Origin of the sequence: Rhizobium sp. NZLR8, from assembly GCF_019685025.1 — a bacterium.
In the GTDB taxonomy this organism is placed as follows: domain Bacteria; phylum Pseudomonadota; class Alphaproteobacteria; order Rhizobiales; family Rhizobiaceae; genus Rhizobium.
Map to the genome: position 1 here is coordinate 172,396 of NZ_JABDVY010000012.1, position 55,539 is coordinate 227,934.

45 protein-coding genes (1 of these 45 only partly in view) are annotated in these 55,539 nt (G+C 59.5%); 28 read left to right on the forward strand and 17 right to left on the reverse strand.

Features of this window, described 5'->3' with window-relative positions; translation table 11 throughout:
- The 5 genes from HJB89_RS24135 to HJB89_RS24155 form a co-directional block, all read left to right on the forward strand.
- On the forward strand, positions 1-701 hold the 3' portion of the coding sequence (locus HJB89_RS24135) for an ABC transporter permease (RefSeq protein ID WP_221150604.1). Its footprint begins 490 nt before the window's first position; only the last 701 of its 1,191 coding nucleotides appear in the window; its start codon lies off the left edge, out of view; the stop codon is at positions 699-701.
- 10 nt (positions 702-711) lie between these two features.
- On the forward strand, positions 712-2,436 hold the full coding sequence (locus HJB89_RS24140) for an ABC transporter ATP-binding protein (RefSeq protein WP_221150605.1): 1,725 nt from the start codon (positions 712-714) through the stop codon (positions 2,434-2,436).
- Between the two features lie 10 nt (positions 2,437-2,446).
- Positions 2,447-3,241, forward strand: coding sequence for a 2-oxo-tetronate isomerase (otnI, locus tag HJB89_RS24145; protein WP_221132302.1), 795 nt, complete (start codon positions 2,447-2,449; stop codon positions 3,239-3,241).
- Positions 3,238-4,113, forward strand: a complete 876-nt coding sequence (locus HJB89_RS24150; protein WP_207581580.1) for a 2-hydroxy-3-oxopropionate reductase — start codon at positions 3,238-3,240, stop codon at positions 4,111-4,113. The genes otnI and HJB89_RS24150 overlap by 4 nt, the downstream gene beginning before the upstream one ends.
- Positions 4,114-4,222: 109 nt before the next feature.
- Positions 4,223-6,325, forward strand: coding sequence for a beta-galactosidase (locus HJB89_RS24155; RefSeq protein WP_221150606.1), 2,103 nt, complete (start codon positions 4,223-4,225; stop codon positions 6,323-6,325).
- Between the two features lie 3 nt (positions 6,326-6,328).
- On the opposite strand, the gene HJB89_RS24160 is transcribed toward HJB89_RS24155, so the two are convergent.
- A complete protein-coding gene (locus HJB89_RS24160) occupies positions 6,329-6,871 on the reverse strand; it encodes a hypothetical protein (protein WP_221150607.1) in 543 nt (180 codons plus the stop codon).
- 174 nt (positions 6,872-7,045) lie between these two features.
- Between HJB89_RS24160 and HJB89_RS24165 the strand changes: the two genes are divergently transcribed.
- A complete protein-coding gene (locus HJB89_RS24165; protein WP_207581583.1) occupies positions 7,046-7,519 on the forward strand; it encodes a cupin domain-containing protein in 474 nt (157 codons plus the stop codon).
- Between the two features lie 48 nt (positions 7,520-7,567).
- On the opposite strand, the gene HJB89_RS24170 is transcribed toward HJB89_RS24165, so the two are convergent.
- The 5 genes from HJB89_RS24170 to HJB89_RS24190 form a co-directional block, all read right to left on the reverse strand.
- The gene (locus HJB89_RS24170; protein ID WP_207581584.1) at positions 7,568-8,677 is read right to left on the reverse strand and encodes a sn-glycerol-3-phosphate import ATP-binding protein UgpC; all 1,110 of its coding nucleotides are present in this window, start codon (positions 8,675-8,677) and stop codon (positions 7,568-7,570) included.
- A gap of 12 nt (positions 8,678-8,689) precedes the next feature.
- Positions 8,690-9,604: an ABC transporter permease subunit gene (locus HJB89_RS24175; protein ID WP_164016154.1), complete on the reverse strand. Its 915-nt coding sequence runs from the start codon at positions 9,602-9,604 to the stop codon at positions 8,690-8,692.
- A gap of 11 nt (positions 9,605-9,615) precedes the next feature.
- Entirely contained in the window at positions 9,616-10,500 is an 885-nt protein-coding gene (locus HJB89_RS24180; RefSeq protein WP_207581585.1) for a carbohydrate ABC transporter permease, read from the reverse strand.
- A gap of 227 nt (positions 10,501-10,727) precedes the next feature.
- Positions 10,728-12,083, reverse strand: a complete 1,356-nt coding sequence (locus HJB89_RS24185; RefSeq protein ID WP_221116534.1) for an extracellular solute-binding protein — start codon at positions 12,081-12,083, stop codon at positions 10,728-10,730.
- 362 nt (positions 12,084-12,445) lie between these two features.
- Entirely contained in the window at positions 12,446-13,651 is a 1,206-nt protein-coding gene (locus HJB89_RS24190; protein ID WP_221116533.1) for an ROK family transcriptional regulator, read from the reverse strand.
- A 193-nt stretch (positions 13,652-13,844) separates the two neighbouring features.
- Here HJB89_RS24190 and HJB89_RS24195 point away from each other — a divergent pair, with 193 nt between their 5' ends.
- The 6 genes from HJB89_RS24195 to HJB89_RS24220 all read left to right on the forward strand — a co-directional run bounded on the left by HJB89_RS24195 (position 13,845) and on the right by HJB89_RS24220 (position 19,913).
- On the forward strand, positions 13,845-15,083 hold the full coding sequence (locus HJB89_RS24195) for an extracellular solute-binding protein (RefSeq protein ID WP_207581588.1): 1,239 nt from the start codon (positions 13,845-13,847) through the stop codon (positions 15,081-15,083).
- A gap of 75 nt (positions 15,084-15,158) precedes the next feature.
- Positions 15,159-16,043, forward strand: a complete 885-nt coding sequence (locus tag HJB89_RS24200; RefSeq protein ID WP_207581589.1) for a carbohydrate ABC transporter permease — start codon at positions 15,159-15,161, stop codon at positions 16,041-16,043.
- The gene (locus HJB89_RS24205) at positions 16,043-16,888 is read left to right on the forward strand and encodes a carbohydrate ABC transporter permease (RefSeq protein WP_207581590.1); all 846 of its coding nucleotides are present in this window, start codon (positions 16,043-16,045) and stop codon (positions 16,886-16,888) included. Before HJB89_RS24200 ends, HJB89_RS24205 begins: the two co-directional genes overlap by 1 nt.
- The gene (locus HJB89_RS24210; protein ID WP_221150608.1) at positions 16,885-17,907 is read left to right on the forward strand and encodes an SIS domain-containing protein; all 1,023 of its coding nucleotides are present in this window, start codon (positions 16,885-16,887) and stop codon (positions 17,905-17,907) included. Before HJB89_RS24205 ends, HJB89_RS24210 begins: the two co-directional genes overlap by 4 nt.
- Positions 17,908-18,837 (forward strand): PfkB family carbohydrate kinase, encoded by a 930-nt coding sequence (locus HJB89_RS24215; RefSeq protein WP_221150609.1) that lies wholly within the window; start codon positions 17,908-17,910, stop codon positions 18,835-18,837.
- Positions 18,834-19,913: an ABC transporter ATP-binding protein gene (locus HJB89_RS24220; protein WP_221150610.1), complete on the forward strand. Its 1,080-nt coding sequence runs from the start codon at positions 18,834-18,836 to the stop codon at positions 19,911-19,913. The genes HJB89_RS24215 and HJB89_RS24220 overlap by 4 nt, the downstream gene beginning before the upstream one ends.
- Before the next feature lie 27 nt (positions 19,914-19,940).
- Here HJB89_RS24220 and HJB89_RS24225 read toward each other — a convergent pair whose 3' ends face one another.
- The 5 genes from HJB89_RS24225 to HJB89_RS24245 form a co-directional block, all read right to left on the reverse strand.
- Positions 19,941-20,768 carry a glycoside hydrolase family 16 protein gene (locus HJB89_RS24225; RefSeq protein WP_207581594.1) on the reverse strand — a complete coding sequence of 276 codons (828 nt, stop codon included), beginning with the start codon at positions 20,766-20,768 and terminating at the stop codon, positions 19,941-19,943.
- 51 nt (positions 20,769-20,819) lie between these two features.
- Positions 20,820-22,301, reverse strand: coding sequence for a lipopolysaccharide biosynthesis protein (locus tag HJB89_RS24230; RefSeq protein WP_221132294.1), 1,482 nt, complete (start codon positions 22,299-22,301; stop codon positions 20,820-20,822).
- A gap of 83 nt (positions 22,302-22,384) precedes the next feature.
- Positions 22,385-23,629 carry a glycosyltransferase family 4 protein gene (locus HJB89_RS24235; protein WP_207581596.1) on the reverse strand — a complete coding sequence of 415 codons (1,245 nt, stop codon included), beginning with the start codon at positions 23,627-23,629 and terminating at the stop codon, positions 22,385-22,387.
- Entirely contained in the window at positions 23,626-24,972 is a 1,347-nt protein-coding gene (locus HJB89_RS24240) for a glycosyltransferase family 4 protein (protein WP_207581597.1), read from the reverse strand. The genes HJB89_RS24235 and HJB89_RS24240 overlap by 4 nt, the downstream gene beginning before the upstream one ends.
- Positions 24,972-25,709 carry a Crp/Fnr family transcriptional regulator gene (locus HJB89_RS24245; protein WP_207581598.1) on the reverse strand — a complete coding sequence of 246 codons (738 nt, stop codon included), beginning with the start codon at positions 25,707-25,709 and terminating at the stop codon, positions 24,972-24,974. The genes HJB89_RS24240 and HJB89_RS24245 overlap by 1 nt, the downstream gene beginning before the upstream one ends.
- A gap of 471 nt (positions 25,710-26,180) precedes the next feature.
- On the opposite strand from HJB89_RS24245, the gene HJB89_RS24250 reads away from it, so the two are divergent.
- From HJB89_RS24250 to HJB89_RS24270, 5 genes are all read left to right on the forward strand, one after another.
- Entirely contained in the window at positions 26,181-26,882 is a 702-nt protein-coding gene (locus HJB89_RS24250; RefSeq protein ID WP_207581599.1) for a sugar transferase, read from the forward strand.
- Between the two features lie 133 nt (positions 26,883-27,015).
- A complete protein-coding gene (locus HJB89_RS24255; protein ID WP_221132292.1) occupies positions 27,016-28,770 on the forward strand; it encodes a GNVR domain-containing protein in 1,755 nt (584 codons plus the stop codon).
- Complete coding sequence (locus HJB89_RS24260; RefSeq protein WP_207581601.1) at positions 28,767-29,789, forward strand: glycosyltransferase family 2 protein; 1,023 nt, start codon at positions 28,767-28,769, stop codon at positions 29,787-29,789. Before HJB89_RS24255 ends, HJB89_RS24260 begins: the two co-directional genes overlap by 4 nt.
- Before the next feature lie 4 nt (positions 29,790-29,793).
- The gene (locus HJB89_RS24265; protein WP_221150611.1) at positions 29,794-31,173 is read left to right on the forward strand and encodes a polysaccharide biosynthesis/export family protein; all 1,380 of its coding nucleotides are present in this window, start codon (positions 29,794-29,796) and stop codon (positions 31,171-31,173) included.
- Between the two features lie 125 nt (positions 31,174-31,298).
- The gene (locus tag HJB89_RS24270; protein WP_221150612.1) at positions 31,299-32,768 is read left to right on the forward strand and encodes a hypothetical protein; all 1,470 of its coding nucleotides are present in this window, start codon (positions 31,299-31,301) and stop codon (positions 32,766-32,768) included.
- A gap of 104 nt (positions 32,769-32,872) precedes the next feature.
- Here HJB89_RS24270 and HJB89_RS24275 read toward each other — a convergent pair whose 3' ends face one another.
- Entirely contained in the window at positions 32,873-33,172 is a 300-nt protein-coding gene (locus tag HJB89_RS24275; RefSeq protein WP_246762687.1) for a hypothetical protein, read from the reverse strand.
- A gap of 305 nt (positions 33,173-33,477) precedes the next feature.
- On the opposite strand from HJB89_RS24275, the gene HJB89_RS24280 reads away from it, so the two are divergent.
- Both HJB89_RS24280 and HJB89_RS24285 read left to right on the forward strand, forming a co-directional pair.
- Positions 33,478-34,389: a glycosyltransferase gene (locus tag HJB89_RS24280; protein WP_207581605.1), complete on the forward strand. Its 912-nt coding sequence runs from the start codon at positions 33,478-33,480 to the stop codon at positions 34,387-34,389.
- A 135-nt stretch (positions 34,390-34,524) separates the two neighbouring features.
- Entirely contained in the window at positions 34,525-35,547 is a 1,023-nt protein-coding gene (locus HJB89_RS24285; RefSeq protein ID WP_221150613.1) for a glycosyltransferase family 2 protein, read from the forward strand.
- 47 nt (positions 35,548-35,594) lie between these two features.
- Here HJB89_RS24285 and HJB89_RS24290 read toward each other — a convergent pair whose 3' ends face one another.
- Positions 35,595-36,347 carry a Crp/Fnr family transcriptional regulator gene (locus tag HJB89_RS24290; RefSeq protein ID WP_207581607.1) on the reverse strand — a complete coding sequence of 251 codons (753 nt, stop codon included), beginning with the start codon at positions 36,345-36,347 and terminating at the stop codon, positions 35,595-35,597.
- 450 nt (positions 36,348-36,797) lie between these two features.
- On the opposite strand from HJB89_RS24290, the gene HJB89_RS24295 reads away from it, so the two are divergent.
- Positions 36,798-37,448, forward strand: coding sequence for a sugar transferase (locus tag HJB89_RS24295; RefSeq protein WP_221132290.1), 651 nt, complete (start codon positions 36,798-36,800; stop codon positions 37,446-37,448).
- 213 nt (positions 37,449-37,661) lie between these two features.
- On the opposite strand, the gene HJB89_RS24300 is transcribed toward HJB89_RS24295, so the two are convergent.
- The gene (locus HJB89_RS24300) at positions 37,662-37,961 is read right to left on the reverse strand and encodes a hypothetical protein (RefSeq protein WP_221116520.1); all 300 of its coding nucleotides are present in this window, start codon (positions 37,959-37,961) and stop codon (positions 37,662-37,664) included.
- A 592-nt stretch (positions 37,962-38,553) separates the two neighbouring features.
- Entirely contained in the window at positions 38,554-39,663 is a 1,110-nt protein-coding gene (locus HJB89_RS24305) for an acyltransferase (protein WP_207584364.1), read from the reverse strand.
- A gap of 254 nt (positions 39,664-39,917) precedes the next feature.
- Here HJB89_RS24305 and HJB89_RS24310 point away from each other — a divergent pair, with 254 nt between their 5' ends.
- From HJB89_RS24310 to HJB89_RS24320, 3 genes are all read left to right on the forward strand, one after another.
- The gene (locus HJB89_RS24310) at positions 39,918-42,236 is read left to right on the forward strand and encodes a membrane-bound PQQ-dependent dehydrogenase, glucose/quinate/shikimate family (protein ID WP_221150614.1); all 2,319 of its coding nucleotides are present in this window, start codon (positions 39,918-39,920) and stop codon (positions 42,234-42,236) included.
- Positions 42,237-42,379: 143 nt separating this feature from the next.
- Complete coding sequence (locus tag HJB89_RS24315; protein WP_221140897.1) at positions 42,380-44,173, forward strand: adenylate/guanylate cyclase domain-containing protein; 1,794 nt, start codon at positions 42,380-42,382, stop codon at positions 44,171-44,173.
- Between the two features lie 70 nt (positions 44,174-44,243).
- On the forward strand, positions 44,244-45,932 hold the full coding sequence (locus HJB89_RS24320) for an ABC transporter ATP-binding protein/permease (protein WP_207581612.1): 1,689 nt from the start codon (positions 44,244-44,246) through the stop codon (positions 45,930-45,932).
- A gap of 68 nt (positions 45,933-46,000) precedes the next feature.
- Here the strand turns inward: HJB89_RS24320 and HJB89_RS24325 are convergent, their stop codons facing one another.
- The gene (locus tag HJB89_RS24325) at positions 46,001-47,173 is read right to left on the reverse strand and encodes an acetate/propionate family kinase (protein ID WP_207581613.1); all 1,173 of its coding nucleotides are present in this window, start codon (positions 47,171-47,173) and stop codon (positions 46,001-46,003) included.
- 4 nt (positions 47,174-47,177) lie between these two features.
- Positions 47,178-48,143, reverse strand: a complete 966-nt coding sequence (locus HJB89_RS24330; RefSeq protein ID WP_207581614.1) for a phosphate acetyltransferase — start codon at positions 48,141-48,143, stop codon at positions 47,178-47,180.
- Between the two features lie 465 nt (positions 48,144-48,608).
- Here HJB89_RS24330 and HJB89_RS24335 point away from each other — a divergent pair, with 465 nt between their 5' ends.
- The 5 genes from HJB89_RS24335 (at position 48,609) to HJB89_RS24355 (ending at position 55,048) form a co-directional block, all read left to right on the forward strand.
- Entirely contained in the window at positions 48,609-49,277 is a 669-nt protein-coding gene (locus HJB89_RS24335) for a CBS domain-containing protein (protein WP_221140902.1), read from the forward strand.
- 78 nt (positions 49,278-49,355) lie between these two features.
- The gene (gene adhP / locus HJB89_RS24340; protein WP_207581616.1) at positions 49,356-50,384 is read left to right on the forward strand and encodes an alcohol dehydrogenase AdhP; all 1,029 of its coding nucleotides are present in this window, start codon (positions 49,356-49,358) and stop codon (positions 50,382-50,384) included.
- Positions 50,385-50,453: 69 nt separating this feature from the next.
- Positions 50,454-52,916, forward strand: a complete 2,463-nt coding sequence (locus tag HJB89_RS24345; protein WP_207581617.1) for a phosphoketolase — start codon at positions 50,454-50,456, stop codon at positions 52,914-52,916.
- A 63-nt stretch (positions 52,917-52,979) separates the two neighbouring features.
- On the forward strand, positions 52,980-53,732 hold the full coding sequence (locus tag HJB89_RS33840; protein WP_259672106.1) for a hypothetical protein: 753 nt from the start codon (positions 52,980-52,982) through the stop codon (positions 53,730-53,732).
- Entirely contained in the window at positions 53,729-55,048 is a 1,320-nt protein-coding gene (locus HJB89_RS24355; RefSeq protein WP_221116511.1) for a glucoamylase family protein, read from the forward strand. The genes HJB89_RS33840 and HJB89_RS24355 overlap by 4 nt, the downstream gene beginning before the upstream one ends.
- Positions 55,049-55,539 lie beyond the last annotated feature (491 nt).

Sequence of the window (55,539 nt, forward strand, 5' to 3'; positions counted from 1 at the left end):
ACGACCCGATGTATCTGCTCGGCGCCGACCGTCTCGGCCGCGACGTCTTCTCGCGCCTCGTCTACGGCACCCGAGTCTCTATGTCGATCGGCCTCGTCGGCGTCGCCATGTCGCTGATCCTGGGTGTCGTACTCGGTTCGATCTCGGGCTTCTACGGCGGCTGGGTGGATACCCTGATGCAGCGGCTCATCGAGGTCGTCAGCGCCATGCCGACCATCCCGCTCTGGCTGGGTCTGGCGGCGGCGATCCCGCTGACATGGTCGCCGGTCAACGTCTATTTCGTCATAACGATCATCGTCTCCTTGCTCGGCTGGACCAGCCTCGCCCGCGAGGTGCGCGGCCGGTTTCTTGCGCTACGCAGCGAGGATTTCGTCGTTGCCGCCAGACTCGACGGATCGAGCGAAGCGCGGCTGATCTTCCGCCACATCCTGCCGTCGCTGACGAGCCACATCCTCGCGGTCGTCACCCTTGCCGTGCCGACCATGATCGTCGCCGAGACGTCGCTCTCCTTCCTCGGCATCGGCTTGAAGCCGCCGGTCGTCAGCTGGGGCGTGCTGTTGCAGGACGCGCAGAACATTCGCACGGTCGCCACCGCGCCATGGCTGCTGATCTGGCCGTCGCTCGCGGTCGTCGTCGCCGTGCTGTCCTTCAATTTCTTCGGCGACGGCCTTCGCGATGCCGCCGACCCCTATGAGAGCTGAGGAGGAAATCGTGACCGATCTTTCCGAAGACGTCGTTCTCTCCGTCGAAAACCTCTCGATCGATTTCAGGCTGCGCACCCACATCCTGCACGCGGTCGAAAATGTCAGTTTCGAGCTGAAACGCGGCCAAACGCTCTGCCTCGTCGGCGAAAGCGGCTCCGGCAAGAGCGTCACCGCCCGCTCGCTGCTGCAGATCGTCGACAGCCCCGGCAGCATCGTTTCCGGCCGCATCCTGCTGCGCAACGGCGACGAGGTCACCGGGGGTAACGGGGTCACCGATATCGCCGCCCTGAAGCCGTCGGATCGGGCGATGCGCGCCATCCGCGGCCGCCGCATCGGCCTGATCTTCCAGGAGCCGATGAGCTCGCTGTCGCCGGTCCATACCATCGGTTCGCAGATCATCGAGGCCGTGCGCCTGCACAGCGATCTCGACAAGCGCGCCGCCCGCGAAAGAACCGTCGAACTGCTGCGCCAGGTCGAAATCCCCGATCCCGACAGGATGGCGGACCGCTACACCTTCGAATTTTCCGGCGGCATGCGCCAGCGCGCTATGATCGCCATGGCGCTTGCCGGCAATCCCGATATTCTCATCGCCGACGAACCGACCACGGCGCTCGATGTCACCACCCAGGCCGAAATCCTCGACCTGATCAAGCGCCTGCAGGTCGAACGCGGCATGGCCATGCTGCTCATCACCCACGATATGGGCATCGTCGCCGAAGTGGCCGACGACGTCGCCGTCATGCGCTTCGGCCGCATCGTCGAACGGGGTCCGGTCGACGCGATCTATCACGCCGCCGAGCATCCCTATACCCGCCAGCTGCTCGCCTCAACGGTGAAACTCACCCACCATGTCGAAGACAAGCTGCCATCCGTGGCGCCGTCGCCGCAGGCGCCGAAGCCGATCCTTTCCGTCCGCAACCTCGGCAAGATTTACGGCTGGCAGGGCCAGGCCAACACGCTACGCGCGGTCGACGACGCCAGTTTCGATCTTTATCCGGGCGAAAACCTCGGCATCGTCGGCGAAAGCGGCTCCGGCAAAACGACGTTGGGCCGGCTCATCCTGCGCACCATCGAGCCAACATCGGGCAGCATCAGCTATCGCAACCGGGAGGGCCGTGAGATCGACGTCACCAAGCTGACGAAACGCGAGCTGCGCACCTTCCACCGCGAAGTCCGCCTCGTCTTCCAGGATCCGTTCGCCTCGCTCAATCCGCGCATGACCGTCAAGGAGGTGATCGGCGATCCCCTCATCGTCAACGGCCTCGCCAAGGGCAAGGCGCTGGAGGACCGCGTCGCCGAGCTGATGCGGCTCGTCGGCCTCGATCCGATGGGCATGGAGCGTTACCCCCATGCCTTCTCCGGCGGCCAGCGCCAGCGTATCGGCATCGCCCGCGCGCTTGCGCTCGATCCGCGCATCATCATCGCCGACGAGGCGACCTCTGCGCTCGACGTCTCGATCCGCAGCCAGATTCTCGATCTGCTGCTCGATATCCGCCAGCGGCTGAACCTGAGCTTCATCTTCATCTCGCACGACATTTCAGTCGTGCGTTATTTCTGCGATCGGGTCGCCGTCATGCATCGCGGCAAAATCGTCGAACTCGGCGAGGCCGAGCAGATCTGCACCGCTCCCAAGGAGGCCTATACCAAGAGCCTCATATCAGCCGTTCCCAATCCTGACCCCCGCGACAAGCGCATGCTGCATCGGCATCGTTTCGTCGCGCCCGGCATCTAAGGACTGTCCAGTGCCGAAATTCTCCGCCAACCTTTCCTTCCTCTATCAGGACCTACCGTTCCTCGATCGTTTCGCCGCTGCCGCACGGGACGGTTTCGGCGCGTTCGAATATCTCGGCCCCTATGCCGAGCCGAAGGAGAAGGTCGCCGAGACGCTGAAGGCAAGTGGCCTGAAACAGGCGCTCTTCAACGTGCCATCAGGAGACTGGGCCGGCGGTGAGCGCGGCATTGCCTGCCTGCCGGATCGCGTGCAGGAATTCCGCGATGGTGTGACCCAGGCGCTCGATTATGCCAAGGTGCTCAATTGCCGGCAGGTCAACGTCATCTCCGGCCTGGTGCCAAAGGGTGCGGACCTCGAAACGCTGGAAACGGTGCTGGTCGACAATCTGAAATATGCAGCAAAGCGCGCCGCCGATGCCGGCGTCAGGCTGCTGATCGAGCCGATCAACCTGCGCGATATTCCGGGTTTCTTCCTGTCGAGCACCGCCCATGTCGAACGCATCCTCGACAGGGTCGGCTCCGACAATCTCTATATCCAGTATGATTTCTACCACATGCAGATCATGCAGGGCGATCTGATGCCGACCTTCACAAGGCTGCAGGAGAAGATCGCCCATGTGCAGATCGCCGACAATCCCGGCCGCAACGAACCCGGCACCGGCGAGATCAATTACCGCTTCATCCTCTCTGAACTCGACCGCCTTGGCTACGACGGCTGGGTCGGCTGTGAATACAAGCCGAAATCAGGCACCAGCGAGGGCCTCGGCTGGATGAAACCCTACCGGAAGCAAGCGAGAACAGCATGAATATAGGATTCATCGGACTGGGCGTCATGGGTCGCCCGATGGCGGAACACCTGATCGATTCCGGCCACACGCTGCATCTCCACCGTGTCAAGGAGGTCTCGCAGCATCTCGTCGACAAGGGCGGCAAGGCGGCGTTAGGCGCCAAGGCTGTGGCCGAAGCCTCGGACATCATCGTCCTGATGCTGCCGGATACGCCTGACGTCGAGACGGTTCTCTTCAGCGAGAACGGCGTCGCCTCGGGCTTGTCCGAGGGCAAGCTTGTCATCGACATGAGCTCGATCTCGCCGGTGGCGACGAAGAGCTTCGCCAAGCGCGTCGAGGCCCTCGGCTGCGATTATCTCGATGCTCCGGTTTCCGGCGGCGAAGTTGGCGCCAAGGCCGCCTCGCTGACGATCATGGTCGGTGGCAAGGAGCAGGCTTTCGAGCGCGCCAGACCGCTCTTCGAAAAGATGGGCAAGAACATCACCCATGTCGGCGGCAGTGGCGACGGCCAGACCGCCAAGGTCGCCAACCAGATCATCGTCGGGCTGACGATCGAAGCGGTTGCCGAAGCGCTGCTGTTTGCCAGGAAGGCCGGCGCCGACCCGGCCAAGGTGCGCGCCGCACTGATGGGCGGCTTTGCCGCCTCGCGCATCCTCGAGGTGCATGGAGAGCGCATGGTCAAGGAGACCTTCGAGCCCGGCTTCCGCATCCGCCTGCATCGCAAGGACATGACACTTGCCGTCGATGCAGCCCGCGCGCTCGATCTGTCGCTGCCGAACACCGCCGCGACGCAGCAACTGATGAATGCCGCCATCGCCATTGGCGACGGCGAACGCGACCATTCCGCCCTCATCCGCACGCTCGAACTCCTCGCCGGAGGGCCGCGCTAGAAGAAACGCTTTTTAAAATAGCCGGACGACATCCTCGATTGCCTATTGCCGGAGCCTCTTCTCCGGACGGCGAAGCCATGTCCGGACATCGATAGAAAAGGACAAGACAATGCTCAATAAAGATATCCAACTGCCCTACGGCGCCGTCTATTTTCGCAAATCAAATCCGCCCCGCGACGATTGGGAGCGCGACTACGCGACCGCTGGGCAAGACGGCCTCAACATCTTCCGCCACTGGTTCATGTGGGGCGCGATCGAGACAGCACCCGGCGTTTACGACTGGGAAGAATATGACCGCCAGTTGGACCTTGCCGCCGCAAACGGCATCAAGACAGTCATCGCCGAACTGATCCATGCCGTGCCCGACTGGGCCGTTCGCAAATACGCCCATGCGCTGCAGGTCAATGCCGACGGCAACAAGCTCGGTTCCTATATGGGCGTCTCGGCGGCGACCGGCGGCTTCTCCAATAATGGCGGCGGTGCCGGCGCCCTGACGCTGAACTGCCCGGAGGTCAAGGAAGCTGCGGGCAAGTTCCTGACCGCGCTCGCCACCCGCTACAAGGATCACCCGGCAATCTATGGCTACGACGTCTGGAACGAGTGCAACTATTCCGCCGATGTCGATTACAGCAGCTACGCCAAATCAGCCTTCCGGAAGTGGCTGGAGAAGAAATACGGGAGCCTGAAGGCCCTGGCGACAGCCTGGCACCGCTACAGCTACGCCGAATGGGAGGATATCGAGCCGCCGGTCCACATGGCGCCCTATCCCGAATGCATCGACTGGCTGCAGTTCAAGCGCGACAACTTCTACGACCAGATGCAGTGGCGCATCGACACACTCCGCGCCATCGATCTGAAGAACACCATCGTTGCCCATGGCATATCGGGCGCAATTCCCAACATGGCGGCCAACGGCTGCGACGACTGGCTCGCCGCTTCCAAGGTCGAAGTCTACGGCTTCACCTGGATCCAGGCGCGCAAGGGCTCGGAAGCCTGGAAGAACTGGTACGGCGTCGATATCAACCGCGCCGCCGCCCGCGGCAAGCCTTTCTGGCATGCCGAGCGCCAGGGCGGCCCGCTTTGGCTGCAGCCGCAGGTGATCGGCCGCGACAAGGAGGATGGCCGTGTCGCCGAGCCCGAGGATATCCGCCTCTGGAGCATGACCTCGCTTGCCGGCGGCGCCCGCGGCGTCCTAAACCTTCGCTGGCGCCCGCTGCTTGACGGCCCCCTTTTCGGCGCCTTCGGCTCCTACGGCATGGACGGCTCGCGCACGCCGCGCTCCGACATGGCGAGCGCCATGGCAAAGTGGGCAAACGACACGGCGCAAGGTCCCCTCTGGGAGGCAAAGCCGGTGCGCGGCGAGGTCGGCATCCTGTTTATCCGCGAAACGCAGGAGTTCGATTACCTCCTGAACCACGATCGTAAGGAAAAGCCCTACCCCGAAGCCATGTGGGGCGCCTATCGCGCCTTCCTCGAACAGGGCGCGCAACCGGACTGGGTGCATATCGACGATATCGACCCCTATGATTTCCTCTATTTCCCCTACCCGATCATGTTCACATCAGAACAGGCAAAACGCCTGAAAGCCTGGGTCGAAAACGGCGGCACACTGATTGCCGAAGCATGCCCCGGCTATTTCGGCGATCGTGGCCATGTCGGCACCGTGCAGCCGAACATGGGCCTCGACGAGGTCTTCGGTGCGCGCGAGGAAGAAGTCGAATTCATGCCCGATATCGGCGACCGCATCCATTTCGATCTCGACGGCGCAGCTGTCGACGGCGGCGGTTTCCTGCAGTCCTACCGGCTGGCGGGCGGCGCGGCACGTGGGCATTTCACCGACGGCCGTCTTGCCGTCGTCGAAAATACCTTTGGCAACGGCCGCACGCTGCTAATTGGCACCAATCCCTCCGTCGCCTATTACCGCACGCTGGGAAAGGCGAACGGGGCTTTCTTCGCCGAACTAATAACATGGAGCGGCAAGAAGCGGCATGCGACGCTTTCGAATGGCGCGCTCTTCCCGCGTATTCACGTCGGGGAGAAAGGCAGCTTTCTCTGGCTCGTCAACCCGACGAGAACTGCACAGAAAACAGAGGTGACGCTTGCCCGCGGAATGTTGGCGCGAGGCCAACCCGTCTGGCCGATCGACCATATGGACAATGGCGGCATCGAGGTGCCGGCGCGCGATGTGCTGATCCTGCCGCTCGATCGTTGAGTTTCAGGATGCCGGTGAATCGGCGCTTTCGGCAAAGGCTTCAAGCTCGGGGTCGAAATCGACCTCGACGACATTGTTGAAGACGGCGGTAGCCAGCATGATGCCGGCGAAAGCGACGAGATCGACCAGCGCCCGCGTCTCGTAGCGCTCTTTCAGCTTCGCCCAGAGTTCGGCGGGAACGGCATTGGAATCGGCGACGGTCGCCTTGCCGAAGGCCTCGAGCAGCGCTTCCTCCTCGGAAAGTTCGAGCGCGTCGGGATTGAAACCTTTGTTGATCAAAGCCCGGCGAAAGAAGGTGACGGCGATCTTCGATTTCGCCGCCTTCGAGATTGCATGCGAGAAGATCCAGATCGCCCGGTCGCCGATAGCAGGATCGAGTTCTGCCCGTAGCGTGAACCATTCGGCATAGATGCGATGGGCGGCCGGCGAATGCAGCAGCGTGCGCTTCATGTTGGTCATGCGTCCGCGCAGCCTGACTTCCTCGTCATGCGCCGCACGAACCTCTTGCGAAGCAGTGTCGTAGTCGATCTGTGGGAGGTGGCTCATCGGGTCCGCTCTTTCGTTTTGCGCAGACGTTATCGATGCACCGGCATAGTGTGCAACCCAACTTCGTTCAGCTTTTCGTTTCGATCAGATATTCCGGCCCGCGTGACCGGCAAATCCACTTGGCCCTCGCGCCGCCTCCGCCTAGATTGATCTCATCGAAGGTGGAGGCAAGGCATGAGCGACGATCACGAGCATCATCACGTCGACTGGCGGGAACATGGCGTCAAGGTCATTCCCGGCAATTCGCTCGATCCGAACACCGCGCAGACGCCGGGCATGAACCGCGCCGCCGCGATCAACAATGCGCGTGCCGGGGCCGAGAAAATCTGGGCCGGCACGGTGACGATCCATGCCAACGCCAAGACCGGCGCCCATCATCACGGTGACCTCGAAAGCATCATCTACGTGGTCAAGGGCAAAGCCCGCATGCGCTGGGGCGAGCATCTGGAATATACCGCCGAGGCCGGTCCCGGCGACTTCATCTATGTTCCCCCCTATGTGCCGCACCAGGAGATCAACGCCAGCCGCGACGAGACGCTGGAATGCGTGCTCGTCCGTTCAGGCCAGGAGCCGGTCGTCGTCAATCTCGACATCGAGCCGATCGAGAAACCGGAAGACGTGCCCTGGATCGACCCGATCCATCGCTGATGCATGCCGCCACGCCCGCTGGAAAGAAAGCAACCTCGGCGCGTCCCCTCACGCGTGAACGGCGCCAGCGCTGCTCATCACAGGGTTCTCGATGATCCGGCCGGTATCGGCGGCATAGAGATGGATCGCGTTATAGTCGATCGCGATGCCGATCGGATCGCCGGACTTCACCTTCACGGCTTCGGTCAGCGCCACGGCAAAGGGCAGCCCGTCGAAATCGGCGTGAACGACACGGCTCGCGCCGAGTTCTTCGATGAAATCGGCCGTTGCAGTGAGAGCACCGGGCGCATCCGGGGCCACCAGCCGGGCCGCTTCGGCGCGCATGCCGAGCACGACGCGTTTGCCTTTCAGCGGTGCTGCGCGCTCGCGCGGCAGCGCGATCTTGCGGCTCTGGTCGTAGACGAAGACACCCTCGTCATTGATTGTGCCTTCAAGCAGGTTCATCGCCGGCGTGCCGACGAAGCCGGCAACGAAACGCGACACCGGATGATGATAGACTTCTTCCGGGGTGCCGACCTGCTCGACCCTGCCGCCGTTCATCACCACCAGCCGGTCAGCCAGCGTCATGGCCTCGGTCTGGTCATGCGTGACGAAGATCGAAGTGGCGCCAAGGCGGCGATGCAGCCGGCGGATTTCGGCGCGCATGGCGATGCGCAGCTTGGCGTCGAGGTTCGAAAGCGGCTCGTCGAAGAGGAACACTTTCGGTTCGCGGATCATCGCACGGCCCATGGCGACGCGCTGGCGCTGCCCGCCGGAAAGGGCGGCGGGCCGGCGGTCGAGGAAGGGTTCCAGGCTGAGCGCCTTGGCGACTTCGGCGATGCGGCGCTCACGCTCCACCTTGGAGACGCCGGCCACTTTAAGGGCATAACCGATATTCTCGGCGACGCTCATATGCGGATAGAGCGCATAGTTCTGAAACACCATGGCGCAGCCGCGCTCGCGCGGCTCAAGCCGGTTGACGACGCGCCCATCGATTGCGATTTCGCCGCCGCTGATTTCCTCCAGGCCGGCGATCATGCGCAACAGTGTGGACTTGCCGCAGCCGGACGGGCCGAGGATGACGATGAACTCACCGGACTGGATTTCGAGATCGACGCCGTGAACGACGGGATTCTTGCCGTAGCTCTTCTTCACATCACGGATTGAGATAGGTGCCACAGGACTATTCCTTCATTTCTCGGTAGAGATAAGGCCGCGCACGAACCAACGCTGCATCAGGATGACGAGCACCAGCGGCGGCGACATGATGATAAGTGTACCTGCCATGGCGACGTTCCAGTCTGGCAGGCCGAATTCGGAGGGAATGAGGGTCTTGAGCTGCGTCACAGCAATGCCGAAATTCGGATCGGTAGTAATCAGCAGCGGCCAGAGATACTGGTTCCATGCCCAGACGAACATGATCGTGAACAGTGCGATCATGTTGGGCCGCGAAAGCGGCACCAGAATGTCCCAGAAAAACCGGACAGGACCCGATCCGTCCATCTTCGAGGCCTCGGCAAGTTCGTCCGGAACCGTCAGGTAAAACTGCCGGTAAAGGAAAGTGCCGGTCGCCGTTGCGACCAACGGCAGAACGAGACCGGGATAGGAATTCAGCAGGCCCCATTCGAGCTTGATCTGGATGCCGGTGATCTGCGCCACGAGCCAGCTTATGCCGAGGACATCAAGGATCGTCTGGAACGGCTGCAGCGCATTGGCCGCGATCGAATAGGTCGGCACGATGCGGACCTCCAGCGGCAGCATCAGCGTGATGAAGATGATCCAGAAAATCACATACCGGCCGCGGAAGCGGAAGTAGACGATCGAGAAGGCTGCCATGGCAGAAAGGATCACTTTGCCGGCGCCGACCGCCGCGGCGAAGATGATACTGTGAAACAGCTTGTTGCCGAGATCGGCACGGACCCAGGCGGTCTGGACGTTTTCCCAGAAATGCGAGCCCGGCGTGAGCGGCAGCGGCACACGATTGACCGTCTCCAGATCGAGGGTCGACGCGATGATGACAATGGCGAAAGGCAGGAGCGCGATGACCATGCCGAGCGCGAGAAGCGTATAGCAGATGAAATTGAATATTGGGGTGCGTTCGATCATGTGCAGGGGCCTTACTTGTAGTGCACGCGCCGCTCGATAAAGCGGAACTGAAAGATGGTAAGAAGAACCACGAGCACCATCAGAATGATCGACTGGGCTGCGGCGCCCGAATAATCGAGGCCCCTAAAGCCGTCGAAATAGATCTTGTAAACCATGAGGTCCGTCGCGCGCGCCGGCCCCCCCTGCGTCATGACGTCGACGATGCCGAAGGAATCCTGGAAGCTCTCGGTGATGTTGATGACGAGCAGGAAGAACAGCGTCGGCGTCAGCAAGGGCAGCTGAATATCCCAGATACGGCGCATCGGCCCCGAACCGTCCATTGCGGCGGCCTCGATCAGCGAACGCGGAATGCCTTGCAGCGCCGAGAGGAAGAAGATGAAATTGTAGCCGATATATTTCCAGGAGAATGCAACGATGACGGCGATCATCGCATCCTTGCCGTCGAGCGCCGGATTCCAGAGACCGGGCCAGACGTGATTGATGACCGACAGAAGGCCTGCCTCCGGCGCCAGGATGAAGCGGAAGGCGAGACCGAGAGCGGGCGCGGCAATCGCGTAGGGCCAGATGAAGACCGACCGGTAGATCTTATGGCCGCGCAGTTCACGATCTGTCAAAAGCGCTAGGATGAGCGCCAGACCCATGGCAATGGCCGTCGAACTGAAGCCGAAGATCATGCTGCGGGAAATCGAGTCCCAATAGACCGGGTCGGTAAGCAGCTGTTTGAAATTGTCGAAACCGACCCAGGCATTGCCGCCGCCCCATGGCTGCTCGAGCGTGAACGCCCAATAGAGCGCCTGGGCGCTAGGCCAATAGAAGAATACGAAGATCAGCAGCAGCATCGGAAATGCAAAGAGCAGTCCGATCGTCGTCGAGGAGAAAGTGACGCGCTTTTCCATGAGTGGTCGTTTTCGCCCTGGTTTGACCCACAGCGCCGCGCCTCTTTCAGACGCGCAAAGGACGCTGCAGCTTTTGAATTGCTGCATAATTTATCCCTAAATCGATTCCGATTTAAGGGATTATGCAGTAGGCGCGGGCGGCGAGTTCGCATCCGCGTCCGATTGAAGAACCTGCAAAACGCACCCAGCGCGCCAAACGCGGGCTGGGTGCGGCTCATATCGGATGATCAGGGAAGCTGAACGTTCTTGTAGGTCTGCTGGAAGCGACGCAGGAGCTGGTTGCCGCGTTCGGCCGCGCCGTCGAGCGAAGCCTGGACGTCAGCGTTGTTGACAAAGATTGCCTGCAGGCTGTTTGCGATTTCGGTGCGAACCTGCAGCAGGCCGCCGAGGCGGATGCCGTGCGCAGCCGTGTCGTCAGCAGGCGATGCGGTCAGGCTCTGAATGGCGAGTTCGCGGCCGGCATAGGGAGCCTTGTCGTAGAAGCCCTGCTTCTTCAGGTATTCGAAACCGGAGTTGCGAACCGGGATATAGCCGGTAACAGTCGACCAGGTGAGAGCTTCTTCCGGCTTTGCGATGAAGTTGAAGAAGGCAGCAGCAGCCTTGTATTCGGCGTCGGAGTGACCCTTCAGAACCCAGAGCGAAGCGCCGCCGACGTAGGAGCTGTGGCGGGTTGCGTTGCCGTAGGTGGGGAGCATGGCAACGCCCCAGTTCATGCCCTGCTTGGCGGTGCGGCCAACATTGCCATGGTCGCCGACCGAGGTCAGGATGACCTGGCAATCGCCGGCGGCGAAAGCCTCGACGAAAGTCTGGCCGACGGCCTTGTTCTTGATGAAGGCAAGCTTGTTGTCGTACCAGGACTTGAGGTCCTTGACATAGCTGACGAGCAGCGGGTTCTTGTTGAACGCCAGCTCGGCGTCGAGGCCTTCAAAGCCGTTCTTCTTCGTCGCGATCGCTTCGCCGTTGACGGCTTCGAACTGCTCGATGTACTGCCAGACTTCGTTGTTGGAGATGTCGAAGGCGAGCGGGCAAGCATAGCCGGCGTTCTTCAGAGCCTTGAAGTCTTCGCCGGCTTCCTGCCAGGTGGCGGGAGCATGGTCTTTGCCGATCTTGGCGAAGGCATCCTTGTTCCAATAGAGCAGAGCGGTCGAGGAATTGAAGGGGAACGAATACATCTCGCCCTTCGACGTCGCATAATAGTTTGCGATGCCGGAGAAGTAATCTTTCCAGTCGACATTGTAGCCCATGTCGGTCATCAGCTTGTTGGCCGGGTAGTAGGCGCCGGAAAGCATGATGTCGAGCGTGCCGGCGTCGGAGACCTGGGCGATGGTCGGCTGCTTGCCGGCGCGGAAGGCGGCGATGGTGTTCTGCAGGGAAGCGTCGTAGCTGCCCTGGCTGGTGCAGACGACTTCATAATCGGCCTGCGACTGGTTGAACCGATCGCACTGTTCCTGGACCCGCTTTGCGATGTCACCGGAATTGCCGAACCAGAAGTCAATCTTGGTCTTATCGGCGGCGGCAGCGGGACCAGCAAGAAACGCTGTAGCGAGAAGGGCGCCTACGGCGCCGAGAAGCTTGGCTTGCATGAGAACCTCGAACGTAAAAGAGACGCGCACTTTCAGCGCACGCCCTATTAGCTGGTTCAAATTGCTGCGGCTAATGAATATTACATGACATGAAACGATCGAAATCGTGCCGTCACAAAACCTTCATTCGGATGTTATTTGCCGCAGCCGAGGCTATATTTAGAGAAGCCTCGCCAGCCTCCCCAGCGCACTGCCGAACAGTTATATTCATATTCGAATAATTATAATTATCAAGGGTTTTCAATATTTGCCTATATTGCGACAGAGCATCCTTATTCGGGGATACCGTCACATGAAACTGGCAGAAACGGCTATCTTTCTGCCACTGCACTCGTGTGCAACGTCTGGTTTTAGCCTTGAAATCAAAGGGAATCCTTCAAAATTGCAGCAAAACGCGGATCGAACGCGTGGCTGATCGGCCCGGCGGCAGCACCGAGTGCGACCGACCAGGGATCGGCCATACCGGGCTGCAGGCGCGGCAGTATGCGACCGCGACGTTCGGCGATCGAGGGCAGCAACCGGCCGATTGCCGCAATCAACTTGTTCACCAGCGCTTCCGGCGCGCTGCCGCAAAGGATAACGGTTTGCGGATCGAACAGGGTCTCGATGAGATGGATGCTCCAGCGCAGGTCGACCGCCGCCGCCTCGACCCAGGCGTCGATGCTTTGATCGCCGCTCAAGGTAAGGTCGTTGATGCGTGCGTGGAGGTCGGGATCGGCGGGATCGGCCGAGAGATGCTGATAGAGCGAGGCGAGGGAGGCACGATGTTCGAGCGGCGTCGATTTGCCGTCGGCAAACAGCAGCGCCATGCCGATCTCGCCGGCATTGCCGTTCGCGCCGCGGTAGAGCTCGCCATTCAGGATGAGCCCGGCACCGATGCCATAGCCGACGAAGAGGCAGATGGCATGGTCGAGCCCATGGGCCGCCCCCACCATGCGCTCGGCGGTCGCCGCCGCCGCCGCATCGTTCTGCAGGTCGACATCGAGCCCGGTGCCGGCAGTCAGCGTTTCCAACAGCGGAAACTTCTGCCAAGCCTCCATCATCCACGGATCGTCGCCGCTACCGGCGACGCCGAAGGGCCCAGGCATGGCCGCGCCGAGGCCGACAAGCCGCTTTTCCGACTGCCGGACGACGCCGGCAAGCTTCGAACGCACGCTGGCGACAAGATTGAGGATCACCTTCGCCCCCTGCGACGGACCTCCAGGTGGGAGCCCGGCCTCGTCGCGCACGAGAACGCTACCGACAAGATCGACCGCAACCGCACGCGTCACATGCCGGTCGATCTGCAGGCCGATCGCAAAGGCGCCTTCCGGCACGAGCCGATAGGGCGTCGAGGGCTGGCCCCTGCCCTTCCTCACCGCCTCCTGCGAACTGACGAGACCGTCGCGTTCGAGTTCCTCAATGATATTGGACACCGTCTGCTTGGTCAGCCGCGTCGCCCGCGCCAGATCGGCGCGGGAAAGCGCACCGTTGATTCTCAGGGCATCGATCATCACGCGCCGGTTATGGGCACTGGTGCCCCCGTGGTTGGTGCCGCTCTTGGCCCGGATCGGACGGCTGTCATTCATGTGCAATTGCCTCTTGACTCCAATAGAATGTTGAAGAAGTAATAAGTCAAGACACTTGACTTAATAAGGGACCGGAGAGTTCCAGGGAACGCAGGACGCCGACAAGGGCTCCGACGACGCTCCGAGACGACTTCTCGAACACCGATGGCGGAAGCCCTCGGCAATGCGTAAATGTCAAAAACTGGAGGCTGCAATGCTGAAATCCTTTAACAAGACGCTTCTCGGTGCGGCCTTGATCGGCGCATCTCTTGCACCGCACGCTTTCGCCGAGACGACGCTGAACGCGCTTTTCATGGCGCAGGCCGCCTATAGCGAGGCCGACGTGCGGGCCATGACCGATGCCTTCGCCAAGGCGAACCCCGATATCAAGGTCAATCTCGAATTCGTTCCCTATGAAGGCCTGCACGACAAGACGGTGCTGGCGCAGGGTTCCGGCGGCGGCTATGACGTCGTCCTCTTCGATGTTATCTGGCCGGCGGAATACGCCACCAACAAGGTGCTGGTCGACGTCTCCTCGCACATCACCGACGAGATGAAGAAAGGCGTGCTGCCGGGCGCCTGGACCACCGTGCAGTATGACGGCAAATATTTCGGCATGCCGTGGATCCTCGATACCAAATACCTGTTCTACAACAAGGAGATCCTTGAAAAGGCCGGCATCAAGGCTCCACCGAAAACCTGGGACGAGCTGACCGAGCAGGCAAAGACGATCAAGGACAAGGGCCTGCTCGCTACGCCGATCGCCTGGAGCTGGTCGCAGGCCGAAGCGGCAATCTGCGACTATACAACGCTCGTCAGCGCCTATGGCGGCGATTTCCTCAAGGAGGGCAAGCCCGCCTTCCAGACCGGCGGCGGTCTTGATGCGCTGAAATATATGGTCTCCAGCTATTCCTCCGGCCTGACCAATCCGAACTCCAAGGAATTCCTGGAAGAGGACGTCCGCAAGGTCTTCGAAAACGGCGATGCCGCCTTCGCGCTGAACTGGACCTATATGTACAATATGGCCAACGATCCGAAGGACAGCAAGGTCGCGGGCAAGGTCGGCGTTGTCCCGGCACCGGGTGTGGCCGGCAAGAGCGCGGCTTCGGCCGTCAACGGTTCGATGGGCCTCGGCATCACCTCGGCCAGCCAGCATCCGGATGAGGCCTGGAAATACATCACCTTCATGACCTCGCAGGCGACGCAGAATGCCTATGCCAAGCTCAGCCTGCCGATCTGGGCCTCCTCCTATGAGGACCCGGCCGTCACCAAGGGTCAGGAAGAGCTGATCTCCGCCGCCAAGGTCGGCCTCGCCGCCATGTATCCGCGTCCGACGACACCGAAATATCAGGAGCTTTCGACCGCCCTGCAGCAGGCGATACAGGAATCGTTGCTTGGCCAGTCCTCTCCCGAGAACGCGCTGAAATCGGCGGCCGATAATAGCGGTCTCTGATCCAGCTCAGAACCCCGGGCGGCGCCTGCCGTCGCCCGGTTTCCAAAAACTTAAGAATGAAGAAGGGTCGCCTTGATGTCGGGCACTTGGCTGACAACCCGCGCGTGGCTTTTGATGCTGCCGCTTCTCGTGGTCATGATATCGGTCATCGGCTGGCCCCTGATCGATACTGTCGGCCTCTCCTTCACCGATGCCAAGCTCGTCGGCACCGAAGGAAGTTTCGTCGGTATCGGCAATTACGCGAAGATGATCTCCGGCTCGAATTTTCAACGCACCCTCATCACCACCGCATGGTTCGCGATCGTCTCGGTTGCCGCCGAAATGGTGATCGGCGTTCTCGCCGCCCTATTACTGAACCAGCAATTCCGCGGCCGCGCCGCGCTTCGCGCCCTGATGATCCTGCCCTGGGCGCTGCCGACCGTCGTCAATGCCACGCTCTGGCGGCTGATCTACAACCCGGAATATGGCGCGCTGAACGCGGCGCTGACCCAGCTCGGCCTGCTTGATGCCTACCGCTCCTGGCTCGGCGAACCGGGCACGGCGTTGGCAGCCCTCATCGTCGCCGATTGCTGGAAGAATTTCCCGCTGGTGGCGCTGATCGCGCTGGCCGCACTCCAGGCCGTGCCGCGCGACATCACCGCCGCCTCGCTCGTCGACGGCGCCGGCGCTTTCGCCCGCTTCCGCTTCGTCATCCTGCCCTATCTCGCCGGCCCGCTGATGGTGGCCCTGGTGCTGCGCACGATCGAAGCCTTCAAGGTGTTCGACATCATCTGGGTCATGACCCGCGGTGGCCCGGCCAATAGCACGCGCACGCTGTCGATCCTCGTCTATCAGGAAGCCTTCTCCTTCCAGCGAGCCGGCTCCGGCGCATCGCTGGCGTTGATCGTGACGCTGCTGGTGACGCTGCTTGCCGCCGGCTACGCCGCCCTGGTGCGCAAGACCGCCGGGAGTGCGGCCTGATGGAACGCCAAAGCCCAATCTTTACCGCCTTCATCTATGTCTGCGCGCTGCTTCTTGCCGCCGTCATCCTGGCGCCGATCCTGTGGCTGTTCATCATGAGCATCTCGCCCGCCGCCGACCTTGCGGCGAAGCCATTGCGCTGGTGGCCGCAAACGGCGGATTTCTCTCGCTACGCCGTGCTGCTCTCGACGATCGAAAACAGCGCCGGCGCCGCCTTCACCTCGTCGCTGCGCAACAGCATCGAGGTGGCTGGCATGGCGACGATCGCGTCGATCGCGCTCGCCATTCCGGCCGGCTGGGCGGTGTCGCGCACGCCTTCTGTGGGATGGTCGCTGTCGATGGTGATCGGCACCTATATGCTGCCGCCGGTGGCGCTTGCGGTGCCGCTCTATATGGGTCTCTCCCATCTCGGCATGCTGAACAACGTCTTCGGCCTGGCCCTCGTCTATCTCAGCATCCTGGCGCCCTTCACCACCTGGCTGATGAAATCGGGCTTCGATTCCATCCCACGCGAAATCGAATCCGCCGCAATGATCGACGGCGCCGGCCTGTTCCAGACGCTGAGGATCATTACGCTGCCGCTCGCCGGCCCCGTGGTCGCGACGTCAAGCCTGTTTGCATTCCTGCTTGCCTGGGACGAATTCTTCTATGCGCTGCTTTTCACCTCCGACCAGCGCGCCAAAACGCTGACCGTCGCCATCGCGGATCTCGCCGGTGGCCGCGTTTCCGATTACGGACTGATCGCCACGGCAGGCGTGCTCGCCGCCCTGCCTCCGGTGCTGATTGGTCTCATCATGCAACGTGCCCTGGTTTCAGGGCTCACCAGCGGCGGCGTCAAGGGATGAACATGACAACAGAAACAATCCGGCCGGCCGGACTTGCCGCGATCGATCGCGAGATGGCGCGCCAGCATGCCGATGCGATCGCCTCCTATGAAGTTGCCGGGCCGAGCGCGACAAGAGCCGCCGTCTCGCTGAAGAAAACCGGCCGGCTGCTCCTGCTCGGCATGGGCGGCTCGCATGCCGTCAACCGCGCCGTCGAGCCGCTCTATCGGGCCCTCGGCATCGATTCCGTCGCCTTGCCACTGTCTGAGCAGCTTGGCCAGCCGCTACCGGTTGCTGGCAGGACGATCTTCGTCACCTCGCAATCAGGTGAGAGCGCCGAGGTGGTGCGTTGGTTCGATGAGACCGGTGGCACAGAGGAGACCTTCGGCCTGACGCTGGACGCAAGTTCCTTCCTCGCAAGAACCGCCCCGTCGCTGGTCGGCGTTGGCGGCACCGAGCTGGCTTTTGCCGCGACCCGCAGCCTGACGGTAACCTTCGCCCTGCATCTGGCAATCCTCGCCGCCCTCGGCGAAGATCCCGAGGCCGCACTTGCCATCCTCAACGCGCCTGAAGTCCATGACGTCGCCGCCGCCCTCACCGCGCTCGAAGACGTCGCAACGGTCGTCACCTCAGGCCGCCGGCTGCAGGGCATCGCCGAGGCATTGGCGCTCGGATTGACCGAATTGTCGCGCCGCCCCTGCTTCTCGCTTGAAGGCGGCCAGTTGCGCCATGGGCCGATGGAGATGCTGGGGCCGGAAATCGGCGTCGTGCTGTTCCGCGGCTTGGACGAGACATCCGGCTTGGTGACCGCAATGGCGATCTCCGCCGTCGAGACCGGCGCCCCCGTCATCCTGTTCGACGCATCCGGGCAAGCGCCGGTCGCCGGCGCGGTGACAATCCGCTTTACCCCGGTAACGGGCCTTGCCGCGATCTTCGCCATGCTGCCGGTTGCCCAGCGGCTGATGATCGCCTTTGCCGACGCCCGTGTGGAGAATGCCGGAACGCCGGTTCGATCCACCAAGATCACCCGGAGTGAATGAATGCGGCCGCTTGCAGTCATCGGCAACGTCAACGTCGACCTGATCCTTGGGCCGGCAGCCGCCTGGCCGAAGGCTGGGACGGAAATCATCGTCGATCACGACGAACTACGGGTCGGCGGAGCCGCCGGCAACAGCGCACTCACCTGGCAGGCGCTTGGCGTCGAATTCGAGATCGCCGCCAATATCGGCAGTGACCAATTCGGCCGCTGGCTGAGCGAAGCCTTCGGCCACCGTTCCGAGAAGTGGCCCATACGTCCTGAGAAAACGACGCTCTCCGTCGGCATCATCCATCCGGACGGCGAGCGCACCTTCTTCACGACCAAAGGCCATCTGCCGCGTTTCAGTCTGGCCGATGTCTTCGCGGTCCTCGACGCAGCGCGCCTTAGCAGCGGTTACGCCCTCCTTTGCGGCTCGTTCCTGACCGACGATCTGACCGAGCAATACGACCCCTTTTTCGACTGGGCCGACAGCCATGACGTTACCGTCGCACTCGACACCGGCTGGCCGCTCGACGGTTGGACGCAGCGGAATTGCGCGGCGACACGCGCCTGGCTGTCTCGCAGCGGCATCGCGCTGTTGAACGAAATCGAGGCGACGACGCTTGCCGGCATCGTCGATCCGATCGCGGCCGCACGTCACATCAGGCTGCATATGCCGCAGGATGCGATCGTCGTTGTTAAGCGTGGCCCGGACGGCGCGATCGCGATCGGGCCGGAGGGCGTGTTGGTTTCGGTGGGCGCACCCGTTGTCGAAGTTGTCGATACGATCGGTGCCGGTGATGTCTTCAACGCCGCTTTCCTCGCGGCTCTCGCTGGCGATGCGCCGCTGCTTTCCTGCCTGATAGCCGGAACGGAGGTTGCCTCGCGCGCCATCTCAACCCTTCCCCGCAATTATGGCGGCCCGACAACTCTTCAGGAGCCGGTGCGATGAGTGCGCTCGAAATCCAGACCATCCGCAAGTCCTATGGTGATGTCGAGACCCTGAAAGGCATCGACATCTCGCTGGAAAGCGGTGAATTTCTCGTTTTGCTCGGCTCGTCCGGCTGCGGCAAGTCTACGCTCTTGAACATCATCGCCGGACTTGCCGAGGCAACGAGCGGCGATGTCAGGATCGGTGGGCGCTCGGTGCTCGGCGTGCATCCGAAGGACCGTGACATCGCCATGGTCTTTCAATCCTACGCGCTCTATCCTAATCTGACGGTGCACAGGAACATCGGCTTCGGGCTGGAAATGCGCAAAGTGCCGGCGGACGACCGCGACAAGGCCGTTCGCGATGCGGCAAAGCTCCTGCAGATCGAAAACCTCCTCGACCGCAAGCCGAGTCAGCTTTCCGGCGGCCAGCGTCAGCGCGTCGCGATCGGCCGTGCGCTGGTGCGCAAACCTGAGGTGTTTCTGTTCGACGAGCCGCTCTCCAACCTTGACGCCAAGCTGCGAATGGAGATGCGCACCGAGATCAAGCGGCTGCACCAGATGCTGAAGACGACGGTCGTCTATGTCACCCATGACCAGATCGAGGCGATGACGCTGGCAAGCCGCATCGCCGTTATGCGCGACGGCCGTATCGAGCAGCTCGGCACGCCGGAGGAGATCTACAACCACCCGGCAACGCTTTACGTCGCCACTTTTGTCGGCGCGCCGCCGATGAACCTTTTGAAGGCCACCGTTCGGGACAACCGGCTGGTGCTTTCAGGCTCCGATACTGGCCTGCCCCTGCCCGCCCGTTTCCGCGATACGGCCGACAATGGCCGCGACCTCGTCCTCGGCATCCGCCCCGAGGCGCTTCGCACAGACGGCCCCGGCCCGTCGATCGAGGCCAGCGCTGAGGTCGCAGAGCTGACCGGCCCGGAACTCGTCGTCACAGCCCTTGCCGGAAATCAGCGTCTGATGGCCTGCCTGCCGCCGCGCACGCCGATCCGCGACAACGAAAAGCTGACCCTCTTCTTCGACGAGGAGGCAATGCATCTCTTCGACGCTGAAACCGGTCTCAGCTGCCTCCGCGAGCAATAGGCCGGTCACGCACCACGAGCCACTCGTTCAATTCGCTGCGTCGGCAGGCTTCCGCTTGTAAACATGGATATAGTCGACGAGCAGAATGGAAGGGTTCGGCGTTTCATCGATCGGCCAACCCGAGCCAAGCGCCAAGTTTACCAACGGATAAAATGGCATGTGGAACTCTTTCGGCGTGTCGAAGCTCCAGATGAACTGACGATCGAAGTAAAAACTCGTCTTGTCAGCTTGGATATCGACGCCGTAGGTGTGATATTCGCTGTTCAAAATTCCGTGCTGGACGCTTTGCCAATGGCCACCGGTGCTGTTCTGGCCGCCCTGGCTCTGACGCCAGACATGAAAGCCCATGCTGAATTCGTAGGGCGCGCGTCCATAATATTCCAGCACGTCGATTTCGGAGGTGTATTTCGACCGATCGAGCCCGATGAGCCAGAATGCCGGCCAGACTCCCTTACCCGGCGGCAGCTTCATTCGTGCTTCGAAATAGCCGAACTGCTGCGAGAAACCTTCACCCTTCGGGTTCACCGACGAAAGCAAGCCCGAGCGCCAGGTGCCGTCGGCCTCCTTGCGCGCCTCGATCTTCAGAATTCCCTGATCGGTGGTAAATGGAAAGCCGGGGGCCGGATCGGTGAAACGGGCATCACCGAAATCACCGTTCCAGGGCGTATGGGCGATCCAGCGGGAGCTTTTCTCTCCCCAGGCCGAAACGTCAAGGCTGTCAAAACTCTCCTCGAACGTCAGCTGGTATGCATCGATATTGAGTGGTTCCTGGGCCACGCTGGGCTGGCCCGGCAACGCGCCCAGACCGAGGACGAGGAGCAAACCGAGCCCCTTAGCAGATATCCCGTAACGCATTACTACTCCTCTGGAAACGCCGAACCAATCATTGGGATGCACTCTTCTCGATCATGAGGTGAAGACCTCGTTTCGTCGTGGCATGAGCCTTTGGACGATGATGGTCTCGATACCGTCGGGCCTTCCGATCATCTGCCACAACAGCAAGGCGACAGCCCAGAAAATCCCCGCTGCCGCCCCGCCGAAAAGCGCGACGCCGACGATAAGATTGAGACCGACAGGCATGGCGACAAGCATCGGCTCCGCCCAGAGCAGGAAAGCGATCATCGGCAAGCTCGCGAGCAGAGGCCGGAAAAAGGACATCAATTGCGCGGCAAAACTCGCGCCGATCAGACGCCTTGTGATGACGAGCGATGCGCCATAGGCGACGAGGACTGCCACGAACCGCGCCCCCAGCGCGCCCGCCACCTGAAAATAGGCGATAGCCAGAATGGTAACCGGAGCCCTGACGGCGAACTCGACAAACATCCTGAGAGCGACATAGCGGGTATTGTTCATGACCATGGCCAATGGCGGCATCATGTTCGTGGGAAGACCGAGTAGGCTGACAAGGCACAGCCATTGCAGGATCGGTGCGGACGATGCCCATTTTTCGCCGACGAGGACGCGCACGGTCGGCTCTGCGAGGAGGGCAAGCGCGATGAGAATGGGTGCCGCGACGAAGGTGATCGCATTCGTCGCCTTTAGATAGGCGGCGACCAGGTTGCGGCGGTCTTCGACGGTGGAGAATGCCGCCATCAGCGGGCGTAGCAACGGTCCGACGAAGGTCTGGTACGGAATGCCCGCGATATTGTCGGCGACGCTGAAGGCGCCGAACGTCGACAAGCCCGTAAAACGCGGCAGAAGCAGCCGGTCCAGCTGCCAATTGATCGAATTCAGCACCTGCGACACGGTATTCCAGCTGATCATGTCCTGAAAATGCTTCCATTCGGAAAGGCTGAACGTCGGTCGCATCGGCGCAAAGACATAGGACGTGATCATCGCCGCCGTCGGGCCGGCGACCGCTCCGATCGCCAGCCCCCAGTAGCTGCCTGTTGCCACAGCTACACCCACCCCGAACAACAATGTCGATCCCTTGGCAATAAGATCGAGCGCGAACTCACGCTTGAAATCGAACCGCTGCATGAAAAGAACCATACGCGGGCTGATCATGCTGCGCATGGCAGGCGCGATCGATAGAACGGCGACAAGGGCGAAAAGCCGCGGATCGGCGTAGACCAGCGCCATTGGCCAGGAGATGATCATCATCAGCAGGCTGATAGCCAGCCCTCTCAGCAGGCTGAGGGTGAAGGCCGTGGCGAACATCTCGTCCGAAGGCGACGATTGGCGCATCAGGGCCTGGGTCAACGGCAGGTCCAGGATCGCCTCGACGATGACCAAGACCGACGTTGCGATGGCGACCAGGCCGAAATCCTCAGGGCTCAGCAGCCTTGCCAGGACAAGGAGGCTGACGAAATCGAGCATCCGCGCGAGGAATTTTCCGCTGATGGTCCAGATGCTCGCCGTCGCCGTCCTCTGAGATACGCTTGACATGATCTGTTTATCTATTCCTCGTCGGGGGCTTGAGACGGATTCGGGCGGGGCGCGGCAAGGCAGGCAGCTCCGTTCCTTCCCCCTCAACCGTGCCGTCTTCTGAAGACGTCGGCAGATCCGTCTCCATGGCTGGACAACTGTCGCTCGATCAGGCTGGACAGACGATCGCGGAATACGGCGGCGGAGAATTTCAGCGAGTGCGCGCGGATTGCATGCGGATCGATATCGTCCTCGACCGCTTCGAACGCTGCCATCGTTTCCAAAAGGGCTTCCGTCGTCTGTTGCGCGAAGCGAAAGCCGACCTGTGGCGCGGATACGGTTTCCCGGGCGCCGCCCGCGTCGAAAGCCAGAACCGGCCGCCCCGATGCCATGGCTTCCACCGGCAGGATGCCGAAATCCTCCGTGCCCGGAAACAACAGCGCGCGGCATCGCGACAGATGGTCGCGCAGCACGTTGAATGGCTGATGGCCGAGAAACTCAACGGTCGGGCCGGCGATCGACTTCAGATAAGATAATTGTTCTCCCTCGCCGATGACGACCAGCTTCCGGCCAGCCTCGGTGCAGGCGCGCACCGCGATATCCGGCCGCTTGTAGGTGGTCAGCTGTCCCGCATAAAGGTAAAATTCGCCTTTCCCCTTCCCCACCGCAAAATCGTCGGTCGCAACGGGCGGATGAATGACGACGGAGTCCCGGTCGTAGAAGCGGCGGATGCGGCTTGCGACATAATCGGAGTTGGCGACGAACACATCGACGCGCGAGGACGTCGTCACGTCCCAGGCGCGCAGCATCGGCGCGGTAATCGACATTAAGGCGCGTCCCAGCCAGGGAAGGCCATGGCGATAGACATGGAACTGATCCCAGATATAGCGCATCGGCGAATGGCAGTAACAGACATGGAGAGCGTCGGCGCGCGTGATGATGCCTTTGGCGGGCCCGGATTCGCTCGACAGGACCAGGTCGTAATCCTGCAGATCGAACTGCTCGAGCGCGAAGGGCATCAGCGGCAGCATCTTGGTATAATGCCGCTGCGCGCCAGGGATCTTCTGCAGGAAAGAGGTGCGGATGTTCCGCGTCTTCAGAAAATCGCTGATGCGATCCCGGTTACAGACGAGGGTGAAGATATCGGCCTGCGGAAACATGCGGCACAGCTCTTCAAGGACCTTTTCGCCGCCGCGCATCGAAACGAGCCAGTAATGCACGATGGCGACCCGAAGTTGCCCGGTTTCGCTTGTGCTTCCGCCCTCGGTGACGCGCCTTTTCGCCATGACAGGCGCATCGGTAAGAAAAGCCCTCGCGTCGGGAAGAGAGGTTGTTGCTTTAAGGGTCAACTCAATACTCCTTGTATCGCCACACCGTCTGTCAGCTCGGAAACCGTATTCGTCGAAATCAGGCTATGGTATTCGGCAAGAAGCGCATCGCGCCATTCCTCGTGTGTCGAGGCGAGATCCGGCGACAGCCGGAAAGCCCGCTCGCTCATGGCGCGGACCTCTTGCTTGGGCATTTGGCTAAATCTCGCCAGAGTGTCGGCAAAGGCGCTTTGATCGGCCGTATCGCAGGCAAGTGCCATGCCGGCTCTTTCCATTTCCTCGGCGAGAAAGGCGCTGCGCGACATGATCACGGGCAGACCGCTCCTGGCCGCTTCGATAGCGACGAGACCGAACGGCTCGGGATAACGCGAGGGCATCAACAGCGCACGCGCCTTGCGGATGGTCGGGCCGATCTCCGCATGCGACTGCCAGCCGACGGCCCTGACGTGATTTCCTGACGCGGCGACCAGCGGCATCAGTGGCCCGTCCCCGATCACGCAAAGCCGGACGCCGGCTCTGCGCGTGGCGGCTAGGGCGTCCTCCACGCCTTTCTCCTCGTCCAACCGTCCGATGAACACGAACTCGTCGTTGGCCTCTGCCACAATCCGTTTGATGGAAAGTGGAGCGACGGGATTGCGGATCGTCGTCAGCCTTTCGGGCCGATAGCCGGCGCCGACGAGAAAGCTCGCCATCTTCTCGTGCAGCAGAATTATCCGGCCGAAATTGGCCTGATCCTTCAAGAGCCGGAGGATATTCGAGCCGCGGGCGACACGCCACAATTTGTGCGAATAGCTTCTCTTGTCGCAAGCCGTCGCAATGCAGCCTCCGCCGAGCGGGCGTCGCAGGCAGATCTCCTGCGCCTGATAGTCGAAGAAGGCGCCGTTCGGGCAAGCCGTGAAGAAATCATGCGCGTGAACCACGCATCGTCTGGCGACCGGCACCAACGCCCTGAAAATCGCGGGGGACAGAATCTGGTGCCAGCCATGCACATGGTAGATGGTGTTGGCCGTATCGTTTGCAGCAATCCAGTTCGCGACCATGCGGACGGCGGCGCCATTGTGAATGCCGGTCACGAACGCCTTCGCACGCTCGGCACTGAGCAGGTCGCGGCTTTTCAGTCCGACCATCGAGACTCCGAGCGCGGCAAGCTCCGCATTGGCGGCGTTATCTCCGCAAATATAGGTCACCGGAATGCCGAGCCCGCGAAAAAGCTTGGCAGACAGCACCGCCAGGCCTGTCGCCCCGCCTCTGGCCACCGAGTAGTCGTCGATAATGACCAGGCGATCGATCTTTGTCGTGCCAGGGCCGAGAAACCGGCCGACGCGTGCGGTGGATCGGCTGGCCTCGGAAGGCGACAGGCGCATCATTTCACCGAAACCGCACCGTTGGCACAGGCTTCCAGCGCCTTTCGGTTAAGAATACGGATCTTGCCCTGCCCCCCGTCGATGATCTTGCCTTCACGCAGGCGCCGCAGGCATTGATTGACCTTCTCGCGGGACGCCGGCAGCGTCGCGGCCAGATCATTTTGCGAAATGATCAGTTCGTCCCCGCTGTTTGCCGCATCTTTTCCATAAACGGCGGAGAGCCGCAGCAGTGTGCTGGCCAGCCTCGACTGCAGGCTCGACGCCGCATTCGCAATGATCCGGAGTTCGAGCTCCGAAATACGCGCCAGCGCCCTGGAGAAGACCTTTTCGCGAAAGCTAGGATCGCTGGCATACATGTCGCGCAGCAGGCGGCCTTCGAAGAAGTGCAACTCGCAGTTGGAACCGGCTCGGTATTCTAGGCTCAACGTCTGTCTGCGCAAAACCTCGAGTTCGCCGATCAGGCCCGATTTTGGGATGATCTCAACGATAAATTCTCTGCCGTCGGGCAACATCGTGCTTGCGCTGACCACTCCCGAATGTACGCGAGCGAACATATCGATCAGGACGCCGGCCCCGGCGATGACCTCGCCGCGCCGGAAACGCCGAACGCTCGACCGGCACGAAAGGAATTCGTCGTCGAGCACTATGCGGCTGCCGAGATGAATGCCGCCACTAGCCGATATCGCCGCCTTGCCGACCCCGGCCCTGCGATCTGATGCGTGAGTCACCCCGTCCATGCGCATACTCCAGTACTCGAATAACGATAGGCAATGCTGCACCGCATCATTTATATTACCTTAATACCCAAGTCAAATAACATCCCCGATAGACAGCGTAAAGATTAAGACTACATTTGGGTGAAAAACAAAAATACACCATCATCGACAATCGAAAACTCGGCGTAACCGAAGAACGATTGTATGATTGGAAAGAGGTGCTCATTAAAAAGTCTTTCTAGTTAAAAAAAAGTCATAATCGAAAAGGTGATATCAAAAATATAATTGAATTTCAGTGAATTAATCACCTTTAAGTATGTTAGATTGCTCTTTAGAATGAAAATAATTCGCCCAAAGGTACAATCGGAGTTCTCTTCTGCCGTCTAGTAGCATAAAGAATTTATTAAGGATTATGACCTTGGTAACAGACAACAAGAGTGCGGCGCAGCAAACTTTGAACGGTTCTTAATCGGAAAGTTTTGGAGACCCCCTATGGCATGGGATGCACATAGTTTCGAAGCATGGTCGCGTGTCGGAAGGTCTGCGAAAGGCGGCGATCTGAATGCGTCCCGGCCTCGTGCAGCAGGCAGATCGTCCAAGCGCGCACTCGACCTTCTGATGGCGATCACCGCCCTGTTCCTGCTTTCCCCGCTTCTTTTGGTCGTCGCCTTGATCGTAAAGGTCTCCGACCGCGGCCCGGTCTTCTACTCCCATACGCGCATCGGCTTCAGCGGCGCGCCGTTCGGATGCCTCAAATTTCGCACGATGAAGACCGATGCGAGTGCTCAGCTTGCCGAATTGCTCGAAAACAACCCAGTTGCACGAACCGAGTGGGAGGCGACCCACAAGCTGAAGGACGATCCGAGGATTACGGCCGTCGGCGACATCCTGAGGCGGTCGAGCATCGACGAGCTTCCCCAGCTGTTCAATGTCCTGCGTGGCGAAATGAGCCTCGTCGGCCCTCGGCCAATCACCGTCGAGGAATTGCCGCGCTACGGCGAGCATATCTGGGCGTACATGGCAGTCCGCCCCGGCCTGACAGGCCACTGGCAAACCAGCGGGCGCAACGATGTCAGCTATGAGCACCGGGTTTCCCTCGACGTTCACTATCTCGATAACTGGTCGCTAGGCCGGGACTTAATCATCATTGCCAAGACCATTCCCGCACTGTTTTCGCAGCGGGGCTCGTACTGAGCAATTAGGAGAGAGCTGCCGATCATGCCTGAAATCGGAAGACATACACCTCCTCCGTCCCCTCCAAGCTGCAGGCACCTGGTCACCCGATACCTGGTTACTCCTTGATATCGCCATTTTGGATTAGGACGACATGACCTCGAGCACGATCTTCAGCGGCGTTTCTTCGATACCTCTGCCTGCCGCAACGACTGGGGCGAATTCACCGCTGACTTTGCGGGATATGCTTTTCTTTCTTAGAATGCGCTGGCTGTGGATTGCGGCGACGACGATAGCCTTCCTCGTAATGGCGGGGAGCTATGTACTGACCGCCGAGCCGACATTCGTTGCCAGCACGCAACTTTTGATCTTTCCCCAGGTGAGCGGCTCCGAAACACAGAGGGCCTTTGCGGAAGACGCATTCATAGAGGGACAGCTGGAAATCGCCAGATCCAGCGACGTCGTCGGCGGAACGGTAACGGCGCTGGATCTCGACACCGATCCGGAATTCGTCGATCAGGCGCCTTCGCTGCAGGACAGGGCAAAGAATTGGCTGACGGGCTTTTCTTCGCAACTGGATACGCCATCGCAGGAAGCGACGGGCAAGGGAACGAGAGAAGCGCAGCCGGAGGGGGAGCGGCTCCATGACTGGGCGACCGCCACCCTGCTGAACATGATGGAAATACGCCGGATCGGAAGTTCGACGGTCATCGAGATATCGGCCGCGGCAACGACCCCTCAGAAAGCCGTCGATATCGCCGACACGCTCGCCAGGCAGTATATCCAGAAGAATATCTCCATGAAGGCCAGCGCCGCCCGCCAATACAGCGACTGGCTGGCGAAGTTCATAACCGAGCAACAGCGAGGACTTGCCGAAGCTGCTAGCGCTTTGGCTGGCTTTACGAGCAATCCGCGCGATCAGTTCAAGCTTGCGGAGCTGCAAAGCGCGACGGACGCCCGCCGCACCCTTTATGAAAGCACCTTGAACCAGCTTACCGAAGCCAAGCAGCGCATCACCTACCCGGTGTCCGATGCCACGATCGTTTCGCGGGCCACGCTGCCTCTTTCGAAGGCCAGGCCACGCAGCACGCTTATCCTCGCCTTTGCGGCGGCGGTCGGTCTTGGTCTCGGCCTGGCACTTGCCATGATAAGGCACGCCGGTGATCGCCGGATCATCCGTCCCCATCAGATCGCGGAGGCCGCTGGACTGCCCTTCGTCACTCTGCTGGCGACATCGAAGAGGGCCAGCAATCGACACCCTGCGCGTTTCCTTGCGGCCGGCACTGATAGCAGCACTGCAGCCGCCTATCCTGATATCCCAGGCATGGCGGAACTGAGCGCGACGGTCGTCGGTCTTCGGCGCAAACGCCGGGTTGTGATTGGAATCGTCGCAATCGATCCCGGCAGCGGGGCATCGACCATTGCGTGTGAACTTGCCGTGCTGTCGTCGATATCAGGAGCTCGGACGCTGTTGATCGATGCGGCTGCACAGAAATCGTCGCTCAGCAAATCGATCGCGCCCTATAGTTCCACCGGCCTCGTCGATGTCCTCGACAATGGAGAACTGATTCAGACGGCGGCATTGCCCCTCACCCCGACGCTGAAGTTCCTTCCCCTCGGCGATGTCGAAGCGGTGACGCCGGCCATTCGCCTGAGCTCCCGTCGCACGCAGTTGAGCTTCGCCGATCTGAAAAAGGAATTCGACGCCATATTCGTCGACATTTCCGCATTCTCCGCTTCTCCGGATGCCAATGCGATCGCGCCGGAACTGGACGGCGTCCTCGTCGTCACCTCGCACGGCCGCACCTCGATCGACGATACCATGCGCATCATCGACACGATGCGGAACGTCGGCGCGGAGATCCTCGGCGCGATCATCAACCATGCACCGAAGAGAATGCAGTCATGACCTCATCTTCGGCAGGAGCAACCAGGCAGGACGGGCCAATCGCGCCGGCGCCTGGTCCTTGCGGCACTGAAGCCGCGTCAGGGGCCGCGAGCCGCCCATTGCGGATTGCCATCGGGATTGCTTCGGCAGGCCGCCCCTCGATCCTGCGGGAGACGATCGATTATCTCACCACCATGCCCGGTCAGGCTGAGCGGTTGATCGTCTGCGTGCCTTCGATCGACGATGCCACCGGGCTTGCCGACCGCATCGACGTGGACGTCATCATCGGCAGCCGTGGCCTGACCTCTCAGCGCAACAGGATCATCGAGGCCGCCGCGGCCGATACGGATATTCTGATATTCCTGGACGACGACTTCATTCCCGCAGCAACCTTCCTGTCGCGGATTGCGGCGGTCTTTACGCTAAGGCCCGACGTCGCGATCGCCACTGGCGAAGTCCTGGCTGACGGCATCCTCGATGGCGGCCTTAGCATGTCAAAGGCCCTGCAGGTTCTTGAAACGGCCGGCGAAGCGGCCGAACAGGTGACGGAGGTCTATAACGCCTACGGATGCAACATGGCGGTTCGCCTTTCATCCGTTGTCGAGCATGCGCTGACTTTTGACGAGCAGCTGCCACTCTACGGCTGGCTCGAGGATGTCGATTTCAGCAGGTCCATCGCCCGCTACGGCAGGTCCGTGCATGTCGAAGGCGCCCGCGGCGTGCATCTCGGCGTCAGATCCGGGCGCCAGCCCGGCCGAAGACTCGGCTATTCGCAGGTTGCCAATCCTGTTTATCTGATCCGCAAGGGCACGATGTCGAGGGCCCGCGCAATCGCACAAATCGGCCGCAACATCCTGGCGAACGCCTCGGGCCTATTGTTCAAAGACCGCTTGATTGACCGTTGGGGACGTTTGAATGGCAATTTGCTGGCGCTTTCCGATCTTCTTGTCGGCCGCGCCTCTCCGTCCCGCATTCTCGAACTCGGCAATCCGTCGCCGCGCGAGATGCCTTCGCCGTCGATCGCAACGAAACGGAGATAGATCAATGCAGCCTACATCCTTGTCCGATCGCCTCATCTCCGCGGCACTCTCCTTGCTGGCCTTCTGCTGCCTGACCGGCTGGAGCGTCGCCCATGCGCAGACATTCACCCTCGTACCGGAAGACAAGGTAAGACTGCGCGTCGTCGAATGGCGCTCGTCGGATTCGCGCTATGCCAGCTGGGAGGCTCTCGACGGCGTCTATACCGTCGATGATACCGGCGACCTGTCGATCCCGATCGCCGGTCACGTGCAGGCGACCGGAAAGACGACTGAAGAGCTCGCCGATGCTATCGTCGGCGCGCTGGCCGAAAAGGCGGAACTCCCGGGCAAGCCGTACATCGCCTTGGAGATTGCCGAGCATGCGCCGATCTTCGTCACCGGAACCGTGCAAACTCCCGGGCGCTATCCTTTTGAACCCAACATGACCGTCATGAAGGTGGTCAGCATCGCTGGTGGTTTCCTGCGGGAACGCGAGGATAATACCTACTTCGAACGCGACCGGATCCAGGCTGCCGGCGCCTACCGAACGGCCGTTCTCAACCGGCGCGATCTCTTGATGCGGCAGGCGCGGCTGCGCGCGGAGATCGCTGGCGAGCAGAGTTTTGAAATTCCTGACGAACTTGTGGGAACGCCCGATATAGACAAGCTGAAGGCACAGGAATTGAACCTGATGCGGCTGCGGCGCGTCGATATCGACAGCCAGATCGAAGCGGCGAATGATCTCACCCGCCTCTATGGCCAGCAGGTCGAGTCGCTTGCGGCCAAGATCAATTCGCAAAAACGGCAGATCGATCTTGCCCAAAAAGAATTGGACAATGTCAACAGCCTGGTCAGCAAAGGCCTGGTCAGCAATTCCCGTCAGGTCTCGGTCGATCGCGGGGTCGCGGATGCACAGGGCACCCTGATCGATCTCGAAGTTGCCCTGACCACGGCTCGTCAGGGCCTCAGCGAAGCTGACCGTTCCAAGATCAACATCGTCAACAGGCAGAACAGCGAAAACCAGGACCTGCTCAATCAGGTCAATCTTGCGATCGGCAGGGCGGCGATCGATATCCAGGTGGCCCAGCTTCTTGGCGAACAGGCCGGCTACGACGCTCAACTCGCCCAGATCAGCACGGACGCACCGGGTCTCGGCAGAGCGCAGAAGAACTACAGGATCGTGCGCCGCAATGACGACGGAACCTATCACAACATCGTGGCGGATGAGCAAACCGCATTGCTGCCGCACGATCTGGTCGAGGTCGGTTTAGACACGGCTCTTCAGGGCTCATCCCAGTCGCCGCAGACCGCGCCGCAGAAACAGAGCTCGACGGTCTCGTCGTCCGATGTGGCCGGGGACAGTCGGCCGGCCCCCGGCTGGGTATCTCAGGCGGGATCGAATTAGGTGGCGGTTGTGATCCTCGACGACAGCGGGCAGCTTTCGCCTCGAGCATCATGCCGAGAGACGGATGCCGGTTGTCGGCAAAAGCGGGGTCTTGGCCGCTTACCCTCCGGATCAGGATCTGAAGCATGTCGATAGAACCGATCGGTTTCATCGTTCTGCTGCTTGGTGTGCTCGGCATGATCAACGGCGCGCGCTTTGCTCTTACGACCCTCTGCCTGTCGACGCTGCTAGGAGCCGCAGCGGCTCTCCAATTGCCCGCGCTCGGCGGCAGCAGCATCCAGCCAAGCCATCTTTTGGTGCTCTTTCTCGTTCTGGCCGCCCTGCTGCGCCCGGCTCAAACGCAGACGGTACTGGCCAGCATCGCCTATCCAGGCCCTGGCTTCTGGTTTGCCAGCTACATCCTGTTTTCCGTGGCATCGTCGTTCTTCTTGCCCCGCATCTTTGCCGGCGCGACCCTCGTCTACTCCTCTGCACGAGACGTTTCGGGGATGATGTCGACAGTGGCTGCTCCGCTGGCTCCAGGCTCGTCCAATCTCAGCCAGTCCGTCTATCTGCTTGGCGACCTCGCCTGCTTTGCCGTCGTCTCGGGGCTTACCAGGCTCGGATATGCCCGTTTCATTGCACAACAACTGATCGTGGCGTCGCTAGTATGTTTTGCATTGGCGCTTATCGATATCGGAACCTTCCTGACCGGCCAGTCCTACCTGCTCGATGTCATCAGGAATGCGAATTATACGATGCATACGGCCGAGACGATCAGCGGGTTCAAGCGCATCGTCGGTTCCTTTCCCGAAGCGAGCACCTATGGCGCGGTCGCGCTGGCCTATTTTTCCTTCACGCTGATGCTCTGGCTGGAGCGTGTTCAAAGCCGCATGGCGGGACTTGCAACGCTTTTCATCGGCCCGACGATCGTGCTTTGCACGTCAACAACCGCCTACATCGCCGGCATCTTCGTTGTCAGCTTGTTCGTGCTGTTCTGCCTGAAACGACTGATCGGCGGCCCGGCACCGACCCCGCACGTGACACTCCTGGTGATCACGCTGTTCTTGATTCCCTGTGCCATCGTTGCACTCAGCCTCGTCCCCGATGCGTGGGATTCCATTGCCGGCCTGGTGAACACCACCTTGTCGGACAAGCTCCAATCGCAATCCGGCGAAGAACGGACCGCCTGGAACACGCTGGCATTGATCGCATTCGTTGATACCGCCACCTTCGGCGCCGGGCTCGGCACGGTTCGAGCCTCGAGTTTTATCGCTGCATTGCTTTCCAATGTCGGATTAACCGGCACCCTTCTCTTCGCCACTTTCCTGTGCAGCCTTTTAAGGGCTTCCGGCCGGCGCATATCAGGCGATCGGGAAACCCACGCGATCGGAAATGCCGCGATTATGGCATGCATCGCCCAGGTCGCCTCGGCGGCGATATCAGGAAGCGGCACCGATCTCGGCCTGCTGTTCAGCACCACGGTGGGTCTGGCTGCCGGGTGCCTGGCACCAACCAATATCTCACCGCGACGCGCAGCCCTGTCGCTTGCCAACCGAACCCCACGGGAGACATCGACATCTCTGATGAGAGCGCCGATGTTTTCAGCACGATGATGCCCGCGCTCGAACTCCGCCGCAGCACGAGAAGGAGCCCGTCGGCCAAAGGCGCTCCTACAAAGCGCGCCGCAGACGGATATGCTGAGAGGTCTGTATCAACATCAGCCTTGCGGGCGCTCGCGGCTGGTCGCGACGTTGTCTGCGACCGAATTATTTTCCCGCAACCTGGCACTACGCCGCAAAAGCCCCGACACGAATACGCCTGCCACATAGCCAATTTCCATCAGTATGAGGATAGCAATACCGGAGAGGACCGCCGCAATCACGGAAGACCCATCGGCGAAAGCCACGCTGCCGAATCCGATTGCCACGAGGAATGCAAAAATTGCGAAGCCCCAGGCACGGATGGAAGCCCCGGCAACGATCGAAATCACAGCTGCCACGAGTGTGGTGATCAGCATCGCAATCCCCATTCCTTCTGCATGCCGACACGGCTCCCAGCACCAATCGTTGGTCCGCGAAACAAGATGTCGAAACACAGCCTTGTGACAGGCAAGGCACTCTTCATGGTGAATATCTCAACAATGATCACACAAAAGCCGCCGGCGGACAGATCCGATTCGGTCACCACCGGACTGGACGCGGGCTATATATACCGAACGGGGCCTTCATATGACAGACCCGTCGGCTCAATTCACAACTGTTCTCTCGACTGGAAAGACAATGCCGGTTCATTTGTATCGCGCACAATCGGAAGGGTGATGGCATGAACAATCAGTGCGTCGTCTACGTCACGGATGTCGAGTATTCATTTCCGACTATTCTCTCGGCGCTTCAGGCTCGCAAATTCGCAAGCCCCGCGACTGATGTCTGCGTTCTCATGTCGGAACATCTCGATAATTTCGTAGAATTGAAAGCCCTGCTCGCCACGAGCGGGGTCGACTTGATGGATGTGACCGGAGCGCTGCACGATTCGCTCGGCAAGCTCGACGGGGCGCATTTCCGGGGACGCATCAGCGTCAGCACGATGGCCAAGTTGGTGCTTTGCGAGATTCTGCCTGCCAACTATACCCAGATCATCTACCTTGATGGGGATACGCAGATCGTCAGCGATCTCGGCAGGCTCGAAAACGCCGCTGTGCCCGAAGGCAGGTTTTTCGCGGCGCGCGATTACACGGCGATCCATGATTTCCTCGACACTGGAAAGAGCAGCCACTATTTCAACGCGGGAGTCCTGAAATTCCATCGCAATGGCTGGATCGGGCAGGAGGCGCTTGAGCTTTTTGCTAAAAATCCTGAGGCCTGCGAGGGCAAACACGATCAGGGCGCATTGAATTATGTCTGTGGCGCATCGCTGATCCTCGTATCGAACCGCTGGAACTTTCCCAAGCAGTTCCTTCATCTCGTCAATATGTCCTCCTTGGCGATCGTGCATTACATGGCGCATCCGAAGCCGTGGCACGGAACCTTCTTTCCATGGACCGACAAGGAAAGCCAAGTTTACGTCGACCTTCGCAAAGCCCATCCGATTTACAACTCGTTGTATCGCGGAATAAGCTTCGATCGTAAGATCCTGTATAAGTACCGGTCGATACGAGCGCGCATCGAACATGCAATTGAGAAAGACGGATCTGATCCGCGGGTCCAAAAGCTGCTGGTTGGCGACTACGCTGTATGAGGACCCATCGTTGGTTCGTCCTGAGGTGAATGTCGGCGTGACCGATCTCAGCATCGCCGGTCGAGCTTTGGATTGCAGGCGCGCGCGCAAGTATTCATCTATTCATACCAGGATAGATAATGTTCAGGACAGAATATGAGTTATAGGGCTTCCGTCGCCAGTATCTCGCATTACGCAAAAGCCCGCCTGCGCCGGTCGCTCAAGGCCCGGCAGGTTCGCTATGACCTGCTGCGCGATGGGCTCACGCAGGCACGTCACGTCGTCATCTGCGTCATCCGCGACGAGGTGTACCGGCTGGCATTCTTCCTGCAATATTATCGTGATCTCGGCTTCGAGCATTTTATCTGCATCGACAACGGCTCGACCGATGGCACGGTCGAGCTGCTGTCCAGCTTCGACGATGTCTCACTTCTTTCTGCCCACGGGTCCTACAAGGCTGCGAGATTCGGAAACGACTGGATCAACGAAGTCATCAATCGTCACTGTCGGGAGAAATGGGTTCTCTATGTCGATGCAGACGAGTTCCTGGTCTATCCCCATTGCGACACACGGCCGATCGATCAATTGACCGCCTATATCGATTCCATGGGCGGCCATTCCCTCCGCTCGGTGATGATCGACATGTACAGCCCCCATCCCGTTCTCGAAAACATATGTGAACCCGGTCGAAATCCGCTCGAAGTCTGCAATCTCTTCGACCGGTCCGGTTATGTCGCGCATTTCGACAAACGCAACTGGACGATTTGGATCAAGGGCGGCGTTCGCGGGCGGGTCTATTTCAACAACCGGCTCTGGGATGGCCCTGCGCTCAACAAGATACCCCTTGTCTATGTCGGGGGTGAACGTCTTTTTCTGAAATCATCCCACCAGGTCTGGCCGCTCTCCCTGAATTTGGGCGACATGAGCGGCGCACTCGGCGTATCTGGCGCGCTTCTGCATTTTAAGTTCCTGTCGACCTTCGTGCACAAGGTTGCCGATGCGGCGCACCGGTCCCAACATACGGAGGAATATGCCGTATATTCCTCGAGCAATAATGTGGATGCCTTCGTCTGTGCCGATACCGGGACCTACAGAAGCTGGAAGGACCTCTCCGATCACGGGCTCATCCAGGGTGAAGGCTGGAAATACTGGAGAAATGCCTCCGAGAGCGAAGTCTGATGCAGGTCACCTAGATGCATATCCCCGGAAGTGCTCGCGGCGCCGTCTCAAGCGAGGTGCGCCGCACCCTCGGCATAAGCCTCCAACGCCTTCCGATTGAGAATGCGGATTTTGCCATGCGTGCCGTCGACCACTTTGCTCTCGCGCAAACGCCGCAGACACTGGTTGACCTTTTCGCGCGACGCCGGCAGCGTCGCCGCCAGCTCATGTTGGGAGATAATCAGCTCATCTCCGCTATTTTGCGCATCCACTTTGTACACGGCAGAAAGGCGCAGCAGCGTCCCGGCCAGTCTCTGCCTTAGGCTCGATCCCGCATTGGAAATGATCCGCAGTTCGAGTTCGGAAACACGCGCCAGCGCCTTCGACAGAAGCTTCACCTGGAATTGCGGATCGTTTGCACATAAGTCCCGCAGCAACCGACCGTCGAAATAATGCAGTTCGCAGTCGGACGAGGCCCGATATTCCAGGCTGAGGGACTGCTTGCGCAGTACCGCCAGTTCGCCGATCAGGCCGCCTTTTGGAACGATTTCCACGATGAACTCTCGTCCATCTGCAAGCGGGGTGCTTGCACTCACCATTCCGTGCTGAACGCGGGCGAATATGTCGACGACGACACCGGCGCTGGCAATCACCTCACCGCGGCGAAACTTTCGGACACTCGAACGGCAAAACGGGAATTCATGATCCAGATCCCCCCGCCCACCGTATATAATACCTACAGGCCCTGAAGTAACCGCCTCCTCTATTCGCGACGCGCCTCCTTTAGTCTTGTTATCTCTGATGCTAATCGCCCCGTCCATACACACAACTCCACGCAGATTAATTCGTTATTATCGTCGGCGACATTGGAAATACGTTAACTTAGAAAGTCGAATAACGATAGTATAAAGATATCCTGTCGAAATTATACATAAAATATGACGAATGCTCACATTTATATACATAAAGATCTATACTGAATTCCATAAACTGCCATGATCGTAAGCTATGGTTGGATTTTGTACGATCAATGACAATTTCTCAATTACACGACAAATCGGCGCGACAGACGATTAATCCCATTACCACCAATTAATACTAATAACATTTTGTTTACTTAACCGGATGTGCAAACAGTATTTTAAATATGCACAAATACACCTTCGGAGATAAAGAATTTGTTCACCATTATGACCTCGGTCACAGACATCAAGCCTATATTAGAACAAGCTTTCGCTGTAATTTCTGGGCTTCGCCCAACGGAGACGCGGATGGCGGGAAAAAATCAGGGTATCAACCGAAACGATCCTTGGCGGGACTACACCAGGGGACGACAGGAAGGGTATCCATTCAACTCGTCCAAATCCGATACGATCAGCAGGATTCTGAAGCGCGCATTGGACATCACCATTGCGGCGTCTCTCTTATTTCTTCTGTCGCCGCTCCTTCTGTCGGTAGCACTCATCATGACGCTAAGCGATAGGGGGCCCATTCTCAATTCCCATCGGCGGATTGGCTATAGGGGAAAAGAGTTCGGTTGCCTCAAGTTTCGGACGACGAGAGCCGACGCAACGGCCAGCCCGCATGTGACTGTTCTCGGCGACATCCTGACGCGATCGAGCCTCGACAAGCTTCCTAAAGTGATCAACGTGCTGCTTGGGCAAATGAGCCTTGTCGGACCCCGCGCCGTTAGCAAAGAAGAGCTGCCGCGATACGGCGAACATGCCTATGCCTACATCGCGGTCCGTCCTGGTCTGATCGGTCAGTGGCAGACTGGCGAGCGCGCCAACTATCAGAATAGCGTTTGCCTCGACGTCGAGTATCTGAGCAAATGGACGCTCGCATTGGATTTCATGATCATGGCAAAAACTCTGTCGGCCCTGCTTTCCCGGCACGCCTTGCTGCCGAAAGTGGACTGGTAGAGTATTTCCGTTTTCCCCGCCGAAAAGCGTAAGCGGTTTTTGGACGAAATAATGATGCAAAATATCTTATTAAAAACAGGATTTTAGGCAGACCGGCAGCCTTAAACCATCCTGTTCTGGTGGGCGCAAATCGTCATTTTTTGTGGATGTTGCCTTCGTTCCGGACGGCTGAGATACCACACAGAGGCGCAACCTGCCTGTTCAGCCATTGCATTATCCGTGGGGAGGCTTGCCGGTCACTTGTGAGCGCTCGGTGATAGAGTCCTTTTTCCGCCGCTTTTGGATATGCACCCACAATGAGTAGGCGAATAGACCCGCCAGATAGCATATTTCCATCAATACAAGCGCTTCGAGCGAGTAGGCGATCGCTTCGGAAAAGGAGGAGCCTTTCAGCAGGATCACAGCACCCAGGGCAGCGACCAGCAGAAATGCAAAGATTGCAAAGGCCCAGGCGCGAATGGTCGCTCCGGCGGCGATGGAGATGGAAACCACGATGAGCGTGCTCTTCAGCATTTATACTGCTCCTCTCTTCACGCCTCCTTCAAGCCGCCGTCTGCCCTCAATGACATGACAAAACTCAAAGTCGGAACGAAGTCCGATCAAAGTATTTTATCTATTACTGTTAAAATATTGCTAAGAACCGCCTAGCAACCCGATCAACTACGCGAAGAATATTTGGCTATTCCTCAGACAGGGCCATCCATCGTCCAAAATCAAAAGATGCTTGGAGCACGCAGGAAGGTTTAGGTATCGGATTAGTAACGAGGCGCCGCGGTGCTGCCGCGACGTTCCAGCGCCTAACTGAACATTCGTTCGATTGTTCCAAAAAGACAAATCTGAACATAAGCTTGCGTATGGGCACTTATGCACCCGCGATGATCCAAACAGCGCCTGTCAACCCAGCATGAGATGACGACGACGTCAGTGATCTGCAGCAAGCCTGCTCCAAGCTCGGCTTTCACGACGGATCGGACGCTCCCCCCGTGGCGGTCGACCACGTTACAACGAAACAGGGCCCGCCGGTGATTGGTGAGCCCTGCTGATGTCTTTTGCAGGTTAAGCACCGGCGATAAAGTTGCCAGTCTCGCGACCGGCATCGATAAGTCTATTTCGAGACTGCAGCCGCCAATTGCCGTTTTGCGCCGCGTTGGAGACTGAGGTTTTCAAGCCAAGTGACTTGTTTCCTCAATTTCAACGCCGGCTTTTCGATGAATCTCCAGGAGAAGGCAGCAAAGCAAGTCGCAACGATGCTGCAGACAATGCCATTCAACAACCAGTTATGCGCCCAAGGCCCGAGCGCTACGAACGCTTGTTGGATGGGATATCCATAGAGGAAGACGCCGTAGGAGTAGTCTGCCCCGCGCAAAACGCCAAGCTTGCGGGGCGAGGTCAGGCCGAGGAAAACCGTGACATATCCCATGGCCGGAATGGCTATGAAATCCCCAAAGGAGGTGAACCAGTAGGCCCAGAATATCATTGCCATGGAGGCAAGGAAAATTCTCACATCCCAAAGAACCTTGTCCTTGTAGAGATAGAAAGTCACGCCCACGAGAAAAGCACAAATAAGCAGATTACCTGACGCGGTCGTGGGCATCGCCGCCCAGTCACTTTCATGTTTCCAATACCTTGCGATACCGAAGCTTACGATCAAAGCCGGCGTTGCGATAAGGGCGATCACGCGCCGCCTGACCACGCCAAGCAGAAACAGGGCGGCGATCACAGCATAACACTCGAGCTCGAAGGGTACAGTCCAGAGCTGCCCGTTCACCATCGCGGCGTCGGGATTATCCAGGAATACCCCTGGAAGATTGAAGTGAATGTGCCCTGTGACATTCAGCAGATAGGTAAAGAACTGTGGGTCGGTGAAATAGTCACGCAGGTCATACTCTGTATAGATCGCTCCGAGTATAAAGGCAGCCAGCAATACCTCCACCGCAAGAGCAGGGTAGATCCGGATAAATCGGTTACCGAGAAATGAGATTAATGTCTTCGACCGTTCAAGACTGCCGGCCACCAGGAATCCACTCAAGACAAAGAACATCGGGAGCACTGATTTGATGACAGGACGGAAGGGCGACTCCCAGAGGAAGAGGTCATCGCCGTAGGTGACGCGGGCCGTATGTATCCAAAGCACTGAAAAGGCTAACAGTAATCGCATATAATCGAATCCTGCCGGTCGCCCGTTCGCTAGATCAAGCTTTTCGCCGAGAAACATCTGTGCCCCTTTCAGAAATATTACTCGATTTGGAATGGCAAGCTGTTGCCGCAGTGCGGCGGCGGCATCATTGCCAGATCGGAGCCGCGTGTCAGTGACCAGAGGTACACCAGGAAAAATTGAACGAGAGAGCTCCCCTCTCCTGAAGACGAGATAGCTGACCATCAACCCAATGGCCCTGTGCTTCCCGAGGTGCCATGCGACGGTCAGAGTTTAAATCCAGGCGATCGGGCGGCGGATTGGATGAGGAAACGATGAAATTTCTGGCCACCCTATTCTGTATTGTTCTCGCCTTTATCGGGTTGGGCTTGATGGGAGGCGGCGCCGTGCTGCTCAGCCTCGGCGGCTCGCCCTATTACGCGATCGTCGGGCTTGCCTATCTGATTGCAGCGCTCCTGCTATGGCGCCGGAAAGCGTCAGGCGCATTCATCGTCTTTCTTGTTGCCGTTTTCACCCTTCCCTGGGCACTTTGGGAGTCGGGTCTCAATTTTTGGGCACTTTTTGCACGTTTGATGTCTCCCATTGCACTGGCGGGCTTTGCACTTCTTTTTGCGCCCTCGCTTTTGCCAGCCGCCAACCGGAAACTTTTCTATGGCGGCACCCTGCTTGCCGTCGTCCTGTTCGTTGCGGGCTTTAGCCTTGCTTTCACGCCGCATGGGCTGATCCGCCCCTCCGCCGACATCCCCGCCTACAAAATCGCCAAAGGCGACAATGCTCCCTCCGACTGGACATCCTATGGCCGCAGCACGGCAGGAGATCGCTACTCGCCGTTCGATCAGATCAATCGCGGCAATGTTGCCAAGCTAGACCTTGCCTGGACATATCGCACCGGAAAAGGAGAAGGCGCCGATCAGAACACGCCTCTGCAGATCGGCGATACGATCTATAGCTGCACGCCGACGGATGTGATCGCAGCGCTCGATGCAGATACCGGCAAACCCCGCTGGACCTTCGACCCCAAGGCAACGGCGCCTTACTGGCAGCGCTGCCGCGGCCTCGGTTACTATAAGATGCCCCAGGAGGCCCCATCTGCCGACGGTCTTTGCAATGAGCGTCTGGTGCAGACAACGATTGATGCCCGCCTCCTCGAGATCGACAGCAGGACCGGCGCGCCCTGTAAAGGCTTCGGAGACAATGGCACCGTGCAGCTCTCCCAGGGCATGGGCGAAGTCAAGACAGGTTATTATTTCCAAACATCAGCGCCGCTGATTGCCCGCAATCTGATCGTCGTCGGAGGCTGGGTCATGGACAATCAGGAGGTCGGCGAACCCTCGGGCGTCATCCGCGCCTTCAATGTCGTCACCGGCGAGCTCGAATGGGCGTGGGATCTCGGCAATCCTGAGATCACCAAACTCCCGCCGAAGGGCCAGACTTATACGCGGGCCACGCCCAACATGTGGACGACGGCCGCATTCGACGACAAGCTTGGGCTCATCTATGCACCGCTCGGCAATACCACCCCGGATTACTACGGCGTCGATCGCCCGGCCTTCGCCGATCGATACAATGCCACACTGGTAGCGCTCGATGTCACGACGGGACGAGAGAAATGGAAGTTCCAGACCGTGCATCACGACATCTGGGACTATGACCTCCCGGCCCAACCGGTTTTGATCGACCTGCCTGATGGCAATGGCGCCACAATGCCTGCTCTCCTGCAGACCACCAAACGCGGGCAGCTTTTCCTGCTCAACCGGCAGACCGGCGCACCGCTTGCCGAGGTTCAGGAGAACCCGGTGCCGCAGGACGGCGGCGCGCCGGGGGAGAAGCTGTCTCCGACACAGCCCTATTCCGTCGGCATGCCGACAATCGGTGCGGAGCGGGTGACGGAGCAGACGGCCTGGGGCCTGACGATGTTCGATCAACTGGCATGCCGCATCGCCTTCCGAAAGATGCGCTACGATGGCGATTTCACCCCGATCGGCCCGCACTATGCAATCCAGCAGCCGGGAAATCTGGGTGGTCTCAACTGGGGAAGCGTATCGGTCGATCTGCCGAACAACCGGGTCTTCATGAACGATATCCGCGTGCCCAGTCTCTTCGCACTCATCCCACGCGGCGAGTATGTCGATTTTGCCCTCACCACGACCGCGCATGGCCCCTCCGCCCCGCAGCGCGGTACACCATATGGTATGGCTACCGAAATGTGGACCTCGAGGCTCCGGGTTCCCTGCACGCAGCCGCCTTTCGGCACCGTCACGGCAGTGGATCTGAACACCCGTAAGATCGCATGGCAGGTTCCGGCCGGGACCGCCGAAGAACTAGGGCCGTTTAAGATCAAAACCAATCTGCCGATGCCGATGGGCCTGCCGAGTTATGCCGGCACGTCGGCGACTGCCGGCGGTGTGGTCTTCTTCGCCGGCTTTCAGGACTATTATATCCGCGCCTATGACGCCGAGAACGGCTCGGAACTCTGGAAATATCCCCTGCCGGTCGGCTCGAGCGCCACGCCCATGACCTATGTCTCACCTAAAACCGGAAAGCAGTATGTCCTGATATCCGTTGGTGGAGCGCCATATTCGACGGACGTCGGCGACTACGTGCTCGCCTTCACTCTCAAAGACGAACATTAGCCGCTGTCAGCGCACAAGCTTACCCGACCATCTCCACCTCAAACGAACTCATCACGGGACCCGCAGCAAAGGCAATCAGGATTTGGCGACGTTGCCGGCCGCATTGTGTTATTTTGGTCCGATAGGGAACTGAGGCTACGAGCGTGACGCGAAAACTGGCGGCGATCCTGGTCGCGGATGTGGTCGGCTACAGCCGCCTCGCCGGTGCGGACGAGGATCGCATCCTGGCGCGGCTGCGAACGTTGCGCAGCGATCTGGTCGATCCTACCATTGCCGTGCACAATGGCCGTGTGGTCAAGCGTACCGGAGATGGAAGCCTCATCGAGTTTCGCAGCGTCGTCGACGCCGTGCGCTGCGCGATCGAAGTGCAGACTGCCATGGTCGAGCGAAATATCGGCGTGTCCCCCGAGAATCGCATCGAGTTCCGGGTCGGTATCCATCTGGGGGATGTCGTCGAGGAGAGCGACGGCGATTTGATGGGCGACGGCGTCAATATCGCCGCGCGGTTGGAGGGAATTGCCCAGCCCGGCGCCATCTGCCTCTCCGAAGATGCCTATCGCCAGGTGAAAACGCGGCTTGAATGTGCCGTGACCGATCTCGGCAAAATCCCTCTCAAGAATATCGCGGAGCCGATGCGGGCCTATTTGCTTCAGATCGGAACCGCGTCAAAGCCGCTTCCGGCATGGCAGCCGGGAGAGCCGACCCCGATGAAACCGGCATGGGCCGCAGCCGTTCGTGACAAGCCCTCCATCGCCGTACTGGCGTTCAACAACATGAGCGGCGACGCCGAACAGGAATATTTCTCCGACGGGATCAGCGAGGACATCATCACCGACCTCTCGAAGTTGTCCGAATTGCACGTGATCGCTCGCAACTCATCCTTCATCTACAAGAACGTGACAGCTTCCGTGCCTGAGATGGCCAAGGCGCTTGGTGTCCGCTATGTCCTTGAAGGCAGCGTGCGCAAGGCTGGCAACCGCGTGCGTGTTACCGCCCAATTGATCGACGCCAGCAATGGCGGACATATCTGGGCCAGCCGGTTCGACCGCGACCTTACCGACATTTTTGCGGTTCAGGATGAACTGACCCAGGAGATCGTGACAGCGCTCAAGCTGAACCTCACCCATGGCGACCAGAACCGTTTGGGCCACGGGCGCGCTGCCGATGTCGGCGCTTACGAGTTGCTATTGCGTGGTCGCGAACAGGCATCGGCCCATACCCGAACCGGAAATGGAGCCGCCCGCAGCCTGGCAGCAGACGCTATCACCATCGATCCGGACTATGCAGCGGCATGGGCACTCATTTCCTTCACGCATGTGCTCGACTACGTCAACGCCTGGAGCGACGATCCGGAGGCTTCGCTGCAGATCGGGCTGGATCTCGCGCAGCAGGCAGTGCAAATGGCGGAAGAACAACCCAATAGCCACTTCGCGCTGGGCATGGCCTGCATGTGGAACCGCGAACTGGACCGGGCCCGGGCAGAAGTGCTGCGAGGCCTCGCGCTTTCTCCCAATTCCGCCGAGCTCCTGATGCTGATGGCCCATATCCAGATATTCTCCGGCGATCCCGAAGGCGCCTTGGAAAAACTCGATGCATCGATGCGGCTTGACCCACATCATCCGGAAATTCTTTTCCAATTTCTCGCTGACGCGCGCTTTTCTCTCGGTGAATATGAGCAAGCGATCGTCGCGATCGAGCTGCGGCTCCAACAAAACTCCCAATCGGAAACCGCCTATGCCCTGCTGGCGTCATGCTACGGCCACCTCGGCCGGCCGGAGGAGTGCCGACGCGCGTGGGAAAAGGCACTCCAGATCAATCCCAATTTTTCCGTCGAGCGCCGCCGCCGCGTCCTTCCCTTCCGAAACCCCGAGGACTTTAACCGCCGTGTGGAAGGACTGCGTAAGGCCGGATTGACGATCGCGAATCTCGATCGATGAACCGCCTTCGGCCGCGCTTACGATGCCGATAGCTGCATCCGCCGCAGATATGTAGTTGTGGAGGAAGAGCATGAGCCAGCAATACACTCCGCTCAAGGTAACCGTGGCCAGGTTTTCCTACGCGGTGAAAATCTTCTTGACTTCGCATGTCGGCGGAAGAGCAAAACTCCTCCTCCTTGGCTTGGTAACGCTCTTCTGCGGCATCAGCGCACTGAATGTCCTCAACAGCTTTGTTGGGCGACATTTCATGACCGCCATTGCCGAAAAGCAAACTGCCGAATTCGTCCGCCAGGCGTTGCTTTATACTGGGGTATTTGGCGCCTCGACGATTGTCTCGGTGATCGCGCGTTTTGCGGAGGAACGTCTTGCTCTGCTCTGGAGGGAATTCCTGACACATCGCGCCATCGGGCTTTACATGAGCGACGGCACCTTTTATCGGGTCGGCATATCAGGCAAGCTCTCACACCCGGACCAGAGAATCGCAGACGACATCAAGGCGTTTACCATTGCCACGCTTTCCTTCGTGCTGATGCTGTTGAACAGCGGGTTGACCATTTTGACCTTTTCAGGTGTGCTGTGGTTGATCAGTCCGCTGCTGTTCATTGCTGCAGTCGTCTATGCGGCATTTGGCTCCTACATGACGATCGCGCTCGGCCGACCGTTGATCGACCTGAACTACAACCAGCTCGACTCCGAAGCGGCCTTCCGCTCCAGCCTGATCCATATGCGGGAAAACGCGGAATCCGTCATGATCGCAGGCGGAGAGGAGCGCCACGCCAGATTCCTGATCAAACAGTTCGATCAGCTCGCCAGCAATTTCAGGAGAATAATACTCATCAATCGCAATGTCGGCTTCTTCACCACCGGCTATAACTGGATGATACAGATCATTCCGGTCGTCATCATTGCTCCAGTCTTCATGAATAGCGACATGGAATTCGGCGTCATCACGCAGTCGGCTGCAGCGTTTGCGACGCTGGTCGGCGCATTCTCGTTCATCGTCAGCCAGTTCCATTCGATTTCCAATTTCGCCGCCGTGGTGGCCCGCATCAGCTCTCTGCTGGACGCCATAGAGGAGGCGCAAGAATCCGCAGAATCCGGGATTGAGTTCACCGAAAACGGAGAGCAACTTGCCTATGAGGATGTGACCCTGACGGCACCCTCGGATGTGCCTTTGCTGCGAGAGCTGTCAACGTCGATCCCGCTCGGCACGCGATTGCTTGTCGTCGGCGATGAAGACGCCGCAGGCATTGCTTTGTTCCGGGCCACAGCGGGGATCAATATATCAGGCAACGGACGCATCAACCGTCCAAGGCGGGATTTGATCCGTTTCATTCCCCAGCGCCCCTATGTTGCTCCCGGCACGTTGCGCCAGATCCTCGTACCGCCGGATCGATCCGGGGACGTCTCGGAAGAGCAAATCCTTCGATTGCTGAAAGAGCTCGGTCTTGGACGCGCCATGGATGCCGGGGAAATCGACAAGGAACAGAACTGGGCGACACTGCTGTCGCCACGCGAGCAGCACCTTCTGGCTATCGCGGGAGCGCTCGTTGCCGAGCCGCACTATGTCCTGATGGAGAAGGGCGAGGTCATGTTCGGGCAGGAACTGCTGAATCAGATCCTCGGGCTTCTGGCGGAAAGATCGGTCGCATGCATCAACTTCGCGGAGCCCGATGCAGCGCGCAGCGGCTATGATGCAGTTCTCGAATATCATGCCGACGGATCCTGGATCTGGATCGATCAACTAGGCAATTCCTAATTGCTCATGGTGGGCGAGTGCTGCCGCACTTCCTCCATGCCGCCATTGCCGCTGTTGGACATTCCATTCTAGGTCCGGGTCGTAGCTAGCGTATGGCGGGCGATCATCAGTTCTTCGTCCGTAGGCACCACATAGACCCGCAGCCTGCTATCCGGCGTCGAGATCAGCAGATCTCCCTTGGCGTTCCTTTCCGGATCCAGCTTCGCCCCCAGCCATTCGAGTTTCGCAACGATCCTCTTCCTCATCTCGGGCGAGTTTTCGCCGATGCCGGCAGTGAAGACAAAGGCATCGATGCCGCCAAGGGCTGCTGCCAGCATGCCGGCATGCAAGCCGATGCGATGGACGAAGTGCTCCAGCGCGAAGGCCGCAGACGATTGCCGGCTTTCCAGGAGCGCACGTACATCATTGCTCACGCCGGAAAGGCCCATGAGCCCCGACTCCTTGTAGAGCAGGTCCTGCACTCCGTCGGGCTTCATGCCCTTCTGGTCTAGAAGATAGAGGATGACGCCGGGATCGATCTGACCGCAACGCGTGCCCATCGGCAGCCCGTCGAGAGCAGTGAAGCCAAAAGTGCTTTCCACACTGTGACCACCGAGCAGCGCGCACATTGAGGCGCCGCTGCCGAGATGGGCGACGACAATGCGGCCACCGGCGATCTCCGGTGCAAGTTCGCGCAGGCGATTTGCCACATATTCATAGGAGAGCCCGTGAAAGCCGTAGCGCCTGACGCCTTCGGCATAGAACCGTTCAGGAATGGCATAGTGATCTGCAACCGCACTGTGGCCGCGATGGAAGGATGTATCGAAGCAGGCGACCTGCGGCAAATCCGGACGCCGCTGCCGGATCGCGCGGATCGGCGCCAGATTGTTCGGCTGATGCAGCGGGGCGAGCGGCACATAACGCTCCAGATCCGCGAGCACCGTTTTATCGATGAGCACCGCCCGATCATAATCCGGGCCGCCGTGCACAACCCGGTGACCAACTGCGACAAGCCGATCTTGATGTCGTTCTCGCAGCCAGTCCCCGACGAGCCGCATGGCGGCCGGCAGGTCGGGAACTTCGCTCGGGCTGTGCTGATGATCCGCAAGCATCTCTGAGCCGGTGCCCTTGATGCGTAAACGCGGGGCGGTACCCACGCCTTCCATCTGCCCTTTCAAAAGTTTTGAAAGGCCACCTTCGACCGAAAAGACCTCGAATTTGAGGCTGGAGGATCCGGCATTTACGACGAGAATGACATCCATCACACTATGCACCCGATATGGTCGCCATTCGGCGGCGCGCTTCGGCGAGCAGGACTGCCACCGCACAGGAAGCAAGGCGGGTCCGCACGGAATCGGCACGGGACGTGAGGATGATCGGCACCCTGGCGCCGAGCACGATGCCAGCAGCGTCTGCGCGCGCCAGAAATGTAAGGTTCTTCGCCAGCATATTGCCGGCTTCCAGATTGGGCACGACAAGAATCTGCGCCTTGCCTGCCACCGGCGAATGGATAGCTTTTATCCGCGCAGCTTCGGGGTCGATGGCATTGTCGAAGGCGAGCGGCCCATCGAGCAGCCCGCCGGTGATCTGCCCGCGCTCCGCCATCTTGCAAAGCGCGGCCGCCTCGATGGTGGAAGGGATCTTCGAGGTTACCGTTTCGACGGCCGACAGGATCGCCACCCGCGGCTTGCCGAGGCCAACCTGGGTAAACAGGTCGATGGCATTCTGGACGATATCGCGCTTCGCATCGAGGTCCGGTTCGATATTGATAGCTGCATCCGTGATGAACAGCGGCTCCGAATAGGTCGGCACGTCCATGACGAAGACGTGGCTGATCCGGCGGGCAGTCCGCAATCCCGTGGCTGACGCGGTCACGGCACGCATCAACTCGTCGGTGTGCAGGCTGCCCTTCATCAGAAGCTCGCCTTTCGCCTCGCGGATCAGCTCAACTCCGCGAACTGCGGCGGCATCGCTGTGGGTAACGTCCACGATCTCATAGGCTGCGATATCGAGATGGTGTGCCTCGGCCACCGCCTCAATCTTCTGGGCGGGACCGACGAGTATGGGCGTGATCAGCCCCTCCTCGGCAGCCTCGACGGCGCCGCGCAGAGATGCTTCGTCGCAGGGGTGAACGATGACCGTGTTCATCCGCGGAGCCTGCTTGGCGCGCGCGACGAGCTGTTCATATTTCCGGTGCGCCTCCGGCGGTACAATGCCTGCTGTATCCGTCATGAAAACTCCCATTAGAACAGCTTCTATCGCAGCCGCCGATATCGGGTCGTGATCCTGAGTTCTGGACCTGCCGGTCCGGTGCGATCCTCGCCGTTTTCGGGCAATCGGATGGCGCTCCGGCTAAGCTGCGTGTCTGCAGGCGACATGCCGGGAGCGCCGCGAGCGCACCCACATTGCTTCTTGCCAGCCCCGCTTTGCGGCAGCCGCAATTGAACGGGAAAAACCCGACGGCGTGCAGGACAAGCCGGCGACCGAAGCCATCCTAGTAACCCATTGTGACGGTTTATCGTCTCCTTCCAGCCACTGCACGTATGTTACGGGAACATACACCTTGCCAGATACCCGTAGGGAGTTATCTGATGCCGCCTGTCTGCAACTTTGCCCATGGGCGATAAACGGTTACCGAGCCTACAGCTAGCTCAATTCGTATCGCCGCCCTGAGGTCCATGCAGGAGTTGGAGCCGAATGCTCGTCAAAGATGTAATGACCGTCAAAATTATCAAGGTGTCGCCTGACAACAGTGTCAGGCAGGCGGCAAAAATCATGCTTGATAACCACGTCAGCGGCGTCCCAGTCGTTGATGACGAAGGGCATTTGCTGGGTGTCCTCAGCGAAGGGGATCTGATCCGCAGAACGGAGTTGGTATCTGGAGCGATAGCCTCGCTTGAGGAAATGGCATTGCCATCGGAAGCTCGAGCCAACGCCTATGTCAGGCGCACCTCGTGGCGGGTCGGTGATGCAATGACCCCGGATCCTCTCACCATTGACGAGGAAGCCTCGCTGGCGCGCGTTGCGAAGCTCATGCACGAGCGGAGCATCAAGCGAATTCCTGTCGTGAGAGGTCGCGAGCTGGTCGGCATAGTTAGTCGCGCAGACCTGCTTCAGGCAATTCTGGTGGCGCGGCAAGACGAAACTGGTGGAGGGGATGAGGGCATCCAACGCAGTATCGTCACACGGTTCGGAGAAAACACCGGACTGGAAGGTTTGGATCTAAGCGTGACGGTTACCAACGGGATCGTGCACATCTGGGGGAACGTCGAGACTACCGAATGCCGAAGAGCGGCGCGGGTTCTCGCAGAAGGTGTTCATGGGGTCAGGGGAGTAGTCGAGCACTTCACCGCCCCGGATAGCTGATCAGCACTGCATTGCCGATATAGAGGCCTACTGCCGCTCCGGACTGTCGGAGCTGGCATATTCCGACGGAGGCATCGCATGGTAAAGCTCATGAACGCGGCCGTCGTTCGACAGTTCCGCGCACCGCTAGTTATCGAAGAGATGGAGATCCCAAGTCCGGGAAGCGGTCAGATTCTCGTGAAATACGAAGCGACTGGTGTATGCCACACCGATCTGCATGCGGCCAATGGCGACTGGCCAGTGAAGCCCTCCCCGCCGTTCATACCTGGACATGAAGGTGCCGGCTTTGTCGCTGCGGTAGGAGCGGGCGTGAAGCGGGTAAAGGAGGGCGACCGAGTCGGCGTGCCTTGGCTCCATGCCGCGTGCGGCTACTGCCCCCATTGCCGAACCGGTTGGGAAACGCTTTGCGCGTCTCAGTCCAACACTGGATATTCGGTGAATGGAACCTTCGCCGAGTTCGGGCTGGCTGATCCTGATTTCGTCGGCAATTTGCCAAACGGGTTGGATTTCGGTCCCGCCGCTCCGGTGCTGTGCGCCGGGGTGACCGTTTACAAAGGCCTCAAGGAATCAGAGGTGCGCCCCGGTGAATGGGTGGCGATTTCGGGCGTGGGAGGCTTGGGCCACATGGCCGTTCAGTATGCTAAGGCGATGGGCATGAACGTTGTTGCTGCCGACATTTTCGAAGACAAGCTGGCGTTGGCAAAGCAACTCGGCGCGGATATCACGATAAACGCCAAGGCTGTAGATGCGGTCGCGCAGATACAAGCTGCCACAAATGGCGGCGTTCATGGAGTACTGGTGACGGCGGTCTCACCGCCGGCAATGGAGCAGGCTTTCGGGTTCATGCGGTCAAAGGGCACGATGGTCCTCGTCGGCTTGCCGCCTGGGAAAATCGCACTACCCGTCTTTGAAACGGTTCTGAAACGCATCACCGTGCGTGGATCAATCGTTGGCACGCGCCAGGATTTGGACGAGTCCCTGCAGTTCGCGGCGGAGGGCAAGGTTACGCCTCATTTTTCCTGGGACAGCTTGGAAAACATCAACGACATATTCCACCGCATGGAAGCGGGCAAAATCGATGGTCGCGTCGTCATTCCCCTTTCATAACCGGAGAGCGTCGGAGCGAGCTGCATAGATCTACGGGTTGGCAAATGTCAGTTTGATCGGGAGGTTGAGATGGGTTCGACTGAGATGGCAGCAATGAACGAAACTGTGTCGGGCGGTCCCCCGCCACCAAGTGCGATTTCAGCACAAGAACTTCGTCTGCTGGATGCCTATTGGCGCGCTTCGAACTACCTTTCGGTCGGCCAGATATACCTCCTGGACAATCCTTTGCTGAAGGAGCCGTTGAAGCGCGAGCACGTAAAGCCGCGGCTGCTCGGCCACTGGGGCACGTCGCCCGGCCTCAACATGCTCTATGTGCACCTGAATAGGGTGATCAAGCGCGATGACCTGAACATGATCTACGTGATCGGTCCTGGTCATGGAGGGCCGTCACTGGTCGCCCATGCCTATCTGGAGGGCACCTACAGCGAGTTCTATCCGAACATTAGCAAGGATACGGAGGGCATGCGGCGGCTGTTCAAGCAGTTCAGCTTCCCAGGCGGCATTCCAAGCCATGTTGCTCCGGAAACGCCGGGCAGCATTCATGAGGGCGGTGAGCTCGGATATGCGCTCAGCCACGCCTATGGCGCCGCCTTCGACAATCCCGACATGATCGTTGCCTGCGTCGTCGGTGACGGCGAAGCCGAGACCGGGCCACTGGCGACCGGCTGGCAAGGCAACAAGTTCCTGAACCCGGCGCGCGACGGCTGCGTTCTGCCGATCCTCCATCTCAACGGATACAAAATCGCCAACCCGTGCTTCCTTGCCAGAATCCCGAAAGAGGAACTGCGGAAGTTCTTCGAGGGCATGGGTTACAAGCCCTATTTCGTCGAGGGGCATGATCCCGACAAGGTCCACCGGGAGCTGGCTTCTGTGCTCGACACGGCCGTTGCCGAGATCCGCAACATCTGGGCAGATGCGCGAGCGAACGGCAACCTGAAGCGCCCCGCCTGGCCGATGATCGTCTTTCGAACGCCAAAGGGGTGGACATGCCCGGCGGAGATAGATGGGAAGAAGTCCGAGGGCTACTGGCGATCGCACCAGGTTCCGATGGGCGACATGGACAAGCCCGAACACATCCGAATCCTCGAGCAATGGATGAAGAGCTATCGTCCCGAGGAGCTGTTCGACGATTCCGGCCGGTTCAAGCCCGAACTGGCGGCACTGGCTCCGACCGGGCAGCGCCGGATGAGCGATAACCCCCATGCCAATGGCGGGCTCGTGATGCGCGATCTCAAGATGCCGGATTTCCGGGACTACGCGATCGATGTTCCGAGTCCCGGCGAAACGACGGCCGAGGCGGCGCGCGTCATGGGAACATTCCTGCGCGACGTAATGAAGCTGAACCTCGAAACCGAAAATTTCCGCCTCTTCAGTCCGGATGAAAACAATTCCAACCGCTGGCAGGACGTGCTCGAGGTCACCAACCGTTGTTACATGGCCGAGATCTATCCGGAGGACGACCATCTCTCGCCTGATGGCCGTGTCATGGAAGTGCTGAGCGAGCACCAGTGCCAGGGCTGGCTGGAAGGCTACCTTCTGACGGGTCGTCACGGCTTCTTCTCCTGCTACGAAGCCTTCATCCACATCATCGACTCGATGTTCAACCAGCACGCCAAATGGCTGAAAGTATGCAATGAAATCCCGTGGCGAAGGCCGATCGCGTCACTGAACTACTTTTTGAGTTCTCATGTCTGGCGCCAGGATCACAACGGCTTCAGCCATCAAGACCCCGGGTTCATCGATCATGTCGTCAACAAGAAGGCGGAGGTGGTGCGGGTCTACCTGCCACCGGATGCCAACACACTGCTGTCGGTCACGGATCATTGCCTGCGCAGTCGCAACTACGTCAACGTGGTGGTTGCGGGAAAGCAACCCGCGCCGCAATGGCTGACGATGTCCGAGGCCGTCAGGCATTGCAGCATGGGTATTGGCATCTGGGAATGGGCCAGCAATGACAAGGGCAGCGAGCCGGACGTGGTGATGGCCTGCTGTGGCGACGTTCCGACCGTCGAGACGCTGGCCGCGGTCCAATTGATCCGTGAGCATCTTCCCGAGATCAAGGTGCGGGTCATCAATGTCGTCAACCTGATGAAGCTGCAGCCGGCCAAGGAACATCCACACGGGCTGTCCGATGCGGATTTCGACGGCCTGTTCACCAAGAACAAGCCCATCATCTTCGCGTTCCACGGCTATCCCTGGCTGATCCACCGGCTGACCTATCGGAGGACGAACCACGGCAACCTGCATGTCCGCGGCTACAAGGAAGAAGGCACCACAACCACGCCCTTCGACATGGTGGTTCTTAATGAACTCGATCGGTTCAGCCTTGTCGCAGACGTCATCGACCGGTTGCCGCAACTGGGTGCCCGCGCCGCCTACTTCAAACAGGCCATCCGGATGAAGCTGCTTGAACACAAGGAGTACATCGAGAAATACGGCGATGACATGCCGTCGATCAGCGGCTGGAAATGGGGAGCAAGGGGCACGACGAAGGCACCGAAATCAACCTCCACCGAAGGCGACAACGCCTGAAGACATTGGCGGGCTTTCCAATCAATCGCTCCGCGGGACCGATCTAGTTTGAAGGATCCGTTTATGATGCGATCAAACAAGGATGTTGGCGCTCACGACGCCGAAGGAAGCCATGACCGTATGGGCATGCTTCCAGAGGTAGGCTTGCTCTCCAACGGTCGCACTCTCGTCACCGAGGCAGGCGCGGGCTACGCATCCCGGTTCGACCTCGACGTGACTCGCTGGCGCGAGGATGGCACGCGCGATTGCTGGGGGCAATTCTGCTACGTCAGGGATCTTGCGGACAACAAGATCTGGTCAGTCGGCGGGCAGCCGATCCATCGGACAGACTGCATCTACGAACACTCCTTTCAAAGTGATCGAGCGGAACTCCGCTGCTCTACCGAAGACATTGATATTCGGAGTTCGATATGCGTCGTGACAGATTGCGATGCGGAAGTGCGCCTGCTTCGAATTTCCAATCTTGGCTCAAAGGCAAAAGAGCTCGAACTGACAAGCTATAGCGAAATCTGCCTGAACAACCGTCGTGCCGACAGTGCGCATCCGGCCTTTGCCAAACTTGAGGCTATTCTCGGCATTCGAAGAGAAGGTCAGTTTCTTTCGGTCGATCCCTGCAATCCGGCGGATTGGCCGGGCTACGAGCTCGATTTCGAGCACGGATCAGCAACCCATAAAATCCATGTGGACAACAAGAGCGGGCCGGGGCACAGCCTGCTTTCGCTTGTCGTGGATGGCAAAGGGATCGATGGAAGCACGATAACGCTGTCATATGACGGCCGCCGTCATGATGTCCGCACTATCCTTGGTTCGCCATGACAGAGCAGCTCTCTACGGATCCCGAACTGAACAGGATGCCGGCCGAGGAGGACCTGGCTCGTCTGCAGTTCACGACCCTGCTCTACTATCTTCACTGCACGAATCCGGACAACGGCCTTGTCCGCGACAAGACGCAGCCGGACGCGCCTGCGAGCATTGCCGCGATAGGCATGGCTCTCGCAACCATCCCCGTTCTCGTGGAGCGTGGCATCATCATTCGAGAGTTCGCGGTGAAGATCGCACGCATGCGATTGAAGTTCTTGCTGGATAGTCCACAAGGACCTGAGCCCGATGCAACGGGATACAAGGGCTTTTTCTACCATTTCCTTGACATCGAAACCGGACGACGCGTTTGGCAATGCGAGCTGTCGACGATCGACTCCGCGTTCCTGTTTGCCGGAGCATTGACCGTTGCCGCCTATTTTGATGGCGATTCCGTGGAAGAGGCTGAAGTTCGCCGCCTGGCCAATGCACTTTACGAGCGCGCTGACTGGGATTGGGCTTGTGATCACGGCCTCACCTTGACCCACGGCTGGCGGCCGGAAATCGGTTTTATCCCCTACCGCTGGCGCGGTTACGACGAGGGATTGCTTCTCTATATTCTGGGCCTCGGGTCACCGACCCATCCGTTGCCCTTTGAATCCTATGCGGCCTACACCGCCAGCTATGAATGGCGTAACATCTACGGACGCGAACTGCTCTACTCCGGACCGCTGTTTACCCATCAGCTTTCGCATATGTGGATCGACTTTCGTGGCATCCGTGACGAATTTATGAGAGAGCACGACAGCGACTATTTCCAGAACAGTCGCCACGCGACATTCGTCCAGCAGGAATATGCGATCCGCAATCCCAAGAATTTCGCCGGATACGGCGAGCATTGCTGGGGTTTCACCGCAAGCGACGGACCGGGCTGGACCAAGCGAAACGTTGGGGGGGTAGAGGTGGAGTTCTTCGACTACATCGCTCGCGGCGCGCCATACGGGCCGGACGATGGAACGGTATCACCATGGGCAGTTGTTGCCTCTCTACCCTTTGCGCCAGAGATAGTCATACCGACACTTTGGAACTTCGCACGCATGGATCTTGGCATGACGCGACTTTATGGCTTCAAGCCGTCTTTCAACCAAACCTATGCCGTGAAAAACAGTGACACCGGACGATGGGTCAGTCCCTATCACTTTGGAATCGATCAAGGTCCCGTCGTTCTGATGATCGAGAACTACAGGAGCGGGTTGCTGTGGAGCATCATGCGTCGCTGCCGGCCAATCGTGGTGGGATTGAGGAAAGCAGGTTTTGCAGGCGGGTGGCTGTGAAAACAACCGAGAGGCAACAGGCCTCGGTTCGAATGTTACAAACAGCGTCAACGATCTCGGGCCTAAAGCGGGTCGCGATCTTTCAGATTTGCTCCTCGCGCTTTAGGTCTTTGTTTTTACGCATGTCATTAGCGCAAAACCGCTGCACACTTTTGCGCGACATGCTTTAATCGTTAGGAGTGAAGTAATTTCGAGCTTTCGCGTATGCGCTCAGTCTGCTTACGAACTTCCTCGGCTGTCTGCCGCGAAGGCAAAATATCTATGGTTCGTGGGGAAGCGTTTCCGTGGAGCACGGTGGCGAATTCCCACGCTTCAGCGGTCCGAACTGAGGGATCCTGGTCGCCTACTGGATCTTCCCGGCCACCCCGTAAACGCAAAAGCCCGCCATGAGGCGGGTTTTTGGGTATTGTGTGTTTGATCATGGAAGGATTGGTTGCGGGGGCAGGATTTGAACCTGCGGCCTTCAGGTTATGAGCCTGACGAGCTACCGG

Excerpts from the sequence above, each read along its gene's own strand:
- HJB89_RS24150 (WP_207581580.1), top strand. The coding sequence starts at position 3,238 with ATGAATATAGGATTCATCGGACTGGGCGTCATGGGTCGCCCGATGGCG.
- HJB89_RS24155 (WP_221150606.1), top strand. The coding sequence starts at position 4,223 with ATGCTCAATAAAGATATCCAACTGCCCTACGGCGCCGTCTATTTTCGC.
- HJB89_RS24160 (WP_221150607.1), bottom strand. The coding sequence starts at position 6,871 with ATGAGCCACCTCCCACAGATCGACTACGACACTGCTTCGCAAGAGGTT.
- HJB89_RS24165 (WP_207581583.1), top strand. The coding sequence starts at position 7,046 with ATGAGCGACGATCACGAGCATCATCACGTCGACTGGCGGGAACATGGC.
- HJB89_RS24175 (WP_164016154.1), bottom strand. The coding sequence starts at position 9,604 with ATGATCGAACGCACCCCAATATTCAATTTCATCTGCTATACGCTTCTC.
- HJB89_RS24180 (WP_207581585.1), bottom strand. The coding sequence starts at position 10,500 with ATGGAAAAGCGCGTCACTTTCTCCTCGACGACGATCGGACTGCTCTTT.
- HJB89_RS24185 (WP_221116534.1), bottom strand. The coding sequence starts at position 12,083 with ATGCAAGCCAAGCTTCTCGGCGCCGTAGGCGCCCTTCTCGCTACAGCG.
- HJB89_RS24190 (WP_221116533.1), bottom strand. The coding sequence starts at position 13,651 with ATGAATGACAGCCGTCCGATCCGGGCCAAGAGCGGCACCAACCACGGG.
- HJB89_RS24195 (WP_207581588.1), top strand. The coding sequence starts at position 13,845 with ATGCTGAAATCCTTTAACAAGACGCTTCTCGGTGCGGCCTTGATCGGC.
- HJB89_RS24200 (WP_207581589.1), top strand. The coding sequence starts at position 15,159 with ATGTCGGGCACTTGGCTGACAACCCGCGCGTGGCTTTTGATGCTGCCG.
- HJB89_RS24205 (WP_207581590.1), top strand. The coding sequence starts at position 16,043 with ATGGAACGCCAAAGCCCAATCTTTACCGCCTTCATCTATGTCTGCGCG.
- HJB89_RS24210 (WP_221150608.1), top strand. The coding sequence starts at position 16,885 with ATGAACATGACAACAGAAACAATCCGGCCGGCCGGACTTGCCGCGATC.
- HJB89_RS24215 (WP_221150609.1), top strand. The coding sequence starts at position 17,908 with ATGCGGCCGCTTGCAGTCATCGGCAACGTCAACGTCGACCTGATCCTT.
- HJB89_RS24220 (WP_221150610.1), top strand. The coding sequence starts at position 18,834 with ATGAGTGCGCTCGAAATCCAGACCATCCGCAAGTCCTATGGTGATGTC.
- HJB89_RS24225 (WP_207581594.1), bottom strand. The coding sequence starts at position 20,768 with ATGCGTTACGGGATATCTGCTAAGGGGCTCGGTTTGCTCCTCGTCCTC.
- HJB89_RS24230 (WP_221132294.1), bottom strand. The coding sequence starts at position 22,301 with ATGTCAAGCGTATCTCAGAGGACGGCGACGGCGAGCATCTGGACCATC.
- HJB89_RS24240 (WP_207581597.1), bottom strand. The coding sequence starts at position 24,972 with ATGCGCCTGTCGCCTTCCGAGGCCAGCCGATCCACCGCACGCGTCGGC.
- HJB89_RS24245 (WP_207581598.1), bottom strand. The coding sequence starts at position 25,709 with ATGGACGGGGTGACTCACGCATCAGATCGCAGGGCCGGGGTCGGCAAG.
- HJB89_RS24250 (WP_207581599.1), top strand. The coding sequence starts at position 26,181 with ATGGCATGGGATGCACATAGTTTCGAAGCATGGTCGCGTGTCGGAAGG.
- HJB89_RS24255 (WP_221132292.1), top strand. The coding sequence starts at position 27,016 with ATGACCTCGAGCACGATCTTCAGCGGCGTTTCTTCGATACCTCTGCCT.
- HJB89_RS24260 (WP_207581601.1), top strand. The coding sequence starts at position 28,767 with ATGACCTCATCTTCGGCAGGAGCAACCAGGCAGGACGGGCCAATCGCG.
- HJB89_RS24265 (WP_221150611.1), top strand. The coding sequence starts at position 29,794 with ATGCAGCCTACATCCTTGTCCGATCGCCTCATCTCCGCGGCACTCTCC.
- HJB89_RS24270 (WP_221150612.1), top strand. The coding sequence starts at position 31,299 with ATGTCGATAGAACCGATCGGTTTCATCGTTCTGCTGCTTGGTGTGCTC.
- HJB89_RS24275 (WP_246762687.1), bottom strand. The coding sequence starts at position 33,172 with ATGCTGATCACCACACTCGTGGCAGCTGTGATTTCGATCGTTGCCGGG.
- HJB89_RS24280 (WP_207581605.1), top strand. The coding sequence starts at position 33,478 with ATGAACAATCAGTGCGTCGTCTACGTCACGGATGTCGAGTATTCATTT.
- HJB89_RS24285 (WP_221150613.1), top strand. The coding sequence starts at position 34,525 with ATGAGTTATAGGGCTTCCGTCGCCAGTATCTCGCATTACGCAAAAGCC.
- HJB89_RS24290 (WP_207581607.1), bottom strand. The coding sequence starts at position 36,347 with ATGGACGGGGCGATTAGCATCAGAGATAACAAGACTAAAGGAGGCGCG.
- HJB89_RS24295 (WP_221132290.1), top strand. The coding sequence starts at position 36,798 with ATGGCGGGAAAAAATCAGGGTATCAACCGAAACGATCCTTGGCGGGAC.
- HJB89_RS24300 (WP_221116520.1), bottom strand. The coding sequence starts at position 37,961 with ATGCTGAAGAGCACGCTCATCGTGGTTTCCATCTCCATCGCCGCCGGA.
- HJB89_RS24305 (WP_207584364.1), bottom strand. The coding sequence starts at position 39,663 with ATGTTTCTCGGCGAAAAGCTTGATCTAGCGAACGGGCGACCGGCAGGA.
- HJB89_RS24310 (WP_221150614.1), top strand. The coding sequence starts at position 39,918 with ATGAAATTTCTGGCCACCCTATTCTGTATTGTTCTCGCCTTTATCGGG.
- HJB89_RS24320 (WP_207581612.1), top strand. The coding sequence starts at position 44,244 with ATGAGCCAGCAATACACTCCGCTCAAGGTAACCGTGGCCAGGTTTTCC.
- HJB89_RS24325 (WP_207581613.1), bottom strand. The coding sequence starts at position 47,173 with ATGGATGTCATTCTCGTCGTAAATGCCGGATCCTCCAGCCTCAAATTC.
- HJB89_RS24330 (WP_207581614.1), bottom strand. The coding sequence starts at position 48,143 with ATGACGGATACAGCAGGCATTGTACCGCCGGAGGCGCACCGGAAATAT.
- HJB89_RS24335 (WP_221140902.1), top strand. The coding sequence starts at position 48,609 with ATGCTCGTCAAAGATGTAATGACCGTCAAAATTATCAAGGTGTCGCCT.
- adhP (WP_207581616.1), top strand. The coding sequence starts at position 49,356 with ATGGTAAAGCTCATGAACGCGGCCGTCGTTCGACAGTTCCGCGCACCG.
- HJB89_RS24345 (WP_207581617.1), top strand. The coding sequence starts at position 50,454 with ATGGGTTCGACTGAGATGGCAGCAATGAACGAAACTGTGTCGGGCGGT.
- HJB89_RS33840 (WP_259672106.1), top strand. The coding sequence starts at position 52,980 with ATGATGCGATCAAACAAGGATGTTGGCGCTCACGACGCCGAAGGAAGC.
- HJB89_RS24355 (WP_221116511.1), top strand. The coding sequence starts at position 53,729 with ATGACAGAGCAGCTCTCTACGGATCCCGAACTGAACAGGATGCCGGCC.